Below are 57671 nucleotides of genomic sequence, written 5' to 3'. Positions count from 1 at the left end.
CATAATTAACTTTACAGTTAATGTATCGCCTTTTTCAATGCGAGGTAAAAGTTGCTCTTTTACGTCATCAGTTACATCATCATCTTCAAAGTGATTTTCATATACTTCTTTCCAACCGGCATGTAAAATTGTTTTTCCGCGTGCAATGAACGTTTCATTGCCGACTTTTGTGCGTAACGTTAGTTGTTCGTATTCGAATGCCGGGAATAAAACAGCTAAGAAACGTTTTACAACTAAATCATAAATTTTACGTTCTTTATCTGTGAAGGTTGAGAAGTTAACGTATCCTTCTGTTGGAATAATTGCGTGATGATCACTTACTTTACTATCATCAACAAATGATTTATTAGCCTTGATAGGCTTTTGTAATACTTTATGTGCTAAGGAACGGTACTCTCCAACACCACATGCTTTTAGACGTTCTGGAAGTGTTCCAACGATATCAGATGAAATATAGCGTGAATCTGTACGAGGGTACGTTAGCACCTTATGTTGCTCATACAATTTCTGCATAATATTTAATGTTTCTTTCGCAGAGTAACCGAACTTTTTATTTGCATCACGTTGTAATTCAGTTAAATCGTAAAGACCAGGAGAGAATGACTTCTTCTGTTTTTTATCAATTTCCACAACAGTGGCATTTTGTTTATCTAGATTTTTTACAATACCATCAATTTTTTCTTTATTAAAACTACGGCTATTACCGTTTGCATCTTGCCAAGTTAGTTTTAACTTATCAGTTGTTTGCGCTTCGATACCGTAGTAAGTTTGAGCTTTGAAGTTCTTTATTTCATCTTCACGACTAGCGATCATAGCGACAGTAGGTGTTTGTACACGACCACAATTTAGTTGAGCGTTAAAGCGAGTTGTTAAAGCACGAGTCGCGTTAAGGCCGATATACCAGTCAGCTTCTGAACGCGCAACTGCTGAAGCGTATAAATTGTCATATGCCTTACCTGGTTTTAAATTTGCAAAACCATCTTTAATTGCTTTATCGGTTACAGAAGAAATCCATAAACGTTTAATTGGTTTATTCAGCTTAACTTTATCGATAATCCAGCGTGCGACTAATTCGCCTTCACGCCCAGCGTCTGTAGCTACAATGATTTCATTTACATCTTTTCTAAGAAGCTGACTTTTTACAGCATTAAATTGTTTCCCTGTTTGTTTAATAACCGTTAATTTCAAACGCTCAGGTAGCATCGGTAAATCTTCTAAATTCCACTTTTTATATTTCACATCATAGCTTTCTGGATCTGCTAATGTAACAAGATGACCTAAAGCCCAAGTTACAATATATTTACTACCTTCAAGGTAGCCGTTTCCTTTTTTATCACACTTAAGTACACGCGCAATATCTCGTGCAACGGAAGGTTTTTCAGCGATTATAACGCTTTTTGACATATTTAAAACATCCTTTCAAATTTCCATACGTTAACTATAGCATACATTTTCTTGAGATTCAGTTTCGCTCCAGGTTTGAACGTTTTTTAGTGGAATGAACAAAATCTGTTTGAAGTTAAATGATGGCGACAGAACATAATCTGTACCATGAATGAGACTATGAAAAATAGATACTTATTTATTATACTTATTGTGTTATCAGTTGCTTCTATATTAAATAGAAAAGTAAAGAACTTGTTATTTTACTAGAATAAGAGTAGACTTTGAAGTAGATGAATAATAAGCACATGGGAGTTTGTGGATACAAACTGAGAGTATGACTAATCCGTCATTGACCATTTGAACCTGTTGGATAATGCCAGCGTAGGGAGAAGTGTAAAAGCACATGTTCAGGCACTTTGCGTACGCGCAAAGTGCCTTTTTGTGTATCTCCCGTCACTATAGTTAGGGGATGAGAAAGATGAATATGAAAGAAATTAGTAAAGTAGTGGATTTGGTAAGAGAGTCTAATCCGCTCGTTCATAATATTACAAATGTTGTTGTAACAAATTTTATAGCTAACGGTTTGTTAGCGTTAGGAGCATCGCCTGTAATGGCGTATGCAAAAGAAGAAGTGGCAGAAATGGCTAGCATTGCTGGGGCGTTAGTATTAAATATGGGGACGCTACGTCCTGAAGAAGTAGAAGCGATGTTACTTGCGGGTAAATCAGCAAATGTGAACAATATACCAGTACTGTTTGATCCAGTTGGTGCAGGAGCAACATCGTATCGAACAGAAGTTGCGAGACATATTCCGGCCGAAATCGAGTTAGCAATTATTCGCGGAAATGCAGCTGAAATAGCAAACGTTATTAATGAGAAATGGGAAATTAAAGGGGTAGACGCCGGTGCTGGAAATGGCAATGTCGTAAGTATTGCAAAACAGGCAGCAGATGAATTAAATACAGTTGCGGTGATTACTGGAAAAGAAGATGTTGTTACAGATGGAGAGCGAACTATTGTTATTCGAAATGGCCATTCTATTTTAACGAAAGTTACTGGAACAGGTTGTTTACTAACGTCTGTAATAGGGGCATTTGTAGCGGTAGAAAAGGATTATGTAAAGGCAGCAGTAGCAGCAGTAACGTTTTATGGTGTAGCTGCGGAACTGGCAGCTTCTAAGACAGTGGAAAAGGGACCTGGTAGTTTTCAAATTGAATTTTTAAATCAGTTAGCGAATACCACTTCGGGTGATATAGAGAAGTACGGGAAGATTGAGTTTATATAGTAAGGAGGGAAAATAAATGCCACGTATTACAAAGGATGAAATGTCTAGGTTATTATCAGTATATTTTATTATGGGAAGTAACAATTGTACGAAGGAGCCGCTGCAAGTATTGAGAGATGCACTTGAAGGCGGTATAACAATTTTTCAATTTCGTGAAAAGGGGGAAGGCGCTTTAACGGGAGAGAAACGTATTTGTTTCGCAAAAGAACTACAAGCAATTTGTAAGGAGTACGGTGTACCATTCATCGTAAATGATGATGTGGAACTAGCTCTCGAGTTAGATGCAGATGGCGTGCATGTTGGACAAGAGGATGAGGGAATTACATCTGTTCGTGAAAAAATGGGGGATAAAATTATCGGTGTATCTACACATACAATTGAAGAAGCACGCTGGGCAATTGAAAATGGAGCGGATTATTTAGGTGTTGGTCCGATTTTTCCGACGAGTACGAAAAAAGATACGAAAGCGGTACAAGGAACGAAAGGTTTAGCTCATTTTAGAGAGCAAAGAATTATAATACCGATTGTCGGGATTGGTGGGATTACAATTGAAAATACCGCTTCGGTTATAGAAGCGGGTGCGGACGGTGTTTCAGTTATTTCTGCGATTAGTTTAGCGGAATCTGCGTATGAAAGTACGAAGAAGCTAGTAGAGGAAGTAAGTAAGAGTTTATAGAAGAAGGCTATGTAGTATTAAAACGCTGCATAGCTTTTTATTTTTTTAATATTGATAGTTAGAAAAAGGGAGAGGATTATTTGAAAAGGAAACAGTTTGTAGAGTTGCAAAATGAGTTGTTTCGTTTGTTCGAAAAAAGGGAATTCGATGCGATTTATAGATGCATAGATAAAGCAAAAAGGGAGTTCCCTGAAAGAATAGAAAAAACTAGTTTTTGGGAAGCGTGTGCACTTTCGGTAGAAGGTAAGTATGAGGAAGCAATTGTTAGTTTAAACGAAGCTTTAGAAAAGGGGATTTGGTGGAATCCACATACACTTATGCAGGATGAAGATTTAAAGGGATTAAGAGAGAATGCAACTTTTAAAATGATAGTGAAAAAGTGTGAAGAAATCTTTAAGAAACAGCAGCTAACAGCCGAACCGAAATTATTTACTTATGGAAATGAAGAGGCGAAGACAGGGTTATTTTCTTTACATTGGAGAGGATCAAACATAAATGATTTTGCACCGTATTGGTATGGAGAAGAAATATTACGTGAGTATATGTTAGGTTTTTCTCAATCTTCACAAGTACATGGAATGAATTCTTATAGCTGGGATAATCATGATATAGCTATAAAAGATATTATGAAAAGTTTTAATGATTTTACGGATCAATATAATTTAGAAGAAATCATCATTGCGGGAGCTTCTCAAGGGGGAAATATAGCGATAGAGTTAGCGTTAAAGAATATGTTAGCGAATCAAAAATTTATTGCAGTTATACCTGCTATTCGGGATGTTAAGGCAATTGAAAGTATAGTTGTATCAAATGATATAACGAATGTAGAAGGATATATTGTTACGGGAGACAAAGATCTATTTTACGAAAACACACTTCAATTAATGTCAATGTTTGAGGAATATAATGTGAACTGTAAATTAATTGTGAGAGAAGGTTTGGGGCATCTTTTCCCAGCGGACTTTACACAAATATTAAAGAACATAATGAAAGAATGGACAGTTAAAAATATTTAAACAAACGTTTGATTAAAAAAGCACAAACCCTGTAAATTTGTAGGTTTGTGCTTTTTCTTTAAAACATAATAGAAATTAAGAGCATTCCAATTCCGATAGAAGTAAATGTTGCAATTAGACCCGGAATCATAAAACTATGATTTAATACGTATTTACCGATACCTGTTGTACCAGTACGGTCAAAGTTAATGGCAGCAACGATTGTTCCATAGTTTGGAATGAAGAAGTATCCATTTACTGCAGGGAACATAGCGATTAGTAGTGCTGGTGGAATACCTAGTGATAATCCAAGAGGCATTAAAGCACGTACTGTTGCTGCTTGGCTATATAGTAAAATAGATAGAATGAATAATGCGATGGCAAATAGCCATGGTGCACTTGTTACTAGGTGCTGAATTGATCCTTGAATCATATTTAAGTTTCCGTTAAAGAAAGTATCTCCCATCCAAGCGATCCCGAAAATAGCAACAACTGCTGTTGCCCCCGCTTTAAAGACGTTACCAGACACGATGCTTTCTACATTTGGTTTACAGAAAATAATAATAAGAGCTGCGATCGTTAACATAACCATTTCAATTGTGTTTGGCATGGAAAGACGGGCTAACTTCCCATCAACTATCCATCCTGGACGAAGCGCTTCAAATGAACCGAGAAGTACGACAAGAAAAGTTCCTACTAGGAAAAGGATAACTGATAATTTAGCGCCTTTTACACCAACAAATTCTTTTTTCTTTTCAATCTTAGGAATCATTCCTTCTTTTAATCGCTTTAAGTATTCAGGGTCTTCATTTAATTCTTTCCCCATTTTGCTAGCAACAAATGCAGCTACCATACAAGCGATGAAAGTAGAAGGGATACTTACTTTTAAAATATCTAATAAGGTAATTTTATAGTCAGCTAACATTGCTAAAAGTGCAACTGTTGCAGCTGATATAGGACTAGCTGTAATTGCTTGTTGGGAAGCAATTACGGCAATGGACATTGGTCGTTCCGGTCTAATTTCGGATTCGCGAGAGACTTCTGCGATAACAGGAAGTACAGAATAAGCAACGTGACCAGTTCCTGCACAAAGTGTAAATAAATAAGTAACAATTGGAGCAAAGAATGTAATGCGTTTTGGATTTTTTCGTAATGCTTTCTCAGCCAGATGAACAAGGTAGTCCATTCCTCCAGCGGCTTGGAGTGCACCAGCAGCTGTAATTACTGCTAAAATCATAAGCATTACATCAATAGGAGGAGCTGTAGGTTGTAAGTGGAAGACGAAAACAAGTATTGCCATACCGACGCCACCCATTACTCCTAGACCAACTCCGCCTAGGCGTGCGCCAATAAAAATGCAGAGTAGTAATGTAAGAAATTGTAGCCAAAACATGATAAACTACCTCCGAAATTCATTAGTTAAGATATATTTGAATAATTTAATTTAAATGAAAATTAAATTAAATGCTCAAAACAATCCTTGTGTTATATACGTTTTTTATTATATAACACAAGAAATGTAACATTCACGTACTTTGTTAAATTATTTCGAAAAAATAATACATCCAAATTTTACATTTGTACCTCTAAATAGGTAGACATTTTAATTTTTATGTTGTAATCTTTGATAGAGAATAATGTAATTCTCATAGAACTCCCATATCGTTCAACTCGTTCAGCGAGAAAGGCAAACTGATGGAAACATTAGGACGCAAAACTACAGGAGCTAAGGCCGAAAGGCTACGCTAGCCAGTTACCGGACGGATAGGGTTGGTCTTGACCAATGCTCTTTCATTGGTCTTTTTTTTATTTATAAACAAATGAGAAATGTGATCAATTGTTAATAAGGTTTATATTTTAATAGTTTTTCTTTATATTGAGTGAATTAAGAAAGGTGATGTTAATGAAAAAATATTGGCACAAGCTATCATTTCTTCAAAAAAATGTATTGTTAACTGTGTTAGTTATTTTGACGCTTGTTGGTACTATGGGAGCGTTAAGTTTTAACATGTTTCAAAATAGCATGATGTCTATATTTGAAAGGCATTCTTTTGAAACAGGAGATACGGTATTACATAAATTAGACGCGGAAATATTGAGAGATGTTGCAAAAGACCCAACGGCAGAAAGAGAAAAGAGAGAAAAGTTAACAGAGAAATTAGATGAATCAACGGAAGAATTGAACAGTGTTGGACAAACGTATATTGTTGGAGCGAAAAAAAATGAAAAAGGTGAGCTACAAATCATTGATTTGTCTACAGGTTTAGCAAATGTTGTTGAAGTAAGGCCGGGAGAATATTATAAACAACCAGATCTTTGGATGAAAGCATATGATAAAGTAATGAGCACGAAAAAAGCAAACATGACAGAAGTATATGAAGACGCATTAGGAACATGGGTAACGATATTAGAGCCAATTAAAGATGGAGAAGATAATATTGTGGCACTTGTTGCAGCTGATGTAGATGCCTCTATTGTTCCTAGTACAAAGGAAAAGTTCATTATACAAGGTTTAATGTTTATTTGTATTTCTGTTTTAATTGCAACTGTTATTCAATTCTTAATCGTACGTAACGCACTTGCTCCATTTCGGGATTTACGTGAAGGATTACGCGGAGTCGGTGAGGGTGATTTAAGTATTAAATTAGAGGAAAGACCAGATGATATTGGTATTATTAATGCATATTTTAATAATACCATCGAGAAGTTTAAAGGAATTATAGATAAAGTGAAGCAGACAGCAGAACAGGTTTCCTCATCTTCACAAGAATTGTCAGTGAGTACGAAAGAGAATAGCATGGCAGTTCAAGAAATCGTAAGTTCTATGGTTGAGTTAAGAGCTGGCGCTCAGTCACAAGGAATTTCAGTACCACAGTATTTAGGTATTGTATATGAAATGGAAGATAAGATGGAAGAGATAACGCATGCTGCAGAAAAAATGGCGAAAGAGTCTGAAGGTATAGAGCATCATTCAGGAAAAGGAAATGGTGTTATTAAACAGGCGATTAATCAAATGAACATAATACAAAATGCAGTACAAGATTTATCTTCTATCATTTATTCTTTAGAAACAAGATCAAAAGAAATTAGTGATATTGTAACTGTAATTACAAGTATTTCAAATCAAACTAATTCGCTAGCTTTACATGCTACTATTGAAGCTTCACGTGCTGAGGAAACTGGAGAGGGATTTGCCGTTGTTGCTGATGAAGTGCGTAAATTAGCAGAGCAGATGGAAGCATCAGCAAAAGATATAGCAAAATTAATAGGGGAAACACAAGCTGGAACGGAAGAAGCTGTTGTTTCAATGCAAAAAACTTCAAAAGAAGTAGAATCTGGAATTAAACTTGTTGAAAGTAGTGGTGCTTTCTTTGAAAAAATTTCGAAATCAGCACAAACTGCTACAAATCAAGCTAGAGTTGTTTCTAGCAATTCAAGTGATATATTGCAAAATAGCCAAAATATTGTTCGTGTCGTAAATGAACTATCACTTATCGCAAATACGTATGCGGATAGTAGTAGTAATGTTGAAAAAAGTATGAAAGAACAGGAAATGTCTGTACAAGATATTGCTGAATTGGCCAGTTCTTTAAGCTGGCTTTCACAGGAGTTACAAGAGCTAATTGGGGAATTTAAAAGTTAAATGAAATGATTATACATGCTTTTGTTTGTTCAATAAAATAAATCATGCTACAATGAAAACGAATTAAGGACCGGGGAGCCAAGTGGCTGAGAGGATGTAAGCAAACATCGACCCTCAACCTGATCTGGATAATGCCAGCGTAGGGAGTTACTTAAAGTGATGTAGCATATGTTATTCTATAATAACTTGCATACAAGGCTTTCCTACGCAGTAGGAAAGCCTTTTCTTGTTTTAAAATTTAATTTCATAAGGGGGATTTTATTATGTCACAACAAGTTACAATGTCATTTTCAGTAGTACCACAAGCAAAAACAAAAGATGTATATTCTGTTGTTGATAAAGCAATTGAGGTTGTACAACAATCGGGAGTACGTTATGAAGTAGGGGCAATGGAAACAACGCTGGAAGGAGAATTAGATGTACTTCTTGATATCATTAAACGTGCGCAACAAGCTTGTGTGGATGCTGGAGCAGAAGAAGTGATTACTTCTATTAAAATCCACTATCGTCCAAGCACTGGTGTAACGATAGATGAAAAGGTTTGGAAGTACCGTGATGAATATGCAAAACCAGAAGCAATCTAAAATAATTACAACAATTTGGCTTATCCTTCTCATTGCGATATGGGAAGGATCTGTTTTATTATTTAAAATTGAACCGTGGATTTTACCAAAGCCTTCTGCCATTGTTCAAGAATTAATAGGAATGAAAGATTTACTATTACCGAATACGATGCAAACACTGCAAGAGGTTATAATTGGACTGTTTTTAGCGATTTTAATTGGGACAAGTATTGCAATTATTATGGACGTTATCCCTTTATTTCGTATTTTAATAAATCCGTTGCTTGTTATTTCGCAAACGATTCCAATCGTTGTACTTGCACCGTTATTTATTATTTGGTTTGGATATGGAATGCTACCGAAAGTAATGGTAGTAATACTCGTTTGTTTCTTCCCGATTGCGCTTAGCATTTTAGAAGGTTTTCAAACGGTAGATAAGAATATGTTGAAGTTGTTGCAAACGATGAAGGCAACGAAATGGCAAGTTTACCAGAAAGTAAAGTTTCCAGCAGTGCTTCCATACTTTTTCTCAGGTTTAAAAATTGCAGTTACATATAGCGTAATGGGAGCGATTATTGGAGAATGGCTCGGTGCCAGTGAAGGATTAGGAGTTATGCTTACAAGGGCTACGAAATCCTTTTTAACAGCCCGAGTATTTGGTGTTGCAGCAATTATTGTTATGGTGACATTATGTCTGTATTTTATCGTGGAGTTTATGGCAAGAATAACAGCACCATGGATATATAGAAAGGACGGCAGAAAATGAAAAAAGGTTTAAAAGTGATGTTGGCTGCCTTATTAGCGGTAGGTGTGGCTGGATGTAATCCGGCGAAGAAAGAAGAAAGTGCAAGTAAAGATCAAAAAGTAAAAGTAGTGCTAGATTGGTTTCCGAATACGAATCATACTGGCTTATATGTAGCGCAAGCGAAAGATTATTATAACAAGCAAGGCTTAGATGTAGAAATTATTCAGCCTGGTGACAATGTAACAGCAGAGCAAATGATAGCTTCAGGAAAAGCTGACTTCGCAATAAGCGCACAAGAAAATGTAACGTTGGCTCGTGTGGAAGGTATTCCTGTTGTATCTGTAGGAGCGATTATTCAGCATAACACTTCAGCTTTTGCATCGCTTAAGAAAGATAACATGACTTCACCGAAAGATTTTGAAGGTAAACGTTATGGAGGCTGGGGAGGACCAGCGGAAGAAGCTACATTAAAGACCATTATGGAGAAAAATCAAGCTGATTTTAATAAAGTTGAAAAAATCATCTTAGGACAAACAGATTTCTTTAAATCAATTGGTCGTGATGCAGACTTTGAATGGATTTATTACGGATGGGATGGAATTGAAGCAAAGCGCCAAGGAAAAGAGTTAAATACGATTATGGTGAAAGACCTAGACCCAGCGCTTGATTTCTATAGTCCTGTTATTATTACGAGTGAAAAACATACGAAGCAAGATAAAGACTTTGTGAAAAAGTTTATGAGTGCAACGACAGAGGGTTATAATTTTGCAATTAAAGAACCAAAAGAAGCTGCTGATATTTTAATTAAAGCTGTTCCAGATGTAAATAAAGATTTAGTACAAGAAAGTCAAAAATGGTTAAGTACGAAGTATCAAGATGATGCAAAAGCATGGGGAGTACAGAAGGAAGAAGTTTGGACGAATTACATGAATTTCTTATATGATAACAAAGTTATTAAGAAGAAAATTGATGTGAAAGATGCCTTTACAAATGAATTCCTTCCAAACGAAAAATGAGTGGATTACAAATAAAAGATATTGTGAAATCTTTCGATGGAAAGAATGTATTAGCAAATATTAGTGCTTCTATACGAGAGGGAGAGTTCGTTTCCTTTGTAGGACCGAGCGGTTGCGGGAAAAGCACACTATTAAATATGATTGCAAATGTTGAAAATCCAACAAGTGGGAATGTAACGTATAACGATAAGCAAGTACAAGAACAAGATGTTGTAAGTTATATGCCGCAACAGGATTTATTACTACCGTGGCGATCAGCTTTGCAAAATATAGTTCTTCCATTGGAAATCGAAGGGAAACCGAAAAAACAAAGGCTGGCAGAGGGAATGGAAGCATTAAAGCAGTTTGAACTAGATGAATATGCAGACCATTATCCAGATGAATTGTCTGGCGGTATGCGTCAAAGAATTAGTTTTTTGCGCACATATTTATGTGAAAAGCCAATTATGCTACTTGATGAGCCTTTTGGAAAATTAGATGCCTTTACAAAAATGGAAGTACACAGCTGGCTTTTAAACTCTTGGCACCAAGAGCAACAAACAATCGTTATGGTTACACATGACTTAGATGAGGCAATCTTGCTTTCTGATCGTGTATTTATTTTATCTCAAAGACCAGCGTCAATAGTTGGAGAGGTACAAGTGAAGTTACCTAGGCCGCGAACGATGGATATGTTAACATCACTTGAGTTAAAGAAGGATAAGGAAGAAATTTTGAGAGTATTAGCTCCTTATATGAAAAAATAGAAAAAGCCTCTTAACAGTTTTTGGTACAATTACTGTTAAGAGGCTTTTTTATATAGGAGAAGGAACAAAAGAAAAAATAGAGAATAGAATATAACAGAGTAGTTTATACTCTTAATATAACAAATATTAAAGGAGTGAAAGGATAAAATGACTTTATCAACTGTTCTTCAAATGGTTTTAGCTTGATACGGGAGAAGTCTGCCCATTTTTAACGATTAAGCTAAATTGAAGACAGCAGGTAAAGAACCTTAATCCTTTTTTACGATAATATGTAATGGGTAAGGTGTATTCACCTTACCCATTTTTTATATACACAATTAAATAAGGCTTTATACTGTTGATCTCTCTATTTAGCTTATGAACCATAAGTAAAGGAGAGAAAAAAATGAGTATATTAACAGTAGAAAATTTAAGTCATTCGTATGGTGAGAAAACCATTTTATATAATGCGTGTTTTCGACTATTAAAGGGCGAGCATGTTGGGTTAGTGGGAAAAAATGGGGTTGGAAAATCAACATTGTTAAAGATTTTAACAGGAGAACTTATACATGATGATGGGAACATTGAATGGTTTCCACATGTGAAGATAGGTTTTTTACAGCAGCATATGGATTTACAAGAAGGGATAACAATTGAAGGATATTTACAAAGTGCATTTTCTAATTTATATGCGATTGAATGTGAAATGTTAAAAATTTCTGAAGAAATGAATGGAGCAGGAGAAATAGAAAAACTGTTAGTAAGGTATGGAGAATTACAAACTATATTGGAAAGCTCTAATTTCTATCACATTCATACAGAAGTTGAAGAAGTAGCAATCGGTTTAGGGTTATTTGAAATAGGGTTGAAAAAGGATGTTTCAAAGTTAAGTGGCGGACAGCGAACAAAGTTATTACTTGGGAAGCTTCTTTTAGAAAAAGCTGATGTTTTATTGCTAGATGAGCCAACAAACTATTTAGATACAGCCCATATAGAATGGTTGCAATCGTATTTGAGACTGTATGAAAAAGCTTATGTGATCATTTCACATGACGAAGTATTTTTGAACAGTATTACGAATGTTATTTATCATCTAGAAGGAGGGAAAGTGAAGCGATATGTAGGAAATTATGAAAGGTTTGTGCGAAGTTATCAAGTGCAAAAGAAACAATTACAATCGGCGTATGCGAAACAACAAAAAGAAATTGCCCAGTTAGCAACATTTATTCAAAAAAATAAAATTCGAAAAGCGAAACAGGCCAAAAGTCGAGAGAAAGTATTGGAGAAAATGCAACGGGTTGAAAAGGTGAATCATGTGACTCGATCCCGTTTTGATTTCAATGTGTATGAGGAGCCAGTGAGTCGTATATTGCAAGCTGAGAAACTAAGGATAGGATATAGCGATCCGTTATTTCCAGAGTTGAATTTACAAGTGAAAAAAGGAGAAAAGATAGCGATTGTTGGTCATAATGGAATTGGAAAAACGACGATGTTAAAAACGTTATTAGGTCAAATAAAGCCACTAAGCGGTTCGATTTCTATCGGAGAACGAGTAAATCCTGCTTATTTTGCACAGGAAGAGTTTGCTTCAGAAACAACACCATTAGAGAAGGTTTGGGCAGAACGACCTGATATGACAAAGAAAGAAGTGCGCCAATCATTAGCAAAGTGTGGATTGAAAGAAGAGCATGTATTAAAACCTATTCGTTTATTAAGCGGTGGAGAACAAACGAAAGTACGTTTATGTGAACTTATCGTCACGAAAAGCAATGTTTTAATTTTAGATGAACCAACTAATCATTTGGATATAGAAACAAAGAAGTCGTTGCAGGAAGCGTTACAACAATATAAAGGAACAGTTTTACTTGTCTCACATGAGCCTTCTTTCTATGAAGCATGGATAACAAAAGTATGGAATATAGAAGAATGGAACGTTGAACAATATGAATAAAGAAAAGGCATTAGCTTATATAAGCTAATGCCTTTTTTTGTGATTAACATGATTTTCGAGAACTCTTACATGAGAATTGTATGAAGAAGCACTCTTATGGTGCGCTTATAAGCGTGCTTTTTCTTTTGTTATGTTTATATTTATAATAATACTAGATGCCTTTCCCTAATAGGCGACTATCTTCTTATATATATATAGATAGTTTGAAATGGAATAAAAATAATTCCTATATGTAAAGGATAATGTGATTACTATAGGAAGACAATAGAACTGAAAGGAAATTCATGTAAAATTCAGATGAACTTCACACGAACTTCATATTATAAACTAAATATAATTATAATAGGTTATTATGATATCGATTTGTGATTTTTCATAAAATTAAAAGTTTGAATTTAGGATAGAGCACTCAAACCTAAATTCAAACTTTAGTGAAATAATTAAGGAAGGTTATGTTTAATTTTCGCTAATAGATGCATTTACAAGTTCGGCGGGATTGCCGGTTCCTGCCCCTCCGATTGTAACCGATTCACCAGGAGGAATTTCACCATTCCATCCTGCATTCGTAATTACGTAATGATTATTTATTTTACTACTAATTTTAGAATCCCAAACTTGTGTTAAATTGCCGTTATAATCAAATTCTAATTTCCAGTTTTTAATAGGAGTCGTTCCGCTATTTTTAATTACAATCGAGAAGTTGTAACCACTTCCCCAATTTGAAGTGACTGAAAAGGTAGCATTGCCATTTCCCCCAGGAGGTGTCGTATTAGCATCATCTGTTTTAACAGTAATAGCGGTAGGCTGTGACTTATTTCCAGCAGCATCTTTGGCAATTACTGAAAATGTGTATTCTGTATTAGGTTTTAAGTTTTTAATTGTAATGCTGTTTGTTGTTGTACTCCACTTTTCTTCTCCGGCACTAATTTCGTATTCAGTAACGCCTACGTTATCAGTAGATGCAGTCCAGTTCAATTGAACTGAGTTTGAATTTTTATTTGTAACAGCAATATTTTTTACGTTTGTTGGTGGCTCAATATCTTTTTGAGTAATAGGTCCACCCAGTAATTCTTTTACTAACGTATCAAGTAATTTAGGACCACTACAACTATATTTTGGACTTGTACGGCAATCCCCACTTAATTCCCAAAACATTGCTCCACTTAAACCTTTTGTTTTTATATAGTCTGTTTTATATTTCATAGATTCATTGTCATCGTAGCTAATAAATGTGCCTGTAGTCGCATTATATAAATAAGGTACTTTAGCTACATCGTTCCAGTAGCGAACAAAACCATTTTTATTAACGTAATTAGCTGCTAAATCACCATAATCGTACACACCTGTGTCACCGGTAGAATAATCATCCCAAGTACCTTTAGAAGCGAGTTTTCCATCACTACCTGGTTTACAAGGTTGGTATTGTCCGTTATTTTCTTTTCCGCAACTTTTCCATCCGCGTCCATAAAAAGGTACACCTAATACGAGTTTATCCGCTGGAACACCTTCATTTGTATAAATGTCTATAGCACCATCTACGTAAAATTTCGTATCCGCTGCTGGGTCATTTGGATCTTTGTATAGAGCTGCATTATGGTTAGAGGTAGTTTCCCACCCACCGTGGAAATCATATGTCATAATATTAATCCAATCAAGTATTTGAGAGATTTTCTTTAGCTCTGTATGATCAGCATAACGTTGGCTTGCACCTGACGCGATTGTTAGTAAATATTGTTTACCATCTTCCGCACCAGCCGTAGTTAATGCATTTCGAACATCTTGAAGGAGTAGGGTGAAGTTTTGCTTATCTTCAGGACGATAACTACCACCAGGAATCGTTTCTACGCCCGGATATTCCCAATCTAAATCAACGCCGTCAAATCCATATTCGCGAAGAAAAGCTACTGTAGATTCAGCGAATACTTTTCTTGTTTTTTCATCAGCGGCCATGTCAGAAAAGCGATTAGACCAAGTCCAGCCACCAACGGAAATAATTGTTTTTAAGTGAGGATACTTAGCTTTTAATCGTTTCAGTTCTCCGAAATTTCCGCAGCGTGCGTATTTATCACAATCTTCCCAAGTTGTACCTGAGCCAGGATAAGATTTTGTGACATCAGCCCATGGTTCACCGAGTACGAGAGTGCCATTAGGGACCTCTTTATTTTGCAGTGGTACACCAGACTCTTTACAGTTCCACGTTTGTTTAGTTGGATTATCGGGGTGAGTAGAAGGATTTCCATGTTTTCCATTCCAACAAATATCAGCGAAAGCATAGTTTAAATGAGTTAGCTTTGATGCATCAATGTCTGCAACTTGATAATTACGTCCGTAAATGCCCCATGAAGGAAAATACCCAACAATTTTTTGACCTTGCTTTGGTGAATCTGCTAATGCGACATTTGGAGTAATAAAGTTTGTGAGAAAAAGAGGTAAGAAGAGTAGTAGGGATAGTAATAGCAGTGTGAATTTCTTTGATCTCATAGTCATTTCTCCTTTCAAAATAAAAGATATATTTAAAGGCATGCGCCAATAAATCAAAATGAATCTAGACGTACGAAACGTCTAGATAAAGTGAAACTTTAATCAGTGGGGGGGCTTCATCCCCCACTGATTATTAGTTGAACCAATCGGACTTTAATGGGCAGCCCGACCCCCACCTAACTTTTTTGCTTTCGCTAAATTTTGAGGTGGGGGTCTTACTGCCCATTAAAGCGGGATAAAAATGATCAGACATCACGAAGTCTATACAAGGGGGCTGGGGGTGATTAAATCGTAACAAATGTAAGATTTAGTGTAAACGCTTTATTAGATGCAGAAGGATTTTCTCAATATAAAAAGGCTACAATACAAACTGCATATGAAAATGAAATACATATGAGGTGGGAAAATATCTCCTTATAAATAAAATTGAGAAAAAATTGTATGTAGTTCATTTTTGATGACGTAGCGAAATAATGAAATTTCATGTAAAATAATAGTAAAAATATGTAAAGGAGGGAATGGTGTGGATGTGTTTTTGAACATTGCTGAAGAAAAAATTCGACAAGCAATACGGAATGGAGACCTTGATCATATTCCGGGAAAAGGAAAACCACTACAATTAGAAGACCTTTCAATGGTACCTCCAGAACTTAGAATGAGTTATAAAATTTTAAAAAATGCGGGAATGATTCCACCAGAAATGGAACTACAAAAAGATATATTAAAAATAGAAGACTTAATTGCTTGCTGTTATGATGAAGAAGAGAGAAAAAAATTACAAGAAGAGTTAACAGCAAAAAAGCTTCGTTTTCAGCAGGTAATGGAAAAGAGAAAGAGTAAAGATAGTTTAGCTTTTCGTATGTATCAAGACAAAGTATTTCGTAAATTACGCTAAGAGGGATAAGATGAATACATTTGAAACGATAGAAGAATTAGCGACATATATTGAAGAACAACAATTAGTACTTCTGTTTATTAAAACGGAAAATTGTGGTGTTTGTGATGTTATGCTAAGAAAAGTAAATTGCGTATTAGAGAATTATGAATATGTAGAGAAAGTAGAAATATTACTACAAGACATGCAAGAGATTGCGGGGCGATATGCAGTATTTACAGGACCAACAGTTTTATTATTTTATAATGGAAAAGAGATCCTTCGTGAATCACGCTTCATTTCACTTGAAAATTTAGAGAGAACCATTCAATTATTCGAGGAATAAGGGAGGCTTTTATATGGAATTTATTATTGTCATACTATTATTTGTTGTAGTTGGAACAATCGTAACAGCAGTTCGATCAAACAAAAAGAAGGTAAATCTTACAAAACAAAATAACATTCATAATTCATCTAACAACTCATCACCACTATTTTTCTTTGCTGGATCTGATAATGATAGCTCGCATGATGGAGGTTCACATGATTGTGGAGGGTCTTTTGGTGGAGATAGTGGAGGAAGCTGCGGTGGTGGTGATTGATGAAAATGCGCCTTATATAGGCGTATTTCTTTTTAAACAAACGTTTGATTAGTTGGCTTACATATGTATAAAAACAGTTAAACAAACGTTTGATTAAATACTTTTAACATACTAAGGGGAATGGAAATGAAAAGGGAGCCGAAAGTGAAAAACAAGAGGAAAGTAATGCTATTTTTATTAGCTGCGGGAGGCGTATTTCTTGTTAAATTAGGATTTAAAATTGGAATAATACATATGATTCGAACATGGTTTGAGAGTACGTTTTCTTAAATAAGGAATATAGCCTCTTGTAATAGAGGTTTTTAATTTGTTATTATTAGACTGAACGGTCGGTTTAAAGAGGTGTGAATATGAGAAGAAGTGCAGAAGAGATAAAGAAAGAAATTGCATATAAAGCAGAAAATCTGTTTTCACAGAAGGGCTATGCCGCTACATCTATGGAAGAGATTTGTGAAATTACAGAGCGAAGTAAAGGAAGCATTTATTATCACTTTAAAAGTAAAGAAGAATTATTTTTATTTGTAGTGAAACAGCATACGTATGATTGGCTTGAAAAATGGAATGAAAAAGAGAAGTTGTATAGTACTAGTACTGAAAAACTATATGGTCTCGCGGAATATTATGTAGAGGACATACAGCAACCCATTTCAAATGCAATAGAGGAGTTTTCTATGAGCCAAGTTGTAAGTAAAGAGATTTTGGATGAACTGTTAGCTTTAACTAGAGAATCATATGTTATGGTTGAGAAATTAGTTGAAGTAGGCATACAGTCTAGAGAGTTTCGAGAAGATGATACGCGGGATCTTATGTATATTGTGAATGGATTATTATCAGGGCTTGGAGTACTTTACTACGAATTAGATTATAAAGAGCTGAAACGTGTTTATAAAAAGGCAATAGATGTATTGTTAAAAGGAATGGCAGCTGAATAATAGGTCAGTTGCTTTTCTTACAAAATAAATTAGACCGAACGGTCGGTTTATGAAAGGGGAATAAAAATGAACGTTTTATTTAAAAACCGAGCATTTATGCTCGTTATGGTATCTGATATTTTACAACAATTTGCAATTTGGATCAGAAATATGGCTCTTTTATATTTTATAATGGAGCGAACGAATAATGATCCAGTTTCCGTTTCGTTGTTATCGGTTATGGAATATGCACCTATTTTTATTTTCTCGTTTATCGGTGGGGCGCTAGCTGATCGCTGGAATCCGAAAAGAACGATGGTTGCTGGAGATGTATTAAGTGTACTGTCTATTATAGGGATTGTCTTGTTGTTAAAGCTAGATTATTGGCAGGCTATATTTTTTGCAACACTCATTTCCGCGATCGTAGGTCAGTTTTCTCAGCCATCATCTTCGCGTATATTTAAGCGCTATGTAAAGGAAGAACAGGTAGCAAATGCGATTGCATTTAACCAAACATTACAGTCATTATTTATGATTTTTGGACCAGTGGTAGGATCGCTTGTGTATACACAACTTGGTTTATTTACGTCACTATATAGCTTAATCATTTTATTTTTGTTATCTGCTATCGCTCTTTTGTTTTTACCAAAATGGGTGGAAAAAGAGCCAGTGGTGAGAGGCTCATTAAAAAATGATATAAAAGAAGGATGGAAATACGTTCTGCATACGAAAAATTTACGTATGATTACGATTACTTTCACCGTTATGGGCTTAGCTGTTGGACTAACGAATCCATTAGAGGTATTTCTTGTAATAGAGCGCCTTGGAATGGAAAAGGAAGCAGTTCAATATTTAGCCGCAGCTGATGGAATAGGTATGTTAATCGGTGGTATTGTTGCTGCGGTTTTCGCTTCAAAAGTGAATCCGAAAAAGATGTTTGTATTCGGTATGAGTATATTAGCGATGTCATTTTTAGTAGAAGGGCTATCTACATCATTTTGGATTACTAGTTTCATGAGATTTGGAACAGGTATTTGTTTAGCTTGTGTTAATATCGTTGTCGGTACGCTTATGATTCAACTTGTATCAGAAAATATGATTGGAAGGGTAAATGGAACAATTTTACCACTGTTTATGGGGGCAATGTTAATTGGAACTTCACTAGCTGGAGGATTGAAGGAGCTGACCTCACTAGTTACCGTATTTTGTATAGCAATGTCACTTATTTTATTAGCAATAGGTCCGGTTTTACGTATGCAAATAAAGAAAGAAGATGTTGTTAATCGAGAGGAAATGACGAATTCATTGGTTTCGAAATAGCTATTGCAAGGGGGCTGAATTGCTCCCTTTTTTCATGGTGATCTTTTGACAATGAAATGTACCGACTATATACTAATGTTGTAAAAACGATTTTACATGTTAGGAGAAAAGATGTGAAAAATCAAATTTATGAATTACGCACTGAAAATAATATTTCACAAGGTGCATTAGCTGATAAGTGTAAAGTTTCAAGACAGACGATAAATGCAATTGAGAATAATAAATATGATCCGAGTTTAGCATTAGCCTTTCGTTTAGCGGAAGTATTAGGAACAACTGTTGATAAACTATTTTTGTATAAGATGTAGCATCTTTAATTGTGGGGCGTTATCAATAAAAATAAAGGAAAAGATCCTCTTCTTATGTGAAGAGGATCTTTTCCTTTATAGCGTTTTGGTTTTTGGACTAGGTGGTGTAACGGATGTATTATTTTCCGGAACTCTAGTTAGTAAGAATCCCCCAATAATGAACAGTACAATAATGCTAAGGACACCAGCGTTTGTTTTTCCCGTTAATTGCGTTGTAACACCGACTAATACTGGACCCATAATCGCGGCAAACTTGCCAAATATATTATAAAATCCGAAGAATTCATTAGCAGATTCTTTAGGTACTAGTTTTGCAAAATAGGAACGACTTAGCGCCTGAATACCACCTTGAGAAGTGGCAACTAACATCGCTAAAATCCAAAAATCAAGTGTCGTTTTTAAGAAATAAGCATATGTGCAGATAATGATATAAATAATAATACCGACATATAGCATTTTTTTACCGGTAAATGTCTCTGATAGTTTTCCATACAATAAAGCGAATGGACAAGCGACAATTTGTGTGACAAATAAGATGATTAATAGATTCGTTGCACTAATACCAAGATCTGTTCCGTAAGCGGTAGACATAGTAATAATTGTATCGACCCCGTCAATGTAGAAGAAGTAAGCAATTAGGAACAGAAAGACTGTTTTATATTCTTTAATATTTTTAAAAGTATCAGCAAGGCGTTTGAAGCTCATTGCAATTGGTCTTGGATGACGTTCAATATAGTGCGTTTGCTCTACGTTTTTTAGCATTGGAATTGTAAATAGTCCCCACCAAAGAGCAGTTATCGCGAATGAAATTTGACTGGCAATGCCAACTGATAAAGGGATAGTTCCTTTTTGAGCAAGAATGATAAGAGTGATACAACCGATAAAAGGAATAGTACTCCCGATATAGCCTAAAGCGAAACCTCTCGTAGAAATTCGATCCATTCTATCTTCAGAAGTGACATCTACTAAAAATGCATCATAGAAAATGTTTGCTCCAGCAAAACCAACTAATGCGAGCATATAGCATCCTAGTAATAGGTGCCACTGAGATGTTGGGACGACTGCTAGCATACTTGTAAATACGATACCGAGTCCAAAGAAGAATGTGAAAAATCGTTTTTTAAATCCTTTATAATCAGCAACTGTGCCGAGAATAGGAGCAAGTATAGAAATTAAAAGTGTAGCGAATGAGTTTGCATATCCCCAATATGCTGTTGAAGTTGCACCAGATAGTCCAGCTTCTTTTGCAGCGGCTTTAAAGTAAATTGGAAATAATGCAGTTGTAATGACGAGCGAATATACCGAGTTCGCCCAATCGTATAATATCCAGCTTTTTTCTTGTCTGGACATTTTTTTCATATAATGTTCCCCCTTAAATTTGTTCTACTAACAGTGTACAAAAATAAAAATTATAAAAAGAGAAACAGGGATAATTTTTAAATAAATTTTACACATATATACAATTATTCACAATTGGAGTAAATCCTCTACAATTGATCCGTCTGTTTCACCTAAATGTAAACCGAGTAGTCTAGCGATAGTTGGGCCTTCATCAATAAGTCTCATATACGGAATGGTAACGCCGCTTTTTATCCCTCTCCCAGCAGCGATAAAAATTGTTTCATAGTTAGGTTTTTTTGGAGAGTATCCATGCGTACCAAATGTATATTTTTTACTAGGCGTAACATCTTTTTCAGTAATTTCCTTTATAAAATCTCCTGTATAGTTTTCAGTGAAATAATACCCTTCTCGCGCTTCTAACATAAATAAACAATTACCATCTGCACCGCAGTCTTTTGCAGCTTCATCATGAAGCATAAATTCAATTCCATTTTGTTTATTTTGAAGCAGGTCTTCAAGGAGTAGTTGTACTTCCCGAATTGTATCCGTATCGTTTTTGTCTTTCACATATACATAGGCGGACCCATCGCAACTTTGGCAATAAGCATTCCAATCTACTAATTTACCTTTTGAATTTATAGAGATAAGCCCTTTTTGATGAAATAGTACATTTAATTGAATGGCTTTGTTTTCACTTAAAGCGCTATGGTCACCAAGAGCGATAATTGTACTCTCTTCGTATAGGTCACTGGCTTTTAAAGCTTGAATAATTTTCCCTAGCCGCTCATCATGTCTACGAATGGCAGCTATTGTTTCTTTGGATTCAAAGCCGTGATAGTGTCTTTGGGTGTCTAGATCGGTGAAATGTACAAACATGACATTAGGCTTTTTCGTCTTGATTGTATGCACAGCAGAAGCAAGTACGAAATCATCAAGTTCAGGTTGTGACAGTCCATTTCGTATGTGACCGAAACGACGATTTAAATCTAATTGGTATAGCGGGCTACCGCTAAATAATGAAACTAAAATTTGATTTTGCCACGGTCTATTTGGAAAGATTTCTGGTAAATTGTAATCAATGTTTGCTCTGCCGGTAACAGGCCATAGAATGGCAGCTGTCGTTAAATTTGCTTTATGTGCTTCATCGTATAACGTTGTTCCTTTAATGGATTTTCGATACCAATGCCAATCCGGTGACTCGCGTCCGGGTTGAAGTAATGTATTGCTAACTACGCCATGTTTATTAGGGTAGTTTCCAGTAACGATTGTTGAGTGACTTGGATATGTTACAGAAGGATAAATAGGTTCCACTTTTTTCGCAATCGAGCCCTTGTTTATTAATGTTTGGAAATTAGGAAGTTTTTGTAATATAGGAAAATCTAAAGCTGATAAGCAATCGAAAGATAAAATAATGACGTGGTTTGTTAATGCTTTATCCATAAAGTTCCCTCCTGGTTATATAAAACCTATTCTTATATATTACTATTAATACCTGGTAATAAAAATATATTTTTTAAATGAAAATTTATTATTTATTTTCAGAAAAATTAAACATATAATTAAGTATAAGGGAATGAATGGAAGGAGGAAACACTGTGGATTGGCTAGATGGATTTGGTATCTTTTACATCATTGGTGGAATTACGATTATCCTTGTATTTGCTATTTCGTATTTACTAAAGAAACGGTTTCCAGACAAACAGTTCGATATTATATTTGCACTTAGTTTAATACTTCTTTGTTTAGCATCCTTTCCCGTTACAATGATGGTTATTGGTGGATGGGAAGGAATGGGGTATGGATTTATTGGTTTCTTCGTTCTACTGGGTACACTTATCGGTATGATTGCACATCAACTTGTAAAAATCTCGCGAAAAAGCTACGTATAAAACTGCAAAAAATGAAAAGAATATATAAAAGTAAGAAAATTAGCTATTGTTTTAAAAAAGAATTTGTATTATGATAATCAACAAATTTATTTCGTTATAACGATGAAAAAGGACTAGTACATGTTTACCCTTTTTAGCAGAGAGAGAATCCGCTAGGCTGAAAGATTCTTAAAAAGGCGATATGGAACCTACCTTCGAGTTCTGCATATGCAGCGGGAATTTCCCGTTATCAAAAAGAGAGCATGCACAATTTTTGTGCATGAATCAGGGTGGTAACGCCGGCAAAGCTCGGTCCCTATTTAGGGACGCGGGTTTTTTTGTATTTTCTAAAAGGAGGAAGACTGACTATGGCAAAAGAACAAGTACAAGCGATTACGAAAATGGAAGAGGACTTTGCACAGTGGTACACAGATATTGTGAAAAAAGCAGAACTTGTTGATTATTCGAGTGTAAAAGGATGTATGATTCTACGTCCGTACGGTTATGCCTTATGGGAAAATATGCAGAAAGTTATGGATGAGAAGTTAAAAGCAACTGGTCATGAAAACGTGTATATGCCAATGTTTATCCCAGAGAGTTTATTGCAAAAAGAGAAGGATCATGTAGAAGGATTTGCTCCTGAAGTAGCATGGGTGACACATGGCGGGGATGAAAAGTTAGCGGAGAGACTTTGTATACGCCCTACATCTGAAACTTTATTTTGTGAGCATTTTTCAAAAATTGTGCAATCCTATAATGATTTGCCAAAGCTGTATAATCAGTGGTGTTCAGTAGTTCGTTGGGAGAAAACGACACGACCATTCCTTCGTACAACAGAATTCTTATGGCAAGAAGGTCATACAATTCATGAAACAGCAGAAGAATCTCAAGCTGAAACGTTACATATTTTAAATCTATATGCTTCTTTCTGTGAAGACTACTTAGCGATACCAGTAATTAAAGGACAAAAAACAGAAAAAGAAAAATTTGCGGGCGCAAAGGCAACTTATACGATTGAAAGCTTAATGCATGATGGGAAAGCACTTCAAACAGGAACATCCCATAACTTTGGAACGAATTTCTCTGAAGCATTTGATATTAAATTTTTAGATCGTAACGGTAAGTGGCAATATGTACACCAAACATCTTGGGGTGTATCAACAAGAATGATAGGTGGACTTATTATGGTTCATAGTGATAATAATGGGCTTGTAATGCCTCCTAAAGTCGCACCAGTGCAAGTTATTATTGTACCGATTGCTCAGCATAAAGAAGGTGTTTTAGCGAAAGCAACAGAGTTACAAGGATATATTCAAAAGGTTGCACGAGTAAAAATAGATGCTAGTAATAAAACACCAGGTTGGAAATTTAATGAGTATGAAATGAAAGGTATTCCAATTCGATTAGAAGTTGGTCCTAAAGATATTGAAAAGAATCAAGTTGTACTTGTAAGAAGAGATACGAAAGAAAAAGAGTTTATATCAATGGATCAATTAGAAGAACGCATTCCAGCACTACTTGAGGAAATTCATAACTCTTTATTTAATAAAGCAAAAGTATTTCGTGATGAAAATACGTATAGTGTGACGAATTTCGAAGAGATGAAAAAATTAGCTGATGAAAAGCAAGGGTTTATTAAAGCAATGTGGTGCGGGGAATTAGCTTGTGAAGAGAAATTAAAAGAAGAAGTTGGAGTATCTTCTCGCTGTATGCCTTTTGAGCAAGAACATTTGGCTGATGAATGTATTTGTTGTGGTAAAAAAGCTAAGCAAATGGTGTATTGGGGAAAAGCGTATTAATGCTCTTTTTGATAGAGAATGAAAAGGACTTTGGGCTGCATAATAAACTGCAATCCAAAGTCCTTTTTAGTTCTGCAATTTGTTTCATGTATGTTTTAGATGGAAGGATGTGTTTTTATTTTGCATTTTTACGGCGAATAAATAGTAACATACCGATTAGGAATGTTGAAAGTCCCATTAAAATAGATGCAGGATCATGTGTTGCCGTATTAGGTAACTTATCGCCTTGTTCTTTTACATTGCCCCCTTGAGAGCCATTGCCCCCTTGAGAGCCATTGCCCCCTTGAGAACTGCTATCGCCTTTAACACGGTTACCGCCTTGAGAGCCATTGCCCCCTTGAGAACTGCTATCGCCTTTAACACGGTTACCGCCTTGAGAGCCATTGCCCCCTTGAGAACTGCTATCGCCTTTAACGCGGTTACCGCCACCAGAACCGTTGCCACTAGAGCCGTTGCCGCCAGAACCACTGCCACTAGAGCCGTTGCTGCCAGAACCACTGCCACCAGAACCGTTGCCGCCAGAACCATTGCCATCAGAACCGCTGCCACCGGAACCATTGCCACCAGAACCGTTGCCGCCAGAACCACTGCCATCAGAACCGTTGCCATCGGAACCATTGCCACCAGAACCGCTGCCACCGGAACCATTGCCGCCAGAACCGTTGCCGCCAGAACCATTGCCGCCAGAACCGTTGCCGCCAGAACCGTTGCCGCCAGAACCATTGCCGCTAGAGCCACTGCCATCAGAACCGTTGCCGCCAGAACCGTTGCCGCCAGAACCACTGCCATCAGAACCGTTGCCGCCAGAACCACTGCCGTCAGAACCGTTGCCGCCAGAACCACTATCGTCCTGAGAACCACTGTTTCCTGGTGGTTTATTATTATCTTTTGAGTTGCCTTCTGCTAAATGATCGTTATTTTGTACAATTGCGTTTGTTGCTGGAGAGAAGTTTTCCGTTGCTGCATTACCGATATTTAAACCACTAAAAAAAGATAAAGAGAGTGTTGATGCTAAAATGAAGATTTTCGTCATTGTTTTCCTCCTAAGAAATTAATATTCCATCTAAAATACATCCCTTTGTAATATTTCTTAGGAAAAAGAGTTTTATGCAAAAAAAACTATATATAGAAAAAGGTGGTGTCTTTCTGAAGAGAGAAAAGAATTAGTGTAAACTCTTTACCCCGCTATTTGTGGGCAGTAAGACCCCAACCTCAAAATTCAGCGAAAGCAAAGAAGTTAGGTGGGGGACGGGCGACCCGTAAAAGTCCGATTGTTGAGGGCTGATAATCAGTGGGGGATGAACAAAAACCCCCACTGATTAAAGCTTCACTTTATAAATAGTAGAGCAGTGGGAATGTTACACTCATCACAGTAGAGGAAGTGAAAGCAGATGAAAGAATATATTGCATTTGATATTGGTGGTACACAAATTAAATATGGAATTGTTTCAGAAACAGGAACAGTATTAAAGCATAGAACGGTTCCAACAGAAATTCATTTGGGTGGGAAACAAATCATTCAAAAACTCATTCTTTTATCAAAAAAATTAATGAATGAACATACGATTACGGGGATTGGTATTAGTACTGCGGGAATTGTTAATATTTATAAAGGGATTGTAACGGGAGGGGCGGAGCATATTCCGAACTACGTTACTATTCCTATTATTGATAGATTACAAGGGGTATTACAAGTACCTGTATCCGTTGAAAATGATGTGAATTGTGCAGCTTTAGGAGAGACATGGAAAGGTATTGGGAACGGAAAAAGAAATTTTATTATGCTTACTCTTGGAACTGGTATTGGAGGAGCAATTTTTATAGATGGAGAGTTATATAGAGGGCATTCGTTTAGTGCTGGCGAATGGGGAAATATGTTAATAGAAGGGAAGACGTTTGAAGAGGTCGCTTCGATTTCAGGATTAATTCGTCTTGTACAAAAATATAAAGGTGAAAGTGATTGGAATGGAGAAACAATTTTCGAATTGTATGATAAAGGAGATAGGGAAATTACTGAAGCGGTTAAGGTTTTCTTTAAACATTTAGCAATTGGAATTAGTAACCTTGCCTATATTTTTAATCCAGAAATGATTGTTATAGGTGGAGGAATTACTGATAGAGGAAATAAGTTCTTAAAAGAAGTAAAAGAAGAGGTAGAGAAATATTTGAATAAAGAGATTTATAGTGATTGTGAGATTGAACTTGCACAAAACGGAAATTGCGCAGGAATGATTGGTGCTATTTACCACTTCTTACATCATCATAAATAAGTTATATGAATGTTTTCATATAACTGAGAATTTATCCTTTTTATCACTAGGTAAATAATGCTACAATATAAGAGAAGAATACAATATTTTCCGATTTGGAAAATGCTTTGTAGAAAGGGAGAAACTTCATGCCTATTATTTTAGAAAAAGGTCAAAAGATCGATTTAACGAAAGGACAACCAAAAGTAGCAAAACTACAGGTTGGCTTAGGCTGGGATCCAATTGGGCAATCAGGTGGATTTCTGTCTTCATTATTTGGAAGTAAACCAAATGTAGATTGTGATGCATCTGTTGTTATGTTAGAAGGAGATCGTTTTTTAAACAAAAATGATTTAGTTTACTTCGGAAACAAACTTTCTACTTGTGGTAGTATTATTCATTCAGGAGATAATTTAACAGGTGAAGGCGCTGGTGATGACGAAACAATTTTCGTAGAATTACATAAAGTTCCGAGCCGTATTAATCGTTTAGTATTCGTTGTAAATATTTATGACTGTGTAAATCGTCGTCAAGATTTCGGGATGATTCGTAATGCATATATTCGTATTCAAAACCCGCAAACTGGTGAAGAATTAGCTCGCTATAATTTATCGGATAATTATGCTGGCAAAACGACTCTAATTGCAGGGGAAATGTATCGACACGAAAATGAATGGAAGTTTTCAGCAATTGGAGAAGGAACACAAGATAAAAACTTAAGTGAGATTGTATCACGTTATCAATAAAGTAAACCGAGGAGGAATTGTATATGGCATCAATTTCATTGAAAAAAGGACAGAAGGTAGACTTAACAAAAACGAATCCAGGTCTTTCAAAAGTTCTTGTAGGACTTGGTTGGGATACAAATCGTTATGACGGACAAAACGATTTCGATTTAGATGTTAGTATTTTCTTAGTAGGTTCTAACGGTAAAGTTTCAGGTGCAGAGGATTTCGTTTTCTATAACAACCCAAAAGGTGCGAATGGTGCTGTAGAGCATTTAGGAGATAACCGAACTGGTGAAGGTGAAGGCGATGACGAAGCGATTAAAGTAGATTTGAAAAATGTGCCTGCACATATCGAACGTATTTGTTTCACAATCACAATTTATGACGGAGAAGGTCGTAGCCAAAACTTCGGACAAGTTTCTAACTCTTTCGTACGTATTCTTGATGAAGAAAAAAATGCAGAGTTAATTCGTTACGATTTAGGAGAAGATTTCTCTATTGAAACAGCTGTTGTAGTAGGTGAGCTATACCGTCATGCAGGTGACTGGAAGTTCAATGCAATCGGAAGTGGATTCCAAGGTGGATTAGCGTCTCTATGTAATAACTTTGGTTTAGACGTAGAGTAATAGATTTGTATATCCATCAGTAAATATATATTTACTGATGGATATATTTTTAAAGATTAAAATATAGAGGTGAATATAAATGGCTATTCAGTTACAAAAAGGACAGAAAATCGATTTAGGTAAAACAAGCCCTGGCTTAACAAAAGCGGTAATTGGTCTTGGTTGGGATATTAAATCTTATGACGGTGGATCTGATTTTGATTTAGATGCATCTGCCTTTTTATTAGATGCGAATGGAAAATGTACGAAGGAAACTGATTTCATTTTCTATAATAATTTACAGTCTCCTTGTGGATCTGTTTTACATACAGGGGATAACCGCACAGGTGAAGGTGAAGGCGACGATGAGCAACTTGTTGTCGATTTAAAGAAAGTTCCGGTAGACGTGCATAAAATTGCTATTACAGTTACGATTTATGATGCGGAAGGCCGTAGTCAAAACTTCGGACAAGTAGGAAATGCGTTCGTTCGTTTAGCGAATGAAGAAACGAATGAAGAAGTTCTTCGTTTTGATTTAGGAGAAGATTTCTCCATTGAAACAGCAGTTGTTTTTTGCGAATTATACCGTCATAATGGACAGTGGAAGTTTAATGCAGTAGGAAGTGGATTCCAAGGTGGTTTAGGTGCGCTTGTAAGAGCGTATGGCTTGGATGCATAGAAAGGAAACGATATTCGTTTCCTTTTTTTGACCTTTCTATAAATCTAGCAAAGAATAGGGGATAAAGGTAAGATGAGTATTTTGCAAGGAATCCTTGATACGTATGCTCAGTTTTTCGACTTGGACATGTGGATTAAAGTGTTGCAGGATCCAGTATCTTGGGGATTAATAGGTACACTTGTTGTACTTGAAGGGTTGTTATCTGCTGATAACGCACTTGTGTTAGCGGTAATGGTAAAACACCTTCCTGAAGAGAAACGTAAAAAAGCATTATTCTATGGACTTATTGGAGCTTATATATTCCGCTTTATTGCAATTGGAATCGGAATGTTCTTAATTAAATTATGGTGGGTAAAACTTCTTGGTGCACTTTACCTTGCTTGGTTATCAGTAAAATACTTTATTGATAAGCGTAAAGGTGCAGGTGAAGAAGAGGAAGCTCATGGTATGAACCAAAACAGTATTTTCTTCAGAATGTTTGGTGTCTTCTGGGGAACAGTTGCAATGGTCGAATTAATGGATATCGCATTCTCTGTAGATAGTGTACTTGCTGCATTTGGTGTATCTAATGAAGTTTGGATTTTATTATTAGGCGGAATGCTAGGTATTTTAATGATGCGTGGTATTGCCGGTGTATTCTTGAAATTATTAGAGCGTATTCCAGAGCTTGAAACGACAGCATACATTTTAATCTTAATTATTGCATCGAAAATGTTACTGTCTTTAATCGAGATTGAGATTAGTCATACACTATTCTTTATTATTTTAGTTGTAGCATTTGGAGCAACATTTATAATTCACTACATGAAGAATTCTGGACAAGCTAAAGAAGAAGTTGCAGCTACTAAAGAAGACAATAAATAATTGAAATGGGTTTGCTCGTTTTGTGAGCGCCCATTTTTTATAACCAAAAATAGTTTATAATAGAAGAAGGACTTAGAAAAAACGTAAATGTTTTTGGAGGTGAACTGTTGTGTTTTCACGTTTTACACTTCAACCATATGCATTAAAAGATGAATCAGATTTAAAGCGATTTGAAACACTTTTAGAAAAACGCCCACAATATAAGCTGACAGAGAATGAGATGAAATTTAGTTATATAGCATGTCGAATCCTTGGTGTTCCTAATGATGTAGATGAATATTTTAATGAGTTATTTGATTATAGTGAAGCGAAAGGAATTGAAGTTTTACACGAACAAAATTTAAACAAAGTGATTGATTCAGAAAAGCTTCGTCACATTCAAGAAGTGTTCGGATTACATCAAGAAGCACCAAACGGTCTGACAGTAAATAGGTTAGTGGCACACTTATCTGGGAAACAACTTTTACCGAAAGTAGACAATCCTGACTTACAGCATTATATACATACGACGTTTATTTCTGTATTGAAATTGTATGAGAAACAACATAACCAATCATTAAAAACAGAAGGGTTCCGTCGTTTTTTAATTGATATAATTAAATTAAGTGAAAATTACGTAGCTAAGTGGTTCTCTACGGTTAATTATAAGAAACAAATGCCGCGTATCGTTTGGTATGGGGATGCGACGGAGAGCCGTATATATTTCTTATACTTCCTTATTATGCTCGGTTGTGATGTGCTTTATTATCATCCAGAAGGAAAAGATGGATTTGAGAATGTTGATGAAGAGGGAAGGACTTTTATTGTGTCGCATCCAGGTCGCATTTCTCTTGAACCATTTCCAGATCGCCGCCGCGAACGTGTTGCAACAGTAGCGTATCAAGCTTCAAAAGAAATTGAGCAAGTCCTTCACCATGATAATTCACTGCTGTACAAGCCGTGGCAATTCCGTTCATATACGCCTGTAGCTCGTACATTAAAAACAACATACGATGAACTCTTTTTAATTACGAAAGAAAAGGCATTTGTACGCCCGACATTCTTTGTTGAAAATAAACACATTTATATTCCTTCTTTATTTGCGAAAATATCAGGTGTTTCGAAGAATGATAAAGAATATTTTCAGCGATTAAAGGCTGTTACATCATTTGATAACAGTTTATTAATTAATACATTCCCGTTTACGAAAGAGCAAAAAGCAAATTTCCAATATCATTACCGAGATGCATTAGACCGCGGGGGGAAATTACATCCAGATTTAATTATGAACAGTCATTGGTGGCCACATAAACGATTGCCAGAAGGATTACAACATGGTATTGCAGAGGCGATCATCCATACGTGTGAAAGTGAAATGTGTAAACCGATTGCAAAAGAGACGAAACAAGATGTAGCGCTATATGTTTTCGCACAACTCTCTCAAATACCACCGAATATTTTAGAACATCTTGAGAAATTTGATTATTCACAAGATGTACCGAAAATTGTTATATTTAATAATGAGAAGAGTGGAGAATTAACTCGTTCTGATGCTGTTTTATTACTATTTTTAAATCAAATAGGAGTAGATGTATTCCACTTCAATCCAACGGGAAGAAACGATATTGAACCGTATATTGAAGCGGGGGCATTTGATTCACATTGGCTTGAAGAAGTTAATTTCGATCTTGAGTTTCATGGTTCATCAGCCTATAAAAATTTATCACAAACAATAAAAGGGCTATTTCGTCCATTTTTATAAGGAAAGGGAGAATACCATATGAATAACCCAGTCGTACTAGATTCGAAAACAGAATTAAATGAGCAAACAGCACAAGATGTTCGTTTGCAACTTAGACAAGATGCAGATGTGCAACGTATTTATAATGCGGTAGATATTAAGGATCAGTTAGAATTAATTGAACTTGGAAAAGAACCTTCTATGGAAATTTCACGTTTTGCTGATCAAATTTTACATACAATGTCATTATCAAAAATAGAAGATTCTGGTGAATTATTAAAACAACTTGGTAAAATTATGGACAGATTTGATAGCAAAGACTTTGCGGAAGAGAAAAGCGGTTTCTTCTCACGTATGTTCAAAAAAGCGGATAAAATGATTGAACAAATCTTTAGCAAGTATCAAACGATGGGCCGTGAAATTGATAAAGTGTATGTGGAAATTACGAAGTATCAAGATGAAATGAAAAAATCAATTGGTACGTTAGACGGTCTATATGAGCAAAACTTAAAATATTATTTAGACTTAGAAAAGTACGTAGTAGCAGGAGAAATGTTATTAGAGCGTTTAAATACAGAGCTAGTTCCGATGTATGAAGAGCGTGTGCGTAATAATGATCAATTAGCAGGTATTGAATTAGAGTCACTTAAAAACTCTGTTGAAATTTTAGAACAGCGTATTGATGATTTAGAAAAAGCACGTATGGTTGCGTTACTTACAGCACCACAAATTCGTATGATTCAGCGTGGTAATAATAAATTAATTGGTAAAATTAATACAGCATTTATTACAACGATTCCTATCTTTAAAAATGGTATCATTCAGGCGGTAAATGCGAAACGTCAAAAGCTTGTTGCAGATTCTATGGCTGAACTTGATCGCCGTACAAATGAATTACTTAAGAAAAATGCACAAAATATCGCAACGCAAAGTGTGGAAGTAGCGAGACTATCAGGTTCTTCTAGTATTAAGATGGAAACACTTGAGGAAACTTGGAATATTATTTCAAGAGGTATGCAAGAAACACAACAAATTGAAGAGCAAAATAAACGTGAGCGTGAAGAAAGCCGCAAACGTATGGCTACATTAACAGAGAACATTAAAAAAGAATTACAAGGATAAAGTGAAACTTTAATCAGTGGGGACATCTTTCGCAAATAGCGGAATAAATGAAAAGGCAATGAGGAATAATCCTCATTGCCTTTTAGTTTCTCTTCACTAATTTAATGATCTCATTCACAACAAGTGGAAGGATACTTAATAAGAGAACAAATCCCCAATCTCGCATCGTTAATGCATGCACACCGAATATATTTGCAAGGAGCGGGATGGAGATGATACAAACTTGCATAAGAACACCGATAAGAAGGGAGAAGACTAAGTATTTATTTGTAAATAGCCCAATTGAAAAAATCGATTTCGTTCTTGAACGCAAGTTAAATGAATGAACGAGCTGAGAAAAACTAAGAACGACAAATGCCATCGTTTGAGCGTGTAATAGAGCATCTTCATCAATTCGCTCTGGGAAAAGAGGGAATAAATTTGTATCTCCGGTATAGAATTTCGCTCCGACGATAAAGGCTATTAGCGTTAAAAGTCCAATGACAGCCCCATTGAAAATAAGAAAAGGAACGCTACCACTAAATAAGCTTTCTTTCGCATGTCGTGGTTTTTCCTTCATCACATCTGGATCTTCAGGATCAACCCCAAGTGATAATGCCGGCAGTGTATCTGTAATTAAATTTACCCACAAAATGTGAATAGGTCGTAGTGGTGTTGCCCAGCCGAGTAAAATGGCTAAAAATAACGCGATAATTTCTCCGAAGTTACAAGAAAGTAAGAAGAGAATAGATTTTTTTATGTTACGGTAAATGTTTCTACCTTCCTCAACAGCTTTCACGATAGATGAGAAATTATCATCTGTTAAAACGACATCCGCTGCCCCTTTTGCAACATCTGTTCCTGTAATGCCCATCGCTACGCCAACATTTGCTTGCTTTAAAGACGGTGCATCATTGACACCATCACCAGTCATAGAAACGATATTTCCTTTTGCGCGTAATGCCCTTACAATTTTTACTTTATGCTCTGGAGAGACCCTAGCAAATACATTTAAGTGATTAATTTTGCTTGCTAGTTCTGTATCTGAAATATTATCTAATTCAGTTCCAATCATAATTTCAGATATTTCTTTAGCAATACCAAGTTCTTTAGCAATTGCAAAGGCGGTATCTTTATGGTCACCAGTAATCATAACTGTGCGAATACCGGCTTTTTTACATTCTGTAATTGAATCTTTTACCTCTGTTCGCGGTGGATCAATCATACCGACAAGACCAATAAAGATGAGATTGTTTTCAAGATGATCTATATCCACATCGTTTGAATTGTATTGTTTAAATGCGAATGAAAGTACCCTTAAAGCTTCTTGAGACATTGCCCTGGCAGCTTCTAATATTTGATTTTTATCAGTATCTGTTAGAACCTCGATTTTACCATTTTTAAATATATGGGTACATCGAGGTAAGAGTTTATCAATAGCACCTTTCGTCATGCTATAGTAGCTTTCATCGTATGTATGCACGGTTGACATCATTTTACGATCTGAATCGAAAGGTAGCTCGTTAACGCGTTCATGTATTTTTTCTAAATGATCTTTTTGCATGTTAAAAGTGCTTCCAGCAACGAGAAGAGCAATTTCAGTCGGGTCTCCGGTTTGTGATTCGTTATTGTAAGACGCATCATTACATAGCACCATATTTTTTAACAATAAACGTTGCGCATCATTATTTACACTTAAATTTTCTAAGTGGTCGTATGTGTTATCACTATAAAAGTGAGTAACGGTCATTTTATTTTGCGTTAACGTACCTGTTTTATCTGAACAAATAATTGTGACAGACCCGAGAGCTTCAACAGCTGGTAGTTTCCGAATGATAACATTTTGTTTAATCATGCGCTGCACACCAATTGCAAGAACGATGGAAACGATAGCTGGCAAGCCTTCTGGGATAGCTGCAACGGCTAAACTAATAGCAGTCATAAACATTTCTAACGTATCCCGCCCTTGTAAAAAGCCGATGAGAAACATCACGATACAAATAGCTACAGCGACAAAGCCTAAATATTTTCCGACTTGTGCTAAGCTTTTTTGAAGTGGTGTCATATCATCGTCTGCTTCATGTAAAAGGGTAGCAATCTTACCAATTTGTGAGTTCATTCCAGTTTCAACAGCAACACCGACGCCTCGTCCGTATGTAACAAGAGTAGACATAAAGGCCATGTTTTTTTGATCACCGAGTGGTACTTGCTCATCACTTTGCATGGAAGGGTGGTAGATTGCATCTTTATCAACAGGGACAGATTCACCAGTTAGAGCAGATTCTTCAACTTTTAAATTTGCGGTTTCGATAAGGCGTAAATCGCATGGGATATATCGTCCGGCGTCGAGCATAACGATATCACCTGGAACGACGTACTCAGATGGAATTTCTTTTAGTTCACCATTTCGCTTGACGATAGCTTTAGGTGTCGCCATCTTTTTCAATGCCTCTAAAGCTTGTTCTGCTTTCGATTCTTGGACGATACCGATAACAGCATTTAAAACTACAACGAGCGCAATAATACTTGCATCAGCCCATTCACCTACAAAGGCAGAAATAAGGGCTGCAATAATAAGGACATATACGAGGACGTCATTAATTTGGGCGAAAATACGCTGCCATAAAGTGCGTTTTTGTTTTGCAGCTAATTCATTAGAACCGTATTGCTTTAAACGTTCATTTACAATTTCCTCTGTTAAACCGTGTTGTTCATTTGTTTCTAGGTCGATTAATGTTTGATCTTTCGTCTTACTGTACCAATTGCTCATAAGTAAGCACCTCCAGTCAAAACAGTTAGCAATGGTAGTGTTGCTATTATTTGTGGGTAGTATGTATGAAGAAAAATCTAAGGTGAGGTTCTACTTTCATTGTACAGTATTTTACAGTTGGGTGAGGGAAAGAGAAGAGTTGTCATGAATTTGTTAGAAATAAAAAAGAGCCTCATAAACGAGGCTTCTTTACTTTTTAATTAATGTACCTAATTCTTCTGTAATAGCTTGCATTTCACTGATGCTGAATGTTTCACGTTTCATAACATGCTCATAAATGTCACGTAAGTCTTCGTACATTTCTTCATTAAAGCTAGCAGCTCTCATCGCTCCAGCATTAACCATACGTAATTTTTCTTTAATAGCTTCGACCATATATTCAACGTTTTCTTCTGACTTTACGGATAAATCCACCGAAGTGTCCCCCTTTAAAATAACATAAGGCTATCTTAACATTTTTTATCATTTTCGTTAATGAATCTTTTCAATCCTATTAAATTAGTAGGGATTTCCTTTATAATTAATAATTGGTTGTTTATACTATAAGTATATATTAAGAAATGCACCAAGAAGGGAAGAAACAAAAATATGGTTCAAGTATTGTTTGTTTGTCTTGGGAACATTTGCCGTTCTCCGATGGCAGAAGCGATTTTTCGAGATCTTGTCGTAAAAGAGGGACTCGAAGAGAAAATTGTCATTGATTCTGCAGGAACTGGAGATTGGCATATTGGCCATCCGCCACATAAAGGAACACAAAAAATTTTAAAAGAAAATGCAGTCACTTTTAAAGGAATTAAAGCTAGGCAAGTAGAAAAAGAAGACTTAACAAAGTTTGATTATATTATTGCCATGGACAACAAGAATATAGCAGATTTAAAAAGTTTAGGTAAAACTGGAGGCTATATTGGTAGGCTGTCCGATTTTGTTCCAGACGGTGGCTGGACAGACGTTCCCGACCCTTACTATACAGGGAATTTCCAAGAAGTATATGACCTTGTAACAGAAGGGTGTGCAAAGCTATTAGCTTTCATTCGAAATGAACAAGGAATATGAGGAAGCTTAGAAAGAAATACTTTCTAACATAAGAAATGAAAGGGTGAAGGAATATGGCAAAGAAAAATAATATTGCTCGAAACATTGCGATTGGTGTAGCGGCAGGTGTAGCTGTATCTATGTTGAAGAAAGAAAACCGTGAAAAAGTAAAAAATACTGCGGAAAAAGCAAAAACAAAGATGATTGAAATTGGTGAAAATGCGAAGATAAAAGAAAAAGTGCAAACTGTTACAGATAAAGGACGCGAACTCGCTGATTTCAATGTAGTAAAAGCGAAAGTAGCAGAAATTAAAAAATTGACGCCATCTGTTGTAGAGACGTTAAAAGAAACGAAAGAAATTTTTAGTAAGAAAAAGGTTGAGCCAGCAGAGAAGTCAGAAATGATTGAAATTCAAGCTGTATCTCCAAAAGTAGATGAGTTTAAAGCAGAAGAAGAGCCAGTAGTTGCTGAAGATGGTGGTATGAAAGAAGCGCGTGAATTATTTATGAAAGACTCAAATGTAGAGGAAAAAAAAACTGAAGCGTACATTGAGTTAAAGCAAGATAAAGAAGAGAAGAAAAGCGTTTAAACATATATGAGAAAAATTTTAGAAAAGGTAAGGAGACATCGTACTTATTCGTTTGGTAAAGACTTGTATGACCGGACGATGCGCGATGATGTAGCGGGCTTGGCAGCACAGCTCGCTTATTTCTTCTTGCTTGCAATTTTTCCTGGGCTCGTTTTCTTAATTACGCTTCTTGGATTTATTCCCATTCAAACAGAGGATGTGCTTAGTTTATTAGAGGTCTATGTACCAGATGATGCAATGAACTTAATTGAGGTAAATGTAGATAAAGTTGTAAACCAGCAAAATGGTGGTTTATTATCATTTGGTTTATTATCCATGTTATGGTTTGCCTCAAATGGTGTTAATGCGGTTATGAATGCTTTTAACCGCGCTTATGACGTGAAGGAAACACGTTCTTTTATTACAACAAGAGCGTTATCAATTGTGTTTACATTAGCTATCATTTTTATGATTGTCTTTGCGTTAATTGTCCCGGTATTCGGACAAGTTATTGGAGCAGCAGTGTTTAAAGCACTCGGTTTATCAGATAGTTTCTCTTTCGTATGGAGTATTACCCGATTAGTAGCGAGTTTCTTCGTGCTATTTGCATTGTTTAGTTTTTTATATACATTTGCACCAGATCGAAAGTTAAAAAGAAGAGAAGTCATTTCAGGAGCAACATTTGCTACTGTAGGATGGATTGTGGTATCGTACTCATTTGCTTATTATGTAGATAAGTTTGCGAATTACGCCAATACATATGGTGGTCTCGGTGGTATTATTATTTTAATGTTATGGTTTTACTTGACTGGGTGGGTAATTTTACTTGGCGGTGAAATTAATGGTTTACTCCATCATTATAGGACGAGTGACAATAATTCCCGTAATGAAAAGTGAGCTCTTGTTCCATAATAAAAGGGAACAGGGGGGATATTTCATGAGTAATAATAAAAAGAATCACAACAATAAAAATAACAATAAACAAAAGAGTAGTTCGCATCCAAAGCATAAAACGAGTAGTAGTGCGAACGGGCATAATAGCTATCATTAGAAAAAACGGGTCCTCTATGAGGGACCCGTTTTTATTTGTTTCCTTTTAATAATCGTAAGCCATTCAAAATGACAAGAATCGTACTTCCTTCATGCCCAATAACACCGAATGGAAGAGCTAAAAATTGTAAGAAGTTTGAACAAATCAGCATTGCAATTACAACTAGTGAAAAGATTACGTTTTGCTTTACAATACGGTTCATTCGTTTTGATAAACGGATTGCTTGGGAAAGGCGAGATAATTCGTTTTTCATAAGTACAACGTCTGCAGTTTCTAAAGCTACGTCTGTTCCTTCACCCATTGCTACACCAATGCTAGCAGTAGCGAGTGCAGGGGCATCATTTATACCATCTCCGACCATTGCTACTGTCCCGTATTTTTCTTTTAGCTTTTTAATCGTTTCCACTTTTGTTTCTGGTAAGCATGATGCATAATATTCCTTTATATTACTTTCAGAGGCAATTGCTTTTGCTGTTTCTTCATTATCGCCAGTAATCATAATTGCTTCGACACCGATGCTTTGTAATTCGCGAATAGCAGCTATTGTTTCTTGGCGAAGCGTATCTTTTAAGGCGATAAGTCCAAGGATGCCATCCTTATCACTAATATAAACGACAGTTTTACCTTCTTTTTCAAGTGAGGTAGAAATACCATTATGAAATGTCTTTGTTTCTTCACCGATAAAATCAGCTTTACCTATTTTATAAGCTTTGCTTTCAAATATTCCTTTTAGCCCAAAACCAGTTACATCTTCAACATTTTCTGGTTTTTTTAATGTAATGTCATACGCATGTTGTGCATATTTCACAATAGATTCAGCTAAAGGATGTGTAGAGTGACTTTCAATTGCTGCTGTAATAGAAAGCACTTCTTTTTCCGTTATATTTTCTCGAACATATACATCTGTTACGGTAGGTTTACCTTGTGTTAATGTCCCTGTTTTATCAAAGGCGATCGCTTTTACTGAAGCGAGGCGTTCTAAGTGTATGCCCCCTTTAAAGAGAATGCCGTTTCTTGCTCCGTTAGAAATTGCAGATAACGTTGCTGGTGTAATAGCAGCAACGAGTGCACAAGGAGATGCGACTACAAGTAAGATCATAGCGCGATAAAACGTTTCATTCCAGGTCCAGTCCAGTAAGAAATGGGGGATGAACATCATAAGTGCAACAACGATTAGTACCCCTTTTACATATGTTCCTTCAAATTTTTCGATAAATAGTTGTGATGGTGATTTTTCGCTTTGTGCACTTTGGACGAGACGGATAATCTTTTGGAATAATGTTTGATCGCTCGGCTTCGTAATTTTAACTTCGATAGCACCGCGTAAATTTACAGTGCCGGCAAATACTTCATCACCGAATTTTTTTTCATTCGGAATAGGTTCCCCTGTAATAGCAGCTTCATCGATATTTGTTTCGCCGTTATGAATCGTACCGTCAGCAGGAACGCGCTCACCTGGCTTAATTAAAATAATGTCGTTAATTTGTAATTGTCCAACAGGAACACGTTCCTCAGTGCCATTTGAAATACGCAATGCTTCTTCAGGTTGTAAATCAAGAAGTGCTGAAATTTCTTTTTGACTTTTACTTAATGTATAAGATTCCATTGCACCGCTTAGTGCAAAGATAAAGATTAAAATTGCGCCTTCTGCCCAGTAGCCAATAATTGCAGCACCGATAGCAGCAAAGAGCATGAGCATTTCGACATTTAGCTCTTTCTCTTCAATTGTATCTTCAATGCCTTCTTTTGCTTTTGCAAATCCGCCAATTATATAAGCAAGAATATAGCAAGTAATGCCCGCACTTATGACCTCGCTTTTTGTGAATAACCAACCAGCTAAAATGAAAATACCAGATGCAATTGCAAATATAAGTTCATAGTGCTTTTTTAGTGTTTGAATCCAAGATGGAGTAGGTACGTTTTGTTTTGATGATAATGTTTTTACTTCCGAGTTCATTATTGCTCGCCCCTTTCAAATTCTTATTGAGAAAAAGAATCAAAATCGAAACTCCTATAAAACGACGAAAGCTGCCATCCATAATGGATAGCAGCATTTCTGTTGAATCTGTTTTTAATAGTTATTATGTTGTAATTATTCTATAGTATATCATATATTTTTATAAGATGGCACAGTTTTGTTTCAAGTATATACGGAAAACTTGTGTTTTCGCAATACCTTTGGTATATATGAATATTGTTCATAAAAAGATCGGAAAGGAAGACAACAAGTGAAGACAGAGAAATTTTTTACCCATCCGATTGGCGTATTAATTGCTGCAATAGTAGCGACTTTTTTATGGGGGAGCGCATTCCCTTTTATTAAATTAAGTTATGGTGAACTTGGAATTCAGCCACAAGAAGTTGGGGAGCAAATATTATTTGCTGGCTATCGTTTCTTTTTATCTGGAGTAATGCTTTTATTCTTTTTTAAAGTGTTAGGAAAAGATATGAATTTCAAAAAGGGGACGGGGAAACAGTTAGTACAAATTGGTTTATTTCAAACATTTCTGCAATATATATGCTTTTATATTGGAATGAGTTATAGTTCCGGTATTGAAGGAGCTATCATTTCAGGAACATCATCATTCTTTCAAATTTTACTCGCGCATTTTTTATATAAAGATGATGCTCTCAATATGAGAAAAATAATTGGGGTCTCTATCGGCTTTTGTGGTGTCGTTTTAGTAAATGTACCGAGTGATGGTAGTTTGTCATTTCATTTCGGAATCGGTAGCTTATTACTTCTTAGTGCAGCAATGTTGTATTCATATGGAAATATATTGGCGAAAGAAGGAAGTAAAACATTAGATGTTGGCTATATGACGGCATACCAAATGATTTTTGGTTCTATCGGGCTATTATGTATAGGGGCTTTGCAAGTTGGAGTCATGCCATTTACATTTAGTGTACATGCAATATTTATGCTTATCTATTTATCTTTCTTATCCGCAGCAGGCTTTTGCATTTGGAATACAATTATGAAGTACAATAAGGTTGGAAAAGTATCAATGTATATGTTCTTTATACCCGTATTTGGTGTGTTATTATCGAGCATGATTTTAGGAGAAGCAATTCATTCATTTGTATTATTCGGTTTAGCGTGTGTAGCCGCCGGAATTATTGTGGTGAATCGGACGCCAGCTAAGCAAAAAATGGAGCAAGAAAAACAAGTAGCATAGATAAAGTGAAAACGATTACAATGGAAGAACAGTACTGTTCTTCTTTTTTTAGATAGAAAAAGGATAATAGACTAGGTGTAACGAAAAAAGATACAAAAAGCATTTATTGAGGAGAACATGTTATGAATCTACTTTACATGGTGTTAATTGGGCAAATCATTCTTTTTTTTATTGGTGCAATGTACGCAATAGGACAGACAAAAAAGACGAGAAATAATATGCCTTTACCTTTAGCAGTGCGTCTAATTCTTAGTTTTTCTTTAACAGGAAGTGCAATATGGATTTGGTTACAAGATCCATCAGTAGAGTATAGTACGTGGGTTGCACTAGGTATGACGTTATCAACTGTAGGAGATTTATTTATGGCAGGTTTGATTCCAATTGGTCACCGATTAATTGGAGGGATGATTACTTTCGCTCTTGCACATTGTTTTTATGTAAAAGCATTTTTGCAAACAGGCATTTCATGGAACGGTTTTTGGATTGGTTTACTCGTATACGGGCTCTTTCTCATTATAGGATGGTTCTTCTTTATCCGAAATGATAAACAAGATAAATTGTTTACTATAGGAGCGCTAATTTACGGATTGTGGGTTGGAGGAATGGCTTGTTTTGCATTCGCCTTATACTATGAGAATACAGGAATATGGTGGATACCAGCTTTTGGTGGTTTACTATTTGTGATTTCTGATTTTATTATTGGTGTGACAGATATTGGAGGGCGCAAATTAAAGTATGAACCACTTTGGATTTGGTTTACATATGTAGTGGCTCAAATGTGTATTGTATATGTGGGAATATAAAAAGATACTCTCAAAATAGTGGATAGACTATTTTGAGAGTATCTTTTTTGTTACTATGCTACGATGTTTTTTTGTTGTAGAGCAGAAAGGCTGTATTCATCTGCTGCTTTATAACCTTGAGATAATAAATCGTTGATGTAAAGCTTGTTGTAAATAAAACAGAAGACTAAGTTAGAAAATCCGAATGTAAACATGCTAGCGATTAAAATAATTAAAAACCATTTCCAATCTCCACGGAATATAGCAGGAAAGAAACCAAAGAAAAATACAGTCCAACTGAAACCAATTTTTGCTTGCTTAATTTGGCCAGTATTTTCATTTTTAAGCATAACTTTCATAGAAAAAGTCCTCCTAAGTAAATAAAAATATAATAATAAATGCAAGATATAGCATGTCAAAATAATACATTTTTGGATATTGATATTTATAAGTTTGCAATATTCAGATTTTGAAATTCATGATTTTGTGGAAATTAAGCAGTTGAAGTCCTTATAATAAAAGTAAAAAGATGATGAGATGGTGGAATGATGCAAAAGAAAAAACGTTGGCGTGAATTCTTTGGAACAATTGCAATTGCATGTTTGTTGGTGTTTTTAGCGAAAATTTTCGTGTTTTTTCCTACGACTGTAAAAGGGGCGTCCATGAAGCCAACATTACAAGATGGGGATAAGGTGATTGTGAATAAGTTGGCAAAGCAATTTGAAAGTTATGGGAGAGAAGATATTATTGTTGTGAAGACGGATAATTTTTATGTGAAAAGGGTTATTGCTTTGCCTGGCGATGTCATTGAGGTGAGAAATGATCAATTATATGTGAATCATGAAGTGATAGAGGAAGCGTATTTGTATAGTAATAAAAAACAAGCTGAAAAAAAACTTATGAATTTAACAGAGGACTTTGGACCAATTACAGTTCCTAAAAATAAGATTTTTGTTATGGGAGATAATCGCTTAATAAGCAGGGATAGTAGAAATGGTTTAGGACTTATTGATAAAGCAGATGTACTAGGAGAATTAGCGGCAATTTATTATCCATTTGAACATATGAAAATAATGAATTAAAGTAAAAAACCAAGCAAATTACAGTTTGCTTGGTTTTTTTATGTTAAATCGTAGGAGACTGATTAAATTCATAGACGTCTTCATTGTTTTTGTTCGTACTTAAAACGAATTTGTGCTGCAATAGTTGCAGTTTAAAGAATGCTAACGGATCGTGATAAGTTTCTGGGTTGCTTCTTAACGTTGCTAATGTTTGTTCGTCTTCCTGTATTTCAAGTTGAGCGGCTTCTACATTTTGTTTCAATATGCTAAGTGGATCTTTAAAGAACATCATGATATCTCGTTCTAGTGCGCCTTCAAATACTTCAAATTGAAGGAAGAATTGTTTTGAGATTGTTTGAGCAATTTCCGTATAGTCTTCCGTTTCAATGTATTGTTTATATTTGTTTGCAAGCATAGATTGATTTTTTTGCATGTTACCAAATAGTTTTCCCGCACTCTTTAAGAAAAATTGTGTCGGTGTAAAGCGTAATAAAATATTGATGTTCGATACTGTAATTCTATTTGTCATACGTACAACATCTCGATGCCAATCATCTAGTAATTTGAAATCGCAAGGAAGTTTCATGCGTTCTTCTTTATATAATTTATTAAATGTTTCACTCATTTCATCTAAATAAGATTGAGCTTGAATAAATTCATTATGCGCTGTTTCAATCCACTCCTGAATAAACCCAGTAAATTTAGGAAGAAGCACTTGCTGTACATGTTTTTGAATTCGTTCATTCATTGCAGTATTTAATTCTTCATGAACTAATTTGAAATCACTATCTTCTTGAACAAGGTCAGAACAGCTCTGTAATAATTCAGGAATTTGAGAATGGATATCTCGTGTGATTTCTTCTTTCGTTAAAAGATAAGATTCTGTAATAGAACGAATTTTATCTTTTTCAAGAGCAGTAAGATTGTTAATAAATCCGTTTAATTTTACTGAGATATGTTTATTCCATCGTACTGATTTCACTAATGTATTTTCTAATTCCACACGTTCATTTACAAGGTATGCGATTGTCTTTTGAGTAAACCATATTAGTTTTTCTATACGTTCTTGTTCCATGTCGCGTCCTGTCAGATTAGAAAGAATAGACTCTGTCACGGCCCCAAGTTGCTGGCTACTCTCTTGTGAAGGAGAGTATGGGAAGAGCTGTGCATTTGGGAAATGGACTTTAATCTTACTCATTAGTTTTTCATTATTGTCCGCACTATTTGTGTGTAATACGAAATGAATTTGTAAGTTTGGCACTTGTTCACGTAAATAAAGTAATGTATCAAGCTCTTCACCATGTAATGGTGAAGCAGAATTTAATACGTAAATAAGGCTATCTGCTGCTTGTAAGTATTCAAAATATGGGCTGTTTTTATCCACTTGCCCTTGAATAGATGGCGTAACAAGAAATGCAAACTTATTTTTTCTTAAAAATCTACTTGGTAACTTAATTTCTATGCATTTTTTCTCAAGTTCTGACTCGGAAGGTGTAGCCATTATTTGATGGAATTCATCAAAGTTCGGTATATTGTGCACATCTAACGCAGTGAATTCTGTTATTTCAGTTTGGCTATCATCTTTAAATAGAATAGGAGTTGTTACAGTCTCAGTTAAGATGTTCTCTCCTAATATTGAATTGACGAATGATGACTTATCATGGTCACTAGTTCCCGCTATTAGTAATTGTGTAACATTTAAATCACATAGTTCATGAACGAGTAATGTAAATTGATGACTTAAATCCACATCGTTTTTTTCAGCCCATACAGCAATTGTTTCGAATAAATGAGAAACGGTTTCCATATTTACATTTGTTTCAGCTGTTGAATTAGAGAGTAGGGCTCCCGCACTTTTTACGAGTAATGACTCTAAAGTTGTAGGTGAAACTTCATTCCACGCTAATACTGCAGCAGAGACAAATAGGGCATCTTTTGCTTTCGTTAAACTAAACCAATTTGTTAATAAATCGGGTACAAGGCCTTGCATTTCATGCATGAAATGCTCACCAGTAATTAATTCAAGGTACGTATCTTGATAGCGTTCAACAATTTCATGCCAATCGTCATTGTTGTCTGTTTCAATATGTAAGAATAAATGATTTATTGTTTGAATCCAAGATAGATGCAATGTTTCATTTTGATAGCTGTTCCAAAGAACAATAACAAGTTCTTTAAATTGGACTTGATCAATTGTATATAGAGCTTTTAAAGATTCATAGAAATATTCTGGTTTGATTTGTTTCGTAAATCCTTGATTCACATAATTGATTAAAGTGTCAAACCAGTGTAATGATTTTGTTCGAATGCCTTCTTGAACGGCAAGTTCGATGGCGTTATTCCAATCTTCTTGTTTTTCATAGAATGAGCGAGCAATTGAAGTAATATTTGGATAGTCAGGTTGAAATGCAACAGCCTCACTAATCGTCTTAAATGCTAGACCTAAACGCTCTTGTTCGATATAAAGAGAAAGAAGTTGTAAGGAAACTTCCATTGTAAGAGTTGTATCTTCCGTTTGGATAGATTGATACATTTCTTCTGCCTTTGGCAAGAATCCTAGTTCAAAATAAGAATCTGCAATATTTTTGGTTGCCCAAAGTGCAAGCTCGTTATTTACTTTCTCCCATTTAAATATCGCTGCTTCAAAGTCTTTATTTTGGTAATAAAATTCACCTTGAGCAAAGCGGATATTAGAAATGTTGGAGAATTCATTTGTAGATTCATTTATATATGCTTCACCGAGTACTTCTGATACTGGAGTAGAAGTTTCTTCTGTTAAAAATGTTTTATAGTAAACCTTTTGGATAAATTGATTTTCAATGGTCATGTTCGTTCCCCCTGTATAATTTAGAAAAATGATGTTGTATGTAAAGGGTGCATGTTCTTTTAATAGGTAGAAGTTGCATTATATCGACCAAACTATGTTTTTGCTAGGTATATCATTTTTCCTGAGAGTTAAACCGTTGCGAAAAGTAACTTTCCTTTATTGTAACAAAAAAACAAGCATATGAATTTTTATTTTTTAATCCCGCTATTTATGGATAGTAAGACGAGCGCTTCACAAAACGGTGAATACAAGGGGAGTAGGCGAGAGTCGGGCGTACGATTGATGTGTGCTAATAATGAGTGAAGAGGAATAAATCCTCACTCATTAATGGCTCGATTTCTTCCTGTTAAAGGAATGGATAGAAGTAGAGTTCATTATAAAAACAATGTATAGTGAATATGTATACCATGTTTGTCTGAAAGATAGAAAGGGCACAATGTGGAATAACGATCGTGCATAGGATGTGTCTTCCGAATGGAACAACATATTGGCGAGTTAATCGCGCATTATGGGTATTTTGGAATTATTATAGCTTTAGCTGGCGGGATTGTTGGATTACCGATACCAGACGAGTTTTTATTGACCTTCGTTGGTTATAACGTTTCAAAAGGCGTTATGTCAGGAACTGCTGCTTTTTTAAGTGGGATGGCTGGTGCGATGTTAGGCATTACATTAAGTTACATATTAGGTTTAAAACTTGGACTCCCTGTTTTAAAAAAATATGGGCCGAAAATTAGAATTAAGGAACATCACATTGAAAAAACACATATTTTATTTGAAAAATATGGTCCATTTCTTTTAATGATTGGTTACTTTATCCCAGGAGTACGTCATTTAACAGCATATTTTGCTGGAGTGTCGAATTTAACACTTTGGCGTTTTTGTTTGTACGCTTACGGTGGTGCGCTTATTTGGATAAGTGTTTTTATTGGACTTGGCTGGAAATTAGGAGAGAAGTGGCGTTTCGTTGAGTATAGTTTACATCATTATGGAATATGGATTTTATTCATTTCAATAGTTGTTACAGGTGTTGTCTGGTTTTACATAAAGAAAAAGAAAAACCGCTAATAAGCGGTTTTTTTAGCTGAAAGCAATAAATAGTACACCAGCTGTAATAAAGACTACACCAACGCCAGTCATAAAGTTTAACTTTTCACCGAGTATAATCATCGCGAGAATGATAGAAAATACGACGCTTAATTTATCGACAGGAGCCACTTGTGAAACTTTCCCTGTTTTGAGGGCAAGAAAATAAAATAGCCATGACGAAGCACCTGCAATTCCGCTTAATGTGATAAAGAGCAGTGCTTTTTTATTTAGCAGTACGTCGCCAATATTTTGAAATTTACCTTGTATAATAATAACGCCTACCATAAATAATGCCATAATAATAGAGCGAATCGTTGTCGCGACATTGGCATCGATTCCATCTAAACCAATCTTTCCAAAAATAGATACAAGGGCAGCAGTAATTGCTGATAATAGTGCGAATAAGAGCCATGAACTCATAGTAAAATTCCTCCAATCTTACATTATTATACATGAAAATCATTCTCACGTATAAAGTGAAACTTTAATCAGTGGGATTTTACCGCCTCGCAAATAGCTGGATAGATAACGAAATAATCCCCACCTTATATTTTTAATAAGGTGGGGATTATTATACTACTCTGCAATTTCTTCATATAAAAAGTACGTTACATTATAAATATGTTCCACTTCATCGTCTGTCATAAACAATAATTCGTCACGTTCAATCCCTTTTTTCTTTTCAATAAACTCAATCATGTTTTTGCGTTCTTCTCTTTTCATCAATTTTATTTCTCCTCTCAATCTGTTTTAATACAGTTTATTTAAGTTAATTCTATTATATAACAGAATCTTTAGAAAGTTCCACCTATTTTATTGTTTTTTTCAGAAGAACTTTTCGACAAAACAAGCCCACCTAAAGGGGGGCTTGTTTTGTTTTATAGTCGTAAAAACTCGGGCTCCGTCGTACCGGCACCATCGATGTAATAAATTGTGTCAGGATTGATTTTAATTAGTACATAATTAGGGTCTTCAGGACCGAGTAACCAACGCTTTAAGCTATTATTCCAAAACTTGTTTTTTAATGTGGAGTCTTCCTCGATGGAGGCTAAGCCTTCAACTTCAATATAATCTTCATCTAATTTTTTTCCTTCACGCCCAAGTAGTACATGTACATTTGGATTGTTTTCGATATCTGTTATCTTTTTTGATTGTCGATCTGTTGCAACATACAGTACAAAATCTTCATGGAAAAACATCATAAAGGCGCTATGAGGTTTCTCATTTCGTACTGTAGATAATACACCAGTACGTTGACCTTGAATAATAGTTGCGATTTTTTCTTTTAAGTGCATAATTTTAACCCCTTTTCACAATTTATAATTCTGTCTGTTTAAACAAGATAATTTAAATATCTTTCATACTGTTTTCTTCAATCCGATTTTTTAAACGTAATTGTGATGAAATGGGACAAGTTAGGAGAAGAATAATAATAATATCGAGGAGAAATACATACGATGGAAGGATGGAAAGCATGTTTAATAAAATATTTCTTATAGTAGCGCTGATTGGGGTACCACTTTCTGTACTTGGAAAAACGCTTCATTGGCCTCAAACAATTATGTTCGCTGTGTATTGCATTACGATTATCGCATTAGCGGGTTTTATGGGGAGAGCGACAGAAAGTTTGGCAATTGTATCTGGTCCTAGAATAGGTGGATTATTAAATGCTACTTTCGGTAATGCTGTTGAACTAATCATTTCAATTTTTGCACTTCAAGCAGGATTAATTGAGGTGGTGTTAGCCTCTTTAACGGGTTCTGTACTTGGAAATTTATTATTAGTAGGAGGGCTATCCTTCTTTGTAGGAGGGCTCAAATACAAAAGACAAAGTTTTAATGTGTATGATGCAAGGCATAATTCAGCTTTATTAATCTTTGCTGTAGTAGTAGCTTTTGTTATTCCAGAGATTTTTTCAATGAAGATGGATGCTGGAAAGACGTACCAATTAAGTATTGGTGTTTCTATTATTATGATTATTATGTACCTTGCTGCATTGCTATTTAAGTTAGTTACGCACCGCGGTGTATATCAACATAAAAGTGATGAAGTCGCTCATGAGGAAGAACCAGAGTGGTCAAAAGGTAAAGCACTACTCATTTTAGCAATAGCGACAATTGCGGTAGCTTATGTATCAGAGGCGCTCGTGCATACATTTGAGACAGTTGCAAAATCATTTGGTTGGTCAGAATTATTTATAGGGGTTATTATCGTTGCAATTGTTGGGAATGCAGCGGAACATGCATCTGCAATTATTATGGCCTATAAAAATAAAGTAAATATTGCAGTGGAAATTGCAATAGGTTCTACGTTACAAATTGCTATGTTTGTTGCTCCTGTATTAGTACTACTTTCTATGTTCTTCACGCAAAGGATGCCTTTAGTATTTACAATACCAGAACTTGTTTCTATGATTACAGCTGTTTTCTTAACGATTGCGATTTCAAATGATGGAGATACAAACTGGTTTGAAGGCGGTACTTTATTAGCGGCGTATGTCATTATGGGAATTGGTTTTTATTTATTATGAAAAATAGGCATAACAATTGTGCCCAGAGAAAACAATAAACAAAGTAGTATATACCTTTACGTAGGAAGGAGCCACACAGGTGAAACGAGTATACAGCATATGTCTTTCAACTATGGTCTCGTTTATTCTATTATTTCCTAACATGAGTTTTGCAAAGACAACGGTAAAAACAAAAATGCCTTCATCTGTTTTAAATATTTCTAAAGACAATACATTTCCAAATGATGCGCAAGATTTACCGCGTTTACAGCCGAGTAAGTTTGCTCAAGAATTATTGAAAACAGCAAATATTAAAATTGAAAATCCGGACTTAATTCGAATGTTTAACGAAACGACAATTTCGAATGCGCCGCTTGCGGTAGGGTACCGAGCGAAAATTTATTTAGGGCAATGGGCTTTACATTATGAATCGGTTGATACATCGATTAATTGGGAATATAAACAAGTAAATCGAAATGTGTACGATAATCGCGGAGGAGACCGTTTATATCCACTTCGCTATAAGCAAGAAACGCAAAAGACGGTTGAGGGTGATTTAACAGCAGATATGAAAGATGCGGTAGATGTGAAAAAAATGATGCTTCTCAAAGCTCTTGAAAAAGTACAATTGCCCCTTTCATTTAAAACGACCATTGGTTATGGTACTGGACATGATCGCGTGTATAATATTAGTCCGAGTCAACTTGGATATTTGTATGCTTATACACCAGCCGTAAATGAAAAAGGCAAAGTAACATTTGGAGAAGTGTATCTTGTGTTAAAGGGAAATCAAAAAAGGCTTGTTGTAAAAAATATTACTTCTCAAGGAATTGGAGCTGCTATTCCAATTCATGATCATTTGTATTTTAAATTCATTTCTTCTTCTCACTCGCAATAACATAAAAAGACGTCAGCTTATAAGCTGACGTTTTTTTATAATGTAATATTTGCTGTTTTTGATAAGAAATCTTCTGTCGGATAGTAGCTGTTTTTTACAAGAACATTCGGTCCAAGACATTTTACTGCAGGACAGTGACAGCTTAATGATTTTGCTGTTTTTGAAGCGCTCCATTTTTCATACGCTTCTTGTAACGTGTTTGTTTGTATGTTTCCTAGAAGTGGAACATCACCAAAGTCCGTTACAATAATATTTCCATCGAAAATATTTACATTTAAACGAGAACGGCCATCTGGATCATTACGAACTGTGACATTTTTGCTCTCTTGTAATTTTTTAAATGTGGCAATATCTCGTTCGTCATCGCTACAAGCATAGAAAGGTAAAGTTCCAAATAACATCCATACATTTTCATCGCGAATTTCTAGTAAATGCTCAATTGCATCCCGAATTTCAGCTTTTGTTAAAATCTCTAGATTACTCGCGAAGTCACTTGGATACATTGGGTGAACCTCATGACGTTTACATCCCATTTCGTCAACGATTTGACGATGAATATGTTCAATGTGTGGCAGAGTTCGTTTATTCAGCATCGTTTCGGCTGATACAAGTACACCTGCATCTGATAGAGCCTTACTATTTGTAATCATGCGTTCAAATAATTTAGCACGTTGTTCATACGTAGGTTTACGCTCCATCATTGCAAATCCACCTTCAACGAAGTCGTCAATTGTTCCCCAGTTATGAGATATATGCAATACGTCTAAGTAAGGAATAATTTGTTCGTAACGTGCTAAATCTATAGTTAAGTTTGAGTTGATTTGAGTGCGAACGCCTCGTTCATGGGCATATTTTAAGAGTGGTGTTACATAGTTGTCGACGGATTTTTTTGAAAGCATAGGTTCTCCGCCAGTAATGCTTAAAGAACGTAAATGAGGAATCTCATCTAATCGTTTTAATAAAAGATCCATCGGAAGCGGATTCGGGTCTTTCGGCTGTAACGTGTAACCAACAGCGCAATGCTCACAGCGCATATTGCATAACGTCGTCGTTGTAAATTCAACATTTGTTAATAGTAGTTTGCCGTACTCTTCAAGGTCCATATACGCTTCCCATGGATCGTAAGAAGGAGTAATCGGCTTCATTTTTTGTGATATCGTCATATGAAATACTCCTTTGACTATTGAAATAACAATTTGTCCATTCTCTATAATAGAAGAATATGTGCTTTTTATAAAGCGAAACTTTTTAGCGGAAAAAGAGAGAGGGCTTACATTATAGCGAATAACCGTGACAAAATTGATGAAATTTCATGCCCATAGCAATCATTTTTGCGGTATAATAAAAGCAACTCGAATTAAAAGGAGAGTGCCTTCATGGGAAAAGCAATTCAAGATAAAGATACACAATTAGTATATTTAAAGGAACGTTTAAATATGTTCATTGAAGTAATTGATACAATTGAACCTGAAGAAGTAGAGTTAGAAGATGTAGATCGTCTTCTTGCGATGTTAGATGAATTAGAATTAAAATGTGAGCAATTTAAAAAAGACGAATAATATATTAAAAAGGCTGCCAATACAAAATTGGCAGCCTTTTTCTGTAAGGATAATAGAAGGACGATAGAAAAAAAGGTATAATCAAGTTGTGAAAAATTTCATCTATGCTTTAATAGCGTGAAACAAATAAAAAGCTGAAGAGCATAACAATGGGATTTCATCTCATAACGTTTTGGTAGCGTTCACAATTGAGGGGGAAGTAACAATGGAAAAGCTTCAAGAAAGCATGTATCAACTAATTGTTGAAACGTCAACGAACTTACCGAAAGATGTTCGTCGTGCGATACAACAAGCGAAAGAGCGAGAAAATGCAGGGACTCGTTCTGCGATGGCACTTGGCACCATTACGAATAATATTAAAATGGCTGATGATAACATCTCACCAATTTGCCAAGATACAGGGATGCCAACGTTTAAAATTTATACACCAGTTGGTGTGAATCAATTAAAGTTGAAGGAGGCTATCTATAATGCGCTTGAGCGGGCGACAAAAGATGGTAAACTTCGTCCCAATTCTGTTGATTCTCTTTTTGGAGACAATAGTGGAAATAATTTAGGGCCAGGTACACCGGTTATTAAGTTTGAACAATGGGAAAAAGATTATATTGATGCACGTTTAATTCTAAAGGGTGGTGGCTGTGAGAATAAAAATATTCAGTATAGCTTACCGTGTGAATTAGAAGGACTTGGACGCGCAGGCCGTGATTTAGAAGGGATTCGTAAATGCCTTCTTCATGCAGTATATCAAGCACAAGGTCAAGGGTGTAGTGCAGGTGTAATTGGTGTTGGTATCGGGGGAGACCGCACATCAGGTTACGAATTAGCAAAAAATCAATTATTCCGTACATTAGATGATATCAATCCAATCCCAGAGTTACAACAACTTGAAGAGTACGTATTAGAAAATGCGAATAAGCTTGGCATTGGTACGATGGGATTTGGCGGAGAAACAACTTTACTTGGCTGTAAAATTGGTGTGTATAACCGTCTGCCAGCTAGCTTCTACGTATCTGTGGCGTATAATTGCTGGGCATATCGCCGCCTTGGCGTAACAATCCATCCTGAAACAGGAGATATTATGGATTGGCTATATCAAGAAGGTGAAGATACACTTCAGCATGAAGTACAAGAAAAAACAGAGCAACGTGAGATTGTATTACAAGCACCAATTACAGAAGAGCAAATTCGTGAACTCCGCGTTGGTGATGTTGTAACAATTAATGGCATGATGTATACAGGTCGTGACGCAATCCATAAGCATTTAATGGATAACGATTGTCCAGTAGATTTAAATGGACAAATTATTTACCACTGTGGTCCAGTTGTTGTGAAAGATGAAAATGACAATTGGCAAATTAAAGCGGCAGGTCCAACGACAAGTATTCGTGAAGAACCGTACCAAGGCGATATTATGAAGAAATTCGGTATTCGCGCTGTCATTGGTAAAGGCGGTATGGGTGCGAAAACATTAGCGGCTTTAGAAGAACACGGCGGTGTATATTTAAACGCAATCGGTGGTGCAGCGCAATATTATGCTGAATGTATTAAAGAAGTGAAAGCTGTTGATTTCTTACAATTTGGTATTCCAGAGGCAATGTGGCATTTACGTATCGATGGATTTAAAGCAGTTGTAACGATGGATTCTCATGGTAATAGCTTACATGCAGATGTTGATAAAACATCACTTGAAAAATTAGCGAGCTTTAAAGAGCCAGTATTTAAGTAAACAAAAATGCATCTCGAATCATTCGAGATGCATTTTTTTGGTATATATAGAAAAACATGCTCAGCATGAAAGAATACATAGCGACAGAAACTACAAGTACGATTATATATGGAAAGGAGACTATTTATGAAATATAAATGGTTATATGTCGGTCTCATTTTTTCAATTATGATGGCACTTGTTCCAGTTTCAGCATTAGCTTATACAAATACTCCACATAACTGGGGAATCCCGCGTCCTAAAAATGAAACAGTACCAGATGCAGGAAAGTTATATACAGATTTACTACAAAAAAATGGCGGGTTTTATTTAGGAGATACGAAGAAAAAAGATATTTATTTAACATTTGATAATGGATATGAGAATGGATACACAGGGAAAATCTTAGATGTACTAAAAGAGAAAAAAGTACCAGCAACTTTCTTTGTAACGGGGCATTATATTAAAACACAAAAAGATTTATTGTTAAGAATGAAGGATGAAGGGCATATCATTGGAAACCACTCATGGAGTCATCCTGATTTTACAACGGTAAATGATGCGAAACTTCGTGAAGAATTAACGAGTGTAACAGAGGAAATTAAAAAAGTAACGGGGCAAAAAGAAGTGAAATATGTACGCCCTCCGCGAGGCGTGTTCAGTGAAAGAACGTTAGCTCTTACGAAAGAAATGGGCTATTATAATGTATTTTGGTCACTTGCATTTTTGGATTGGAAAGTGGACGAGCAAAGAGGATGGCAATATGCACATAATAATGTCATGACGATGATTCATCCGGGATCTATTTTATTACTTCATGCGATATCAAAAGATAATGCAGAAGCACTTGCGAAAATCATTGATGATTTGCGCGAGAAAGGGTATCATTTTAAAAGTCTAGATGACTTAGTAAAAAGCAATCAACCGTAAGCATGTATGCTTGCGGTTTTCTCATGCTATAATGATGTGTAAAAAGGATGGGGAAACGTATGTGGAGCGAACATGTTACGTTAGAGTATCCGTATCATTTTGAAGAAGTATTAAAACGTTTATCTTTTGATCCTCTTAACGTCATTCAATTAGATGAGAAAGTTATTTATGTCCCGCTTTGTATAGACGAGGAACAGATTGTTGTTCGCCTGCAAGGGATTGGTACTGTTCAAAATCCACAGTTTTGGATTTCTAGTCAGACAGGAGATCCAGAGAAAGTCATGAAACGAATGAGGGCCATTTTTCATTGGAATGAACCGTTTCAAGATATACAAAATCATTTTTTAAACACATCATTACGTCCACTATTTGAAACATATGCTTATACTCCAATTATTTTAGAATTTGATTATTTTGCTTGTCTTCTTCGCTGTATCATTCATCAACAGATAAATTTGAAATTTGCTACTGTATTAACAGAACAGTTTGTGAAACGATATGGAACAGAGAAGAACGGTGTATTCTTTTTCCCCACTCCGGAAATAGTAGCAAATATTTCAATAGAAGAATTGAGAGAGCAGAAGTTTAGTCAACGAAAGGCTGAATATATAGTAGGATTAGGTCGAAGTATTGTCAGCGGTACATTAGACTTAGCGAGTATAGAAACCAGGGCGGAAGAAGAGGTTTCAGCACAATTGTTACCAATTAGAGGGATTGGTACATGGACAGTGCAAAATTTTTTAATGTTTGGGCTTGGACGGAAAAATATGTTTCCGAAAGCGGACATTGGGATTCAGCGTGCAGTACAAGGGATATTTCGATTAGAGGATAAACCTGATGATGCATTTTTAGAAAAAGTGAAACAAGAGTGTGAACCATACTGCAGTTATGCAGCGTTATATTTATGGAAAAGTATAGAGTAGAGGTGTAATAATGATACAAAAGCAACATGAGAGTAAGTTGGAAGTTGGTCAAACGTTTCCTGTGACAATTAAACGTCTTGGGATTAACGGAGAAGGCGTTGGTTATTTTAAGAGACAAGTTGTTTTCATTCCAGGGGCATTACCAGGAGAAGAAGTTGTTGCAGAAACGACGAAAATTCAGCGTGGCTTCGCTGAAGCGAAAGTGAAAAAAGTTCGTAAAGCTTCACCACATCGTGTGAAAGCACCGTGTCCAGTATATGAGGAGTGTGGCGGTTGCCAATTGCAACATTTAGATTATAAAGAACAATTGAATCAAAAGCGTGATATCGTTGTACAAGCATTTGAGAAGTACATGAAAAACAGTATGGAAGAGAAAATTCGTCCAACACTTGGCATGGAAAATCCATGGCATTATCGCAATAAGAGTCAATTACAAGTGGGGCGTAAAGATGAAAAAGTTATTACAGGGCTATATAAACAAAACTCACATCAGTTAATTGATATTGCTCATTGTATGATTCAACATAAAGCAACGAATGAAGCGACAAAAGTTGTAAGACGTATTTTAGAAAAATTAAATGTTTCTATTTACAATGAGAAAAAACAAAAAGGTTTAGTACGTACAATTGTGACACGTACTGCAGTTCAAACAGGGGAAGTACAAGTTACACTTATTACAACAAAAGAAGAGTTGCCAAACAAAGAACAATTTATTGCAGAAGTACAAAAACAGATGCCAGCTGTTAAATCAATTATGCAAAATGTAAACTGGCGTAAAACATCTGTTATTTTCGGTGATAAAACATTTAAATTAGCTGGAAAAGAAGTAATTCAAGAAACACTTGGTGATTTATCATTTGAATTATCAGCACGTGCATTCTTCCAGTTGAATCCAGAACAAACAGTTGTACTATATAATGAAGCGAAAAAAGCCGCTGCTTTAACAGGCAATGAGAAAATTGTAGATGCGTATTGTGGCGTCGGTACAATCGGTCTTTGGCTTGCAAATGATGCAGCGGAAGTACGTGGTATGGATGTAATTCCAGAAGCAATTGCAGATGCAAGAAAAAATGCGAAGCGTCACGGATTTACAAATACGAAATATGAAGCAGGTAAAGCTGAACAATGGTTACCAAAATGGGTAAAAGAAGGATGGCGTCCAGATGTAATTGTTGTCGATCCACCACGTACAGGTTGCGATGATAAATTATTGGAAACAATTTTAAAAGTGAAGCCGAAACAAGTTGTTTACGTATCGTGTAATCCTTCTTCATTAGCACGTGATGTACAAGCATTAATGAAGAGCTATGAAGTGGAATATGTACAACCAGTTGATATGTTCCCGCACACAGCTCATGTAGAAAATGTAGTGAAGCTTGTTAGAAAGTAAAGTGTATTCATATTCCCTCATGTTATGGGGGAATATTTTCTATGAAGGAGAATATTATGCATAATTATAAATTAACAATTCAGTACGACGGTGCACGTTTTAAAGGATGGCAACGTCTCGGTAATAACGATAATACGATTCAAGGAAAAATCGAAAGTGTCATATCTGAAATGGTCGGAAAAGAAATTGAAATTATCGGTTGTAGTAGAACAGACGCTGGTGTACATGCTTTGAATCAGATTGCTAACTTTCAAAGTGATGAGAAGTTAGTGGAACATAAAGTGAAAAAATATTTAAATCAATATTTACCTAATGATATTAGCATTACGAATGTAGAAGAAGTACATGATCGCTTCCATGCTCGTTATAATTCTAAAGCAAAAACATATCTTTATAAGATTTGGAATGAAGAGCATACGAATCCATTTATGCGTAAATACAGCATGCATGTGAGTAAAAAATTAAATGTGAAAAACATGAAAGAAGCTGCGAAACATTTAGTTGGTTCACATGACTTTACTGCTTTCTCAAATGCGAAATCAAAGAAAAAGTCTATGGTTCGAGAAATATATTCACTTGAAGTGATGGAAGAGGCTGGATTTGTACAAATTAGAGTAAGTGGTAACGGATTCCTCCATAACATGGTACGAAAAATTGTTGGAGCATTAATTGAAGTTGGATTAGGACAATTAGATGCAGAAGCAATTCCACACATTTTAGAGGCGAAACAACGCAATCAAATTAACTGCCTTGCTGATGCGAGTGGGTTGTATTTGGAGCATGTTGAGTTTTAATGGCAAATAAAAAAATCGAGCTAAGTAGCTCGATTTTTTTACACGTTGTTGAAAAAAGATTTTGTCAATGAAAATGTCACCTAAAAGGTGACATTTTCACTTTCTATTTCATCTGTAATTTGGTAAGTTAAATATAGGCCAACTTTCTTTAGCGAGAGAAGTTTGGTC

At 35.7% G+C, this 57671-nt stretch carries 55 protein-coding genes, 3 riboswitches and 1 other annotated feature (1 of these 59 running past the window's edge); of the genes, 40 read left to right on the top strand and 15 right to left on the bottom strand.

Features of this window, described 5'->3' with window-relative positions; translation table 11 throughout:
- Nucleotides 1-1404 carry the 5' portion of a DNA topoisomerase III gene (gene topB, locus CO726_RS14975; protein WP_099684794.1) on the bottom strand. It extends 786 nt beyond the left edge of the window, so 1404 of the gene's 2190 nt are visible here — the first part of the coding sequence; it begins with the start codon at nucleotides 1402-1404; its stop codon lies beyond the left edge, outside the window.
- 277 nt (nucleotides 1405-1681) lie between these two features.
- Nucleotides 1682-1791: riboswitch (TPP riboswitch) on the top strand.
- Nucleotides 1792-1864: 73 nt separating this feature from the next.
- Between topB and thiM the strand changes: the two genes are divergently transcribed.
- The 3 genes from thiM to CO726_RS14955 all read left to right on the top strand — a co-directional run bounded on the left by thiM (nucleotide 1865) and on the right by CO726_RS14955 (nucleotide 4363).
- A complete protein-coding gene (thiM, locus tag CO726_RS14965) occupies nucleotides 1865-2671 on the top strand; it encodes a hydroxyethylthiazole kinase (RefSeq protein WP_099684793.1) in 807 nt (268 codons plus the stop codon).
- A gap of 16 nt (nucleotides 2672-2687) precedes the next feature.
- Nucleotides 2688-3347: a thiamine phosphate synthase gene (gene thiE, locus CO726_RS14960; protein WP_098758449.1), complete on the top strand. Its 660-nt coding sequence runs from the start codon at nucleotides 2688-2690 to the stop codon at nucleotides 3345-3347.
- A gap of 80 nt (nucleotides 3348-3427) precedes the next feature.
- Complete coding sequence (locus CO726_RS14955; protein WP_099684792.1) at nucleotides 3428-4363, top strand: alpha/beta hydrolase; 936 nt, start codon at nucleotides 3428-3430, stop codon at nucleotides 4361-4363.
- A 58-nt stretch (nucleotides 4364-4421) separates the two neighbouring features.
- Here the strand turns inward: CO726_RS14955 and CO726_RS14950 are convergent, their stop codons facing one another.
- Entirely contained in the window at nucleotides 4422-5735 is a 1314-nt protein-coding gene (locus CO726_RS14950; protein ID WP_099684791.1) for an anaerobic C4-dicarboxylate transporter family protein, read from the bottom strand.
- A gap of 283 nt (nucleotides 5736-6018) precedes the next feature.
- Nucleotides 6019-6103: riboswitch (cyclic di-GMP riboswitch) on the top strand.
- Nucleotides 6104-6245: 142 nt separating this feature from the next.
- On the opposite strand from CO726_RS14950, the gene CO726_RS14945 reads away from it, so the two are divergent.
- From CO726_RS14945 to CO726_RS14920, 6 genes are all read left to right on the top strand, one after another.
- Nucleotides 6246-7985 (top strand): methyl-accepting chemotaxis protein, encoded by a 1740-nt coding sequence (locus CO726_RS14945; protein WP_099684790.1) that lies wholly within the window; start codon nucleotides 6246-6248, stop codon nucleotides 7983-7985.
- A gap of 61 nt (nucleotides 7986-8046) precedes the next feature.
- Nucleotides 8047-8148, top strand: a riboswitch (TPP riboswitch).
- A 100-nt stretch (nucleotides 8149-8248) separates the two neighbouring features.
- Nucleotides 8249-8569 (top strand): MTH1187 family thiamine-binding protein, encoded by a 321-nt coding sequence (locus tag CO726_RS14940; protein ID WP_098758453.1) that lies wholly within the window; start codon nucleotides 8249-8251, stop codon nucleotides 8567-8569.
- Nucleotides 8541-9314 (top strand): ABC transporter permease, encoded by a 774-nt coding sequence (locus tag CO726_RS14935; protein WP_136699647.1) that lies wholly within the window; start codon nucleotides 8541-8543, stop codon nucleotides 9312-9314. The genes CO726_RS14940 and CO726_RS14935 overlap by 29 nt, the downstream gene beginning before the upstream one ends.
- The gene (locus CO726_RS14930; protein WP_099684788.1) at nucleotides 9311-10309 is read left to right on the top strand and encodes an ABC transporter substrate-binding protein; all 999 of its coding nucleotides are present in this window, start codon (nucleotides 9311-9313) and stop codon (nucleotides 10307-10309) included. Before CO726_RS14935 ends, CO726_RS14930 begins: the two co-directional genes overlap by 4 nt.
- Nucleotides 10306-11055 carry an ABC transporter ATP-binding protein gene (locus CO726_RS14925; protein WP_099684787.1) on the top strand — a complete coding sequence of 250 codons (750 nt, stop codon included), beginning with the start codon at nucleotides 10306-10308 and terminating at the stop codon, nucleotides 11053-11055. Before CO726_RS14930 ends, CO726_RS14925 begins: the two co-directional genes overlap by 4 nt.
- Nucleotides 11056-11440: 385 nt before the next feature.
- Nucleotides 11441-12985, top strand: a complete 1545-nt coding sequence (locus tag CO726_RS14920) for an ABC-F family ATP-binding cassette domain-containing protein (RefSeq protein WP_099684786.1) — start codon at nucleotides 11441-11443, stop codon at nucleotides 12983-12985.
- 456 nt (nucleotides 12986-13441) lie between these two features.
- On the opposite strand, the gene CO726_RS14915 is transcribed toward CO726_RS14920, so the two are convergent.
- Complete coding sequence (locus tag CO726_RS14915; protein ID WP_099684785.1) at nucleotides 13442-15466, bottom strand: glycosyl hydrolase family 18 protein; 2025 nt, start codon at nucleotides 15464-15466, stop codon at nucleotides 13442-13444.
- A gap of 523 nt (nucleotides 15467-15989) precedes the next feature.
- On the opposite strand from CO726_RS14915, the gene CO726_RS14905 reads away from it, so the two are divergent.
- From CO726_RS14905 to CO726_RS14875, 7 genes are all read left to right on the top strand, one after another.
- Nucleotides 15990-16361, top strand: coding sequence for a DnaJ family domain-containing protein (locus tag CO726_RS14905; protein ID WP_099684784.1), 372 nt, complete (start codon nucleotides 15990-15992; stop codon nucleotides 16359-16361).
- A gap of 10 nt (nucleotides 16362-16371) precedes the next feature.
- Entirely contained in the window at nucleotides 16372-16686 is a 315-nt protein-coding gene (locus tag CO726_RS14900) for a thioredoxin family protein (protein WP_099684783.1), read from the top strand.
- A 13-nt stretch (nucleotides 16687-16699) separates the two neighbouring features.
- Nucleotides 16700-16942: a hypothetical protein gene (locus CO726_RS14895; RefSeq protein WP_099684782.1), complete on the top strand. Its 243-nt coding sequence runs from the start codon at nucleotides 16700-16702 to the stop codon at nucleotides 16940-16942.
- Nucleotides 16943-17068: 126 nt separating this feature from the next.
- Nucleotides 17069-17212: a histidine kinase gene (locus CO726_RS14890; RefSeq protein WP_098758463.1), complete on the top strand. Its 144-nt coding sequence runs from the start codon at nucleotides 17069-17071 to the stop codon at nucleotides 17210-17212.
- Nucleotides 17213-17292: 80 nt separating this feature from the next.
- Nucleotides 17293-17874 carry a TetR/AcrR family transcriptional regulator gene (locus CO726_RS14885; protein WP_099684781.1) on the top strand — a complete coding sequence of 194 codons (582 nt, stop codon included), beginning with the start codon at nucleotides 17293-17295 and terminating at the stop codon, nucleotides 17872-17874.
- A gap of 66 nt (nucleotides 17875-17940) precedes the next feature.
- Nucleotides 17941-19173: an MFS transporter gene (locus CO726_RS14880; RefSeq protein ID WP_099684780.1), complete on the top strand. Its 1233-nt coding sequence runs from the start codon at nucleotides 17941-17943 to the stop codon at nucleotides 19171-19173.
- 56 nt (nucleotides 19174-19229) lie between these two features.
- On the top strand, nucleotides 19230-19481 hold the full coding sequence (locus tag CO726_RS14875; RefSeq protein WP_002078892.1) for a helix-turn-helix transcriptional regulator: 252 nt from the start codon (nucleotides 19230-19232) through the stop codon (nucleotides 19479-19481).
- A gap of 75 nt (nucleotides 19482-19556) precedes the next feature.
- Here the strand turns inward: CO726_RS14875 and CO726_RS14870 are convergent, their stop codons facing one another.
- Nucleotides 19557-20840 (bottom strand): MFS transporter, encoded by a 1284-nt coding sequence (locus CO726_RS14870; RefSeq protein WP_099684779.1) that lies wholly within the window; start codon nucleotides 20838-20840, stop codon nucleotides 19557-19559.
- A gap of 108 nt (nucleotides 20841-20948) precedes the next feature.
- Nucleotides 20949-22262: an alkaline phosphatase family protein gene (locus tag CO726_RS14865; RefSeq protein ID WP_099684778.1), complete on the bottom strand. Its 1314-nt coding sequence runs from the start codon at nucleotides 22260-22262 to the stop codon at nucleotides 20949-20951.
- A 155-nt stretch (nucleotides 22263-22417) separates the two neighbouring features.
- On the opposite strand from CO726_RS14865, the gene CO726_RS14860 reads away from it, so the two are divergent.
- Both CO726_RS14860 and proS read left to right on the top strand, forming a co-directional pair.
- Nucleotides 22418-22711, top strand: coding sequence for a YesK-like family protein (locus tag CO726_RS14860; RefSeq protein WP_000383852.1), 294 nt, complete (start codon nucleotides 22418-22420; stop codon nucleotides 22709-22711).
- Between the two features lie 93 nt (nucleotides 22712-22804).
- Nucleotides 22805-23011: a binding site (T-box leader), on the top strand.
- 47 nt (nucleotides 23012-23058) lie between these two features.
- Nucleotides 23059-24489, top strand: a complete 1431-nt coding sequence (gene proS / locus CO726_RS14855) for a proline--tRNA ligase (protein WP_099684776.1) — start codon at nucleotides 23059-23061, stop codon at nucleotides 24487-24489.
- 115 nt (nucleotides 24490-24604) lie between these two features.
- Here proS and CO726_RS14850 read toward each other — a convergent pair whose 3' ends face one another.
- Nucleotides 24605-25522 (bottom strand): LPXTG cell wall anchor domain-containing protein, encoded by a 918-nt coding sequence (locus CO726_RS14850; RefSeq protein ID WP_099684775.1) that lies wholly within the window; start codon nucleotides 25520-25522, stop codon nucleotides 24605-24607.
- 358 nt (nucleotides 25523-25880) lie between these two features.
- Between CO726_RS14850 and CO726_RS14845 the strand changes: the two genes are divergently transcribed.
- The 7 genes from CO726_RS14845 (at nucleotide 25881) to CO726_RS14815 (ending at nucleotide 32456) form a co-directional block, all read left to right on the top strand.
- A complete protein-coding gene (locus CO726_RS14845; protein WP_099684774.1) occupies nucleotides 25881-26759 on the top strand; it encodes an ROK family protein in 879 nt (292 codons plus the stop codon).
- Between the two features lie 128 nt (nucleotides 26760-26887).
- Entirely contained in the window at nucleotides 26888-27484 is a 597-nt protein-coding gene (locus CO726_RS14840) for a TerD family protein (protein ID WP_099684773.1), read from the top strand.
- Between the two features lie 23 nt (nucleotides 27485-27507).
- Nucleotides 27508-28092 carry a TerD family protein gene (locus CO726_RS14835; protein ID WP_136699645.1) on the top strand — a complete coding sequence of 195 codons (585 nt, stop codon included), beginning with the start codon at nucleotides 27508-27510 and terminating at the stop codon, nucleotides 28090-28092.
- Between the two features lie 79 nt (nucleotides 28093-28171).
- Nucleotides 28172-28750, top strand: coding sequence for a TerD family protein (locus CO726_RS14830; protein ID WP_098759383.1), 579 nt, complete (start codon nucleotides 28172-28174; stop codon nucleotides 28748-28750).
- A 72-nt stretch (nucleotides 28751-28822) separates the two neighbouring features.
- Nucleotides 28823-29614, top strand: coding sequence for a TerC family protein (locus CO726_RS14825; RefSeq protein ID WP_000025688.1), 792 nt, complete (start codon nucleotides 28823-28825; stop codon nucleotides 29612-29614).
- Between the two features lie 109 nt (nucleotides 29615-29723).
- Nucleotides 29724-31355 (top strand): YceG family protein, encoded by a 1632-nt coding sequence (locus CO726_RS14820; RefSeq protein WP_099684771.1) that lies wholly within the window; start codon nucleotides 29724-29726, stop codon nucleotides 31353-31355.
- An 18-nt stretch (nucleotides 31356-31373) separates the two neighbouring features.
- Nucleotides 31374-32456, top strand: a complete 1083-nt coding sequence (locus tag CO726_RS14815; RefSeq protein ID WP_001064413.1) for a toxic anion resistance protein — start codon at nucleotides 31374-31376, stop codon at nucleotides 32454-32456.
- Nucleotides 32457-32538: 82 nt separating this feature from the next.
- On the opposite strand, the gene CO726_RS14810 is transcribed toward CO726_RS14815, so the two are convergent.
- Both CO726_RS14810 and CO726_RS14805 read right to left on the bottom strand, forming a co-directional pair.
- The gene (locus tag CO726_RS14810) at nucleotides 32539-35205 is read right to left on the bottom strand and encodes a cation-translocating P-type ATPase (protein WP_099684770.1); all 2667 of its coding nucleotides are present in this window, start codon (nucleotides 35203-35205) and stop codon (nucleotides 32539-32541) included.
- Between the two features lie 189 nt (nucleotides 35206-35394).
- A complete protein-coding gene (locus CO726_RS14805; protein WP_000366197.1) occupies nucleotides 35395-35619 on the bottom strand; it encodes a DUF1128 domain-containing protein in 225 nt (74 codons plus the stop codon).
- Nucleotides 35620-35793: 174 nt separating this feature from the next.
- On the opposite strand from CO726_RS14805, the gene CO726_RS14800 reads away from it, so the two are divergent.
- From CO726_RS14800 to CO726_RS14790, 3 genes are read left to right on the top strand one after another with little or no spacing between them, the layout of a single operon-like run.
- A complete protein-coding gene (locus tag CO726_RS14800; RefSeq protein ID WP_098759379.1) occupies nucleotides 35794-36258 on the top strand; it encodes a low molecular weight protein-tyrosine-phosphatase in 465 nt (154 codons plus the stop codon).
- Nucleotides 36259-36311: 53 nt separating this feature from the next.
- On the top strand, nucleotides 36312-36827 hold the full coding sequence (locus CO726_RS14795; RefSeq protein WP_099684769.1) for a DUF4075 domain-containing protein: 516 nt from the start codon (nucleotides 36312-36314) through the stop codon (nucleotides 36825-36827).
- A 6-nt stretch (nucleotides 36828-36833) separates the two neighbouring features.
- Entirely contained in the window at nucleotides 36834-37703 is an 870-nt protein-coding gene (locus tag CO726_RS14790; protein ID WP_098759377.1) for a YihY/virulence factor BrkB family protein, read from the top strand.
- A gap of 185 nt (nucleotides 37704-37888) precedes the next feature.
- Here the strand turns inward: CO726_RS14790 and CO726_RS14780 are convergent, their stop codons facing one another.
- A complete protein-coding gene (locus CO726_RS14780; protein ID WP_099684767.1) occupies nucleotides 37889-39814 on the bottom strand; it encodes a heavy metal translocating P-type ATPase in 1926 nt (641 codons plus the stop codon).
- Nucleotides 39815-40085: 271 nt separating this feature from the next.
- On the opposite strand from CO726_RS14780, the gene CO726_RS14775 reads away from it, so the two are divergent.
- Both CO726_RS14775 and CO726_RS14770 read left to right on the top strand, forming a co-directional pair.
- The gene (locus CO726_RS14775; RefSeq protein ID WP_098759374.1) at nucleotides 40086-41036 is read left to right on the top strand and encodes a DMT family transporter; all 951 of its coding nucleotides are present in this window, start codon (nucleotides 40086-40088) and stop codon (nucleotides 41034-41036) included.
- A 122-nt stretch (nucleotides 41037-41158) separates the two neighbouring features.
- Complete coding sequence (locus CO726_RS14770) at nucleotides 41159-41839, top strand: lysoplasmalogenase (RefSeq protein ID WP_098759373.1); 681 nt, start codon at nucleotides 41159-41161, stop codon at nucleotides 41837-41839.
- Between the two features lie 53 nt (nucleotides 41840-41892).
- On the opposite strand, the gene CO726_RS14765 is transcribed toward CO726_RS14770, so the two are convergent.
- The gene (locus CO726_RS14765; protein ID WP_071742188.1) at nucleotides 41893-42177 is read right to left on the bottom strand and encodes a hypothetical protein; all 285 of its coding nucleotides are present in this window, start codon (nucleotides 42175-42177) and stop codon (nucleotides 41893-41895) included.
- A 186-nt stretch (nucleotides 42178-42363) separates the two neighbouring features.
- Between CO726_RS14765 and lepB the strand changes: the two genes are divergently transcribed.
- Entirely contained in the window at nucleotides 42364-42900 is a 537-nt protein-coding gene (lepB, locus tag CO726_RS14760; protein ID WP_098759372.1) for a signal peptidase I, read from the top strand.
- A 43-nt stretch (nucleotides 42901-42943) separates the two neighbouring features.
- Here lepB and CO726_RS14755 read toward each other — a convergent pair whose 3' ends face one another.
- Nucleotides 42944-45706: a tetratricopeptide repeat protein gene (locus CO726_RS14755; RefSeq protein ID WP_099684766.1), complete on the bottom strand. Its 2763-nt coding sequence runs from the start codon at nucleotides 45704-45706 to the stop codon at nucleotides 42944-42946.
- Between the two features lie 474 nt (nucleotides 45707-46180).
- Here CO726_RS14755 and CO726_RS14750 point away from each other — a divergent pair, with 474 nt between their 5' ends.
- A complete protein-coding gene (locus tag CO726_RS14750; RefSeq protein ID WP_098759370.1) occupies nucleotides 46181-46774 on the top strand; it encodes a DedA family protein in 594 nt (197 codons plus the stop codon).
- 12 nt (nucleotides 46775-46786) lie between these two features.
- On the opposite strand, the gene CO726_RS14745 is transcribed toward CO726_RS14750, so the two are convergent.
- The 3 genes from CO726_RS14745 to CO726_RS14735 all read right to left on the bottom strand — a co-directional run bounded on the left by CO726_RS14745 (nucleotide 46787) and on the right by CO726_RS14735 (nucleotide 48090).
- A complete protein-coding gene (locus tag CO726_RS14745; RefSeq protein WP_099684765.1) occupies nucleotides 46787-47215 on the bottom strand; it encodes an EamA family transporter in 429 nt (142 codons plus the stop codon).
- 156 nt (nucleotides 47216-47371) lie between these two features.
- Nucleotides 47372-47518, bottom strand: a complete 147-nt coding sequence (locus tag CO726_RS14740) for a BH0509 family protein (protein WP_000817786.1) — start codon at nucleotides 47516-47518, stop codon at nucleotides 47372-47374.
- A gap of 155 nt (nucleotides 47519-47673) precedes the next feature.
- Nucleotides 47674-48090, bottom strand: coding sequence for a pyridoxamine 5'-phosphate oxidase family protein (locus tag CO726_RS14735; protein ID WP_000550219.1), 417 nt, complete (start codon nucleotides 48088-48090; stop codon nucleotides 47674-47676).
- Nucleotides 48091-48269: 179 nt separating this feature from the next.
- Here CO726_RS14735 and cax point away from each other — a divergent pair, with 179 nt between their 5' ends.
- Both cax and CO726_RS14725 read left to right on the top strand, forming a co-directional pair.
- The gene (gene cax / locus CO726_RS14730) at nucleotides 48270-49325 is read left to right on the top strand and encodes a calcium/proton exchanger (protein WP_000482144.1); all 1056 of its coding nucleotides are present in this window, start codon (nucleotides 48270-48272) and stop codon (nucleotides 49323-49325) included.
- 79 nt (nucleotides 49326-49404) lie between these two features.
- Nucleotides 49405-50202 (top strand): YfkD famly protein, encoded by a 798-nt coding sequence (locus CO726_RS14725; protein WP_099684764.1) that lies wholly within the window; start codon nucleotides 49405-49407, stop codon nucleotides 50200-50202.
- Between the two features lie 35 nt (nucleotides 50203-50237).
- On the opposite strand, the gene yfkAB is transcribed toward CO726_RS14725, so the two are convergent.
- Entirely contained in the window at nucleotides 50238-51365 is a 1128-nt protein-coding gene (gene yfkAB / locus CO726_RS14720) for a radical SAM/CxCxxxxC motif protein YfkAB (protein WP_000156008.1), read from the bottom strand.
- Nucleotides 51366-51578: 213 nt separating this feature from the next.
- Here yfkAB and CO726_RS14715 point away from each other — a divergent pair, with 213 nt between their 5' ends.
- From CO726_RS14715 to truA, 6 genes are all read left to right on the top strand, one after another.
- Nucleotides 51579-51761, top strand: coding sequence for an SE1561 family protein (locus CO726_RS14715; RefSeq protein ID WP_000513558.1), 183 nt, complete (start codon nucleotides 51579-51581; stop codon nucleotides 51759-51761).
- 205 nt (nucleotides 51762-51966) lie between these two features.
- Entirely contained in the window at nucleotides 51967-53487 is a 1521-nt protein-coding gene (gene fumA / locus CO726_RS14710; protein ID WP_099684763.1) for a class I fumarate hydratase, read from the top strand.
- Nucleotides 53488-53613: 126 nt separating this feature from the next.
- Nucleotides 53614-54396 carry a delta-lactam-biosynthetic de-N-acetylase gene (gene pdaA / locus CO726_RS14705; protein ID WP_099684762.1) on the top strand — a complete coding sequence of 261 codons (783 nt, stop codon included), beginning with the start codon at nucleotides 53614-53616 and terminating at the stop codon, nucleotides 54394-54396.
- A gap of 59 nt (nucleotides 54397-54455) precedes the next feature.
- Nucleotides 54456-55319 (top strand): DNA-3-methyladenine glycosylase family protein, encoded by an 864-nt coding sequence (locus CO726_RS14700; RefSeq protein ID WP_099684761.1) that lies wholly within the window; start codon nucleotides 54456-54458, stop codon nucleotides 55317-55319.
- Between the two features lie 10 nt (nucleotides 55320-55329).
- Nucleotides 55330-56709 (top strand): 23S rRNA (uracil(1939)-C(5))-methyltransferase RlmD, encoded by a 1380-nt coding sequence (gene rlmD, locus CO726_RS14695; RefSeq protein WP_000615206.1) that lies wholly within the window; start codon nucleotides 55330-55332, stop codon nucleotides 56707-56709.
- A 56-nt stretch (nucleotides 56710-56765) separates the two neighbouring features.
- The gene (gene truA, locus CO726_RS14690) at nucleotides 56766-57503 is read left to right on the top strand and encodes a tRNA pseudouridine(38-40) synthase TruA (RefSeq protein WP_099684863.1); all 738 of its coding nucleotides are present in this window, start codon (nucleotides 56766-56768) and stop codon (nucleotides 57501-57503) included.
- Nucleotides 57504-57671 lie beyond the last annotated feature (168 nt).

This window comes from Bacillus fungorum (assembly GCF_002746455.1).
Classification (GTDB): Bacteria; Bacillota; Bacilli; order Bacillales; family Bacillaceae_G; genus Bacillus_A; species Bacillus_A fungorum.
This window is presented reverse-complemented; position numbering and strand designations above follow the sequence as displayed.

Coding starts and splice junctions, on each gene's coding strand:
- thiM (WP_099684793.1), top strand. CDS start 1,865: ATGAATATGAAAGAAATTAGTAAAGTAGTGGATTTGGTAAGAGAGTCT.
- thiE (WP_098758449.1), top strand. CDS start 2,688: ATGCCACGTATTACAAAGGATGAAATGTCTAGGTTATTATCAGTATAT.
- CO726_RS14950 (WP_099684791.1), bottom strand. CDS start 5,735: ATGTTTTGGCTACAATTTCTTACATTACTACTCTGCATTTTTATTGGC.
- CO726_RS14945 (WP_099684790.1), top strand. CDS start 6,246: ATGAAAAAATATTGGCACAAGCTATCATTTCTTCAAAAAAATGTATTG.
- CO726_RS14940 (WP_098758453.1), top strand. CDS start 8,249: ATGTCACAACAAGTTACAATGTCATTTTCAGTAGTACCACAAGCAAAA.
- CO726_RS14935 (WP_136699647.1), top strand. CDS start 8,541: ATGAATATGCAAAACCAGAAGCAATCTAAAATAATTACAACAATTTGG.
- CO726_RS14930 (WP_099684788.1), top strand. CDS start 9,311: ATGAAAAAAGGTTTAAAAGTGATGTTGGCTGCCTTATTAGCGGTAGGT.
- CO726_RS14925 (WP_099684787.1), top strand. CDS start 10,306: ATGAGTGGATTACAAATAAAAGATATTGTGAAATCTTTCGATGGAAAG.
- CO726_RS14920 (WP_099684786.1), top strand. CDS start 11,441: ATGAGTATATTAACAGTAGAAAATTTAAGTCATTCGTATGGTGAGAAA.
- CO726_RS14915 (WP_099684785.1), bottom strand. CDS start 15,466: ATGAGATCAAAGAAATTCACACTGCTATTACTATCCCTACTACTCTTC.
- CO726_RS14900 (WP_099684783.1), top strand. CDS start 16,372: ATGAATACATTTGAAACGATAGAAGAATTAGCGACATATATTGAAGAA.
- CO726_RS14895 (WP_099684782.1), top strand. CDS start 16,700: ATGGAATTTATTATTGTCATACTATTATTTGTTGTAGTTGGAACAATC.
- CO726_RS14890 (WP_098758463.1), top strand. CDS start 17,069: ATGAAAAGGGAGCCGAAAGTGAAAAACAAGAGGAAAGTAATGCTATTT.
- CO726_RS14885 (WP_099684781.1), top strand. CDS start 17,293: ATGAGAAGAAGTGCAGAAGAGATAAAGAAAGAAATTGCATATAAAGCA.
- CO726_RS14880 (WP_099684780.1), top strand. CDS start 17,941: ATGAACGTTTTATTTAAAAACCGAGCATTTATGCTCGTTATGGTATCT.
- CO726_RS14875 (WP_002078892.1), top strand. CDS start 19,230: ATGTACCGACTATATACTAATGTTGTAAAAACGATTTTACATGTTAGG.
- CO726_RS14870 (WP_099684779.1), bottom strand. CDS start 20,840: ATGAAAAAAATGTCCAGACAAGAAAAAAGCTGGATATTATACGATTGG.
- CO726_RS14865 (WP_099684778.1), bottom strand. CDS start 22,262: ATGGATAAAGCATTAACAAACCACGTCATTATTTTATCTTTCGATTGC.
- proS (WP_099684776.1), top strand. CDS start 23,059: ATGGCAAAAGAACAAGTACAAGCGATTACGAAAATGGAAGAGGACTTT.
- CO726_RS14850 (WP_099684775.1), bottom strand. CDS start 25,522: ATGACGAAAATCTTCATTTTAGCATCAACACTCTCTTTATCTTTTTTT.
- CO726_RS14845 (WP_099684774.1), top strand. CDS start 25,881: ATGAAAGAATATATTGCATTTGATATTGGTGGTACACAAATTAAATAT.
- CO726_RS14840 (WP_099684773.1), top strand. CDS start 26,888: ATGCCTATTATTTTAGAAAAAGGTCAAAAGATCGATTTAACGAAAGGA.
- CO726_RS14835 (WP_136699645.1), top strand. CDS start 27,508: ATGGCATCAATTTCATTGAAAAAAGGACAGAAGGTAGACTTAACAAAA.
- CO726_RS14830 (WP_098759383.1), top strand. CDS start 28,172: ATGGCTATTCAGTTACAAAAAGGACAGAAAATCGATTTAGGTAAAACA.
- CO726_RS14825 (WP_000025688.1), top strand. CDS start 28,823: ATGAGTATTTTGCAAGGAATCCTTGATACGTATGCTCAGTTTTTCGAC.
- CO726_RS14815 (WP_001064413.1), top strand. CDS start 31,374: ATGAATAACCCAGTCGTACTAGATTCGAAAACAGAATTAAATGAGCAA.
- CO726_RS14810 (WP_099684770.1), bottom strand. CDS start 35,205: ATGAGCAATTGGTACAGTAAGACGAAAGATCAAACATTAATCGACCTA.
- CO726_RS14800 (WP_098759379.1), top strand. CDS start 35,794: ATGGTTCAAGTATTGTTTGTTTGTCTTGGGAACATTTGCCGTTCTCCG.
- CO726_RS14795 (WP_099684769.1), top strand. CDS start 36,312: ATGGCAAAGAAAAATAATATTGCTCGAAACATTGCGATTGGTGTAGCG.
- CO726_RS14790 (WP_098759377.1), top strand. CDS start 36,834: ATGAGAAAAATTTTAGAAAAGGTAAGGAGACATCGTACTTATTCGTTT.
- CO726_RS14780 (WP_099684767.1), bottom strand. CDS start 39,814: ATGAACTCGGAAGTAAAAACATTATCATCAAAACAAAACGTACCTACT.
- CO726_RS14770 (WP_098759373.1), top strand. CDS start 41,159: ATGAATCTACTTTACATGGTGTTAATTGGGCAAATCATTCTTTTTTTT.
- CO726_RS14765 (WP_071742188.1), bottom strand. CDS start 42,177: ATGAAAGTTATGCTTAAAAATGAAAATACTGGCCAAATTAAGCAAGCA.
- lepB (WP_098759372.1), top strand. CDS start 42,364: ATGATGCAAAAGAAAAAACGTTGGCGTGAATTCTTTGGAACAATTGCA.
- CO726_RS14755 (WP_099684766.1), bottom strand. CDS start 45,706: ATGACCATTGAAAATCAATTTATCCAAAAGGTTTACTATAAAACATTT.
- CO726_RS14750 (WP_098759370.1), top strand. CDS start 46,181: ATGGAACAACATATTGGCGAGTTAATCGCGCATTATGGGTATTTTGGA.
- CO726_RS14745 (WP_099684765.1), bottom strand. CDS start 47,215: ATGAGTTCATGGCTCTTATTCGCACTATTATCAGCAATTACTGCTGCC.
- CO726_RS14740 (WP_000817786.1), bottom strand. CDS start 47,518: ATGAAAAGAGAAGAACGCAAAAACATGATTGAGTTTATTGAAAAGAAA.
- CO726_RS14735 (WP_000550219.1), bottom strand. CDS start 48,090: ATGCACTTAAAAGAAAAAATCGCAACTATTATTCAAGGTCAACGTACT.
- cax (WP_000482144.1), top strand. CDS start 48,270: ATGTTTAATAAAATATTTCTTATAGTAGCGCTGATTGGGGTACCACTT.
- yfkAB (WP_000156008.1), bottom strand. CDS start 51,365: ATGACGATATCACAAAAAATGAAGCCGATTACTCCTTCTTACGATCCA.
- CO726_RS14715 (WP_000513558.1), top strand. CDS start 51,579: ATGGGAAAAGCAATTCAAGATAAAGATACACAATTAGTATATTTAAAG.
- fumA (WP_099684763.1), top strand. CDS start 51,967: ATGGAAAAGCTTCAAGAAAGCATGTATCAACTAATTGTTGAAACGTCA.
- pdaA (WP_099684762.1), top strand. CDS start 53,614: ATGAAATATAAATGGTTATATGTCGGTCTCATTTTTTCAATTATGATG.
- CO726_RS14700 (WP_099684761.1), top strand. CDS start 54,456: ATGTGGAGCGAACATGTTACGTTAGAGTATCCGTATCATTTTGAAGAA.
- rlmD (WP_000615206.1), top strand. CDS start 55,330: ATGATACAAAAGCAACATGAGAGTAAGTTGGAAGTTGGTCAAACGTTT.
- truA (WP_099684863.1), top strand. CDS start 56,766: ATGCATAATTATAAATTAACAATTCAGTACGACGGTGCACGTTTTAAA.